This is a genomic window from Chloroflexota bacterium, from assembly GCA_016235055.1.
Lineage (GTDB): Bacteria > Chloroflexota > Anaerolineae > JACRMK01 > JACRMK01 > JACRMK01.
In genome coordinates, this window is sequence record JACRMK010000017.1 from 1 (window position 1) to 56,173 (window position 56,173).

Annotated in this window: 59 protein-coding genes (1 of these 59 cut by a window edge); 24 read left to right on the plus strand and 35 right to left on the minus strand. The window is 64.1% G+C overall.

Features of this window, described 5'->3' with window-relative positions:
• Positions 1–718: 718 nt before the first annotated feature.
• The 26 genes from HZB53_04290 to HZB53_04415 all read right to left on the minus strand — a co-directional run bounded on the left by HZB53_04290 (position 719) and on the right by HZB53_04415 (position 22,823).
• Positions 719–2,884, minus strand: coding sequence for a protein kinase (locus HZB53_04290; GenBank protein MBI5876848.1), 2,166 nt, complete (start codon positions 2,882–2,884; stop codon positions 719–721).
• A gap of 104 nt (positions 2,885–2,988) precedes the next feature.
• Complete coding sequence (gene csrA / locus HZB53_04295) at positions 2,989–3,228, minus strand: carbon storage regulator CsrA (protein MBI5876849.1); 240 nt, start codon at positions 3,226–3,228, stop codon at positions 2,989–2,991.
• Positions 3,222–3,674, minus strand: a complete 453-nt coding sequence (locus tag HZB53_04300) for a flagellar assembly protein FliW (protein MBI5876850.1) — start codon at positions 3,672–3,674, stop codon at positions 3,222–3,224. The genes csrA and HZB53_04300 overlap by 7 nt, the downstream gene beginning before the upstream one ends.
• Positions 3,675–3,697: 23 nt before the next feature.
• A complete protein-coding gene (gene flgL / locus HZB53_04305; GenBank protein MBI5876851.1) occupies positions 3,698–4,579 on the minus strand; it encodes a flagellar hook-associated protein FlgL in 882 nt (293 codons plus the stop codon).
• Positions 4,580–4,581: 2 nt separating this feature from the next.
• Positions 4,582–5,982, minus strand: coding sequence for a flagellar hook-associated protein FlgK (gene flgK / locus HZB53_04310; GenBank protein MBI5876852.1), 1,401 nt, complete (start codon positions 5,980–5,982; stop codon positions 4,582–4,584).
• Positions 5,982–6,497 (minus strand): flagellar protein FlgN, encoded by a 516-nt coding sequence (locus tag HZB53_04315; GenBank protein MBI5876853.1) that lies wholly within the window; start codon positions 6,495–6,497, stop codon positions 5,982–5,984. Before HZB53_04315 ends, flgK begins: the two co-directional genes overlap by 1 nt.
• Entirely contained in the window at positions 6,494–6,820 is a 327-nt protein-coding gene (locus HZB53_04320; protein MBI5876854.1) for a flagellar biosynthesis anti-sigma factor FlgM, read from the minus strand. Before HZB53_04320 ends, HZB53_04315 begins: the two co-directional genes overlap by 4 nt.
• A gap of 130 nt (positions 6,821–6,950) precedes the next feature.
• A complete protein-coding gene (locus tag HZB53_04325) occupies positions 6,951–7,709 on the minus strand; it encodes a flagellar hook basal-body protein (GenBank protein ID MBI5876855.1) in 759 nt (252 codons plus the stop codon).
• A 10-nt stretch (positions 7,710–7,719) separates the two neighbouring features.
• Positions 7,720–8,472, minus strand: a complete 753-nt coding sequence (gene flgF, locus HZB53_04330; protein MBI5876856.1) for a flagellar basal-body rod protein FlgF — start codon at positions 8,470–8,472, stop codon at positions 7,720–7,722.
• Complete coding sequence (locus tag HZB53_04335) at positions 8,469–9,164, minus strand: hypothetical protein (protein ID MBI5876857.1); 696 nt, start codon at positions 9,162–9,164, stop codon at positions 8,469–8,471. Before HZB53_04335 ends, flgF begins: the two co-directional genes overlap by 4 nt.
• The gene (locus tag HZB53_04340; protein ID MBI5876858.1) at positions 9,161–9,955 is read right to left on the minus strand and encodes a FliA/WhiG family RNA polymerase sigma factor; all 795 of its coding nucleotides are present in this window, start codon (positions 9,953–9,955) and stop codon (positions 9,161–9,163) included. Before HZB53_04340 ends, HZB53_04335 begins: the two co-directional genes overlap by 4 nt.
• Positions 9,952–10,224, minus strand: coding sequence for a hypothetical protein (locus HZB53_04345; GenBank protein MBI5876859.1), 273 nt, complete (start codon positions 10,222–10,224; stop codon positions 9,952–9,954). The genes HZB53_04340 and HZB53_04345 overlap by 4 nt, the downstream gene beginning before the upstream one ends.
• A gap of 35 nt (positions 10,225–10,259) precedes the next feature.
• Positions 10,260–12,332, minus strand: a complete 2,073-nt coding sequence (gene flhA, locus HZB53_04350) for a flagellar biosynthesis protein FlhA (protein MBI5876860.1) — start codon at positions 12,330–12,332, stop codon at positions 10,260–10,262.
• Positions 12,329–13,393 (minus strand): flagellar biosynthesis protein FlhB, encoded by a 1,065-nt coding sequence (flhB, locus tag HZB53_04355; GenBank protein ID MBI5876861.1) that lies wholly within the window; start codon positions 13,391–13,393, stop codon positions 12,329–12,331. The genes flhA and flhB overlap by 4 nt, the downstream gene beginning before the upstream one ends.
• Positions 13,393–14,163, minus strand: coding sequence for a flagellar biosynthetic protein FliR (fliR, locus tag HZB53_04360; GenBank protein MBI5876862.1), 771 nt, complete (start codon positions 14,161–14,163; stop codon positions 13,393–13,395). Before fliR ends, flhB begins: the two co-directional genes overlap by 1 nt.
• Positions 14,151–14,420, minus strand: a complete 270-nt coding sequence (fliQ, locus tag HZB53_04365) for a flagellar biosynthesis protein FliQ (protein ID MBI5876863.1) — start codon at positions 14,418–14,420, stop codon at positions 14,151–14,153. The genes fliR and fliQ overlap by 13 nt, the downstream gene beginning before the upstream one ends.
• Before the next feature lie 21 nt (positions 14,421–14,441).
• The gene (gene fliP, locus HZB53_04370) at positions 14,442–15,230 is read right to left on the minus strand and encodes a flagellar type III secretion system pore protein FliP (protein ID MBI5876864.1); all 789 of its coding nucleotides are present in this window, start codon (positions 15,228–15,230) and stop codon (positions 14,442–14,444) included.
• Complete coding sequence (fliO, locus tag HZB53_04375) at positions 15,227–15,874, minus strand: flagellar biosynthetic protein FliO (GenBank protein ID MBI5876865.1); 648 nt, start codon at positions 15,872–15,874, stop codon at positions 15,227–15,229. Before fliO ends, fliP begins: the two co-directional genes overlap by 4 nt.
• Positions 15,852–16,208, minus strand: a complete 357-nt coding sequence (gene fliN, locus HZB53_04380) for a flagellar motor switch protein FliN (GenBank protein MBI5876866.1) — start codon at positions 16,206–16,208, stop codon at positions 15,852–15,854. The genes fliO and fliN overlap by 23 nt, the downstream gene beginning before the upstream one ends.
• An 18-nt stretch (positions 16,209–16,226) precedes the next feature.
• Positions 16,227–17,153, minus strand: coding sequence for a flagellar motor switch protein FliM (fliM, locus tag HZB53_04385; protein ID MBI5876867.1), 927 nt, complete (start codon positions 17,151–17,153; stop codon positions 16,227–16,229).
• A gap of 36 nt (positions 17,154–17,189) precedes the next feature.
• Positions 17,190–17,783, minus strand: a complete 594-nt coding sequence (locus HZB53_04390; GenBank protein MBI5876868.1) for a flagellar basal body-associated FliL family protein — start codon at positions 17,781–17,783, stop codon at positions 17,190–17,192.
• A complete protein-coding gene (locus HZB53_04395) occupies positions 17,780–18,604 on the minus strand; it encodes a flagellar motor protein MotB (protein MBI5876869.1) in 825 nt (274 codons plus the stop codon). The genes HZB53_04390 and HZB53_04395 overlap by 4 nt, the downstream gene beginning before the upstream one ends.
• A gap of 3 nt (positions 18,605–18,607) precedes the next feature.
• Complete coding sequence (locus tag HZB53_04400; GenBank protein MBI5876870.1) at positions 18,608–19,420, minus strand: flagellar motor protein; 813 nt, start codon at positions 19,418–19,420, stop codon at positions 18,608–18,610.
• Between the two features lie 3 nt (positions 19,421–19,423).
• Positions 19,424–19,645: a flagellar FlbD family protein gene (locus tag HZB53_04405; GenBank protein MBI5876871.1), complete on the minus strand. Its 222-nt coding sequence runs from the start codon at positions 19,643–19,645 to the stop codon at positions 19,424–19,426.
• Positions 19,646–19,873: 228 nt separating this feature from the next.
• Entirely contained in the window at positions 19,874–21,913 is a 2,040-nt protein-coding gene (locus HZB53_04410) for a GAF domain-containing protein (protein ID MBI5876872.1), read from the minus strand.
• A gap of 163 nt (positions 21,914–22,076) precedes the next feature.
• Positions 22,077–22,823 (minus strand): response regulator transcription factor, encoded by a 747-nt coding sequence (locus HZB53_04415; GenBank protein ID MBI5876873.1) that lies wholly within the window; start codon positions 22,821–22,823, stop codon positions 22,077–22,079.
• A gap of 1,252 nt (positions 22,824–24,075) precedes the next feature.
• Between HZB53_04415 and HZB53_04420 the strand changes: the two genes are divergently transcribed.
• The 6 genes from HZB53_04420 to HZB53_04445 all read left to right on the plus strand — a co-directional run bounded on the left by HZB53_04420 (position 24,076) and on the right by HZB53_04445 (position 29,873).
• Positions 24,076–24,537: a hypothetical protein gene (locus HZB53_04420; GenBank protein ID MBI5876874.1), complete on the plus strand. Its 462-nt coding sequence runs from the start codon at positions 24,076–24,078 to the stop codon at positions 24,535–24,537.
• 254 nt (positions 24,538–24,791) lie between these two features.
• Entirely contained in the window at positions 24,792–25,415 is a 624-nt protein-coding gene (locus HZB53_04425) for a sortase (GenBank protein MBI5876875.1), read from the plus strand.
• Between the two features lie 489 nt (positions 25,416–25,904).
• Entirely contained in the window at positions 25,905–27,179 is a 1,275-nt protein-coding gene (locus tag HZB53_04430; GenBank protein ID MBI5876876.1) for a flagellin, read from the plus strand.
• Positions 27,180–27,396: 217 nt separating this feature from the next.
• Complete coding sequence (locus tag HZB53_04435; GenBank protein MBI5876877.1) at positions 27,397–27,777, plus strand: flagellar protein FliS; 381 nt, start codon at positions 27,397–27,399, stop codon at positions 27,775–27,777.
• 62 nt (positions 27,778–27,839) lie between these two features.
• Positions 27,840–29,582, plus strand: coding sequence for a flagellar filament capping protein FliD (gene fliD, locus HZB53_04440; GenBank protein ID MBI5876878.1), 1,743 nt, complete (start codon positions 27,840–27,842; stop codon positions 29,580–29,582).
• Positions 29,583–29,618: 36 nt separating this feature from the next.
• Positions 29,619–29,873 (plus strand): hypothetical protein, encoded by a 255-nt coding sequence (locus HZB53_04445; protein ID MBI5876879.1) that lies wholly within the window; start codon positions 29,619–29,621, stop codon positions 29,871–29,873.
• 314 nt (positions 29,874–30,187) lie between these two features.
• Here the strand turns inward: HZB53_04445 and HZB53_04450 are convergent, their stop codons facing one another.
• Entirely contained in the window at positions 30,188–30,823 is a 636-nt protein-coding gene (locus HZB53_04450) for a winged helix-turn-helix transcriptional regulator (protein MBI5876880.1), read from the minus strand.
• A gap of 177 nt (positions 30,824–31,000) precedes the next feature.
• Here HZB53_04450 and erpA point away from each other — a divergent pair, with 177 nt between their 5' ends.
• The 11 genes from erpA (at position 31,001) to HZB53_04505 (ending at position 41,347) form a co-directional block, all read left to right on the plus strand.
• Positions 31,001–31,396, plus strand: coding sequence for an iron-sulfur cluster insertion protein ErpA (erpA, locus tag HZB53_04455; GenBank protein ID MBI5876881.1), 396 nt, complete (start codon positions 31,001–31,003; stop codon positions 31,394–31,396).
• A gap of 194 nt (positions 31,397–31,590) precedes the next feature.
• On the plus strand, positions 31,591–33,033 hold the full coding sequence (locus HZB53_04460) for a B12-binding domain-containing radical SAM protein (protein ID MBI5876882.1): 1,443 nt from the start codon (positions 31,591–31,593) through the stop codon (positions 33,031–33,033).
• Between the two features lie 6 nt (positions 33,034–33,039).
• Positions 33,040–33,417, plus strand: coding sequence for a DUF2203 domain-containing protein (locus HZB53_04465; protein MBI5876883.1), 378 nt, complete (start codon positions 33,040–33,042; stop codon positions 33,415–33,417).
• A 29-nt stretch (positions 33,418–33,446) separates the two neighbouring features.
• Positions 33,447–34,235: a protein-tyrosine-phosphatase gene (locus HZB53_04470; GenBank protein MBI5876884.1), complete on the plus strand. Its 789-nt coding sequence runs from the start codon at positions 33,447–33,449 to the stop codon at positions 34,233–34,235.
• Between the two features lie 96 nt (positions 34,236–34,331).
• Positions 34,332–35,828, plus strand: a complete 1,497-nt coding sequence (locus HZB53_04475) for a cobalamin B12-binding domain-containing protein (GenBank protein ID MBI5876885.1) — start codon at positions 34,332–34,334, stop codon at positions 35,826–35,828.
• 107 nt (positions 35,829–35,935) lie between these two features.
• A complete protein-coding gene (locus HZB53_04480; GenBank protein MBI5876886.1) occupies positions 35,936–36,502 on the plus strand; it encodes a Uma2 family endonuclease in 567 nt (188 codons plus the stop codon).
• Positions 36,503–36,540: 38 nt separating this feature from the next.
• Positions 36,541–37,884: a B12-binding domain-containing radical SAM protein gene (locus tag HZB53_04485; protein ID MBI5876887.1), complete on the plus strand. Its 1,344-nt coding sequence runs from the start codon at positions 36,541–36,543 to the stop codon at positions 37,882–37,884.
• A gap of 7 nt (positions 37,885–37,891) precedes the next feature.
• Complete coding sequence (locus HZB53_04490; protein MBI5876888.1) at positions 37,892–38,098, plus strand: hypothetical protein; 207 nt, start codon at positions 37,892–37,894, stop codon at positions 38,096–38,098.
• A 730-nt stretch (positions 38,099–38,828) separates the two neighbouring features.
• Positions 38,829–39,605 (plus strand): alpha/beta hydrolase, encoded by a 777-nt coding sequence (locus tag HZB53_04495; GenBank protein MBI5876889.1) that lies wholly within the window; start codon positions 38,829–38,831, stop codon positions 39,603–39,605.
• Between the two features lie 20 nt (positions 39,606–39,625).
• The gene (locus tag HZB53_04500; protein ID MBI5876890.1) at positions 39,626–40,207 is read left to right on the plus strand and encodes a hypothetical protein; all 582 of its coding nucleotides are present in this window, start codon (positions 39,626–39,628) and stop codon (positions 40,205–40,207) included.
• Between the two features lie 3 nt (positions 40,208–40,210).
• Positions 40,211–41,347, plus strand: a complete 1,137-nt coding sequence (locus HZB53_04505) for a radical SAM protein (protein MBI5876891.1) — start codon at positions 40,211–40,213, stop codon at positions 41,345–41,347.
• 110 nt (positions 41,348–41,457) lie between these two features.
• Here HZB53_04505 and HZB53_04510 read toward each other — a convergent pair whose 3' ends face one another.
• From HZB53_04510 to HZB53_04545, 8 genes are all read right to left on the minus strand, one after another.
• On the minus strand, positions 41,458–41,994 hold the full coding sequence (locus tag HZB53_04510; protein MBI5876892.1) for a hypothetical protein: 537 nt from the start codon (positions 41,992–41,994) through the stop codon (positions 41,458–41,460).
• Positions 41,995–42,395: 401 nt separating this feature from the next.
• A complete protein-coding gene (locus tag HZB53_04515) occupies positions 42,396–43,106 on the minus strand; it encodes a hypothetical protein (protein ID MBI5876893.1) in 711 nt (236 codons plus the stop codon).
• Positions 43,107–43,246: 140 nt separating this feature from the next.
• Complete coding sequence (locus HZB53_04520) at positions 43,247–44,335, minus strand: PD40 domain-containing protein (GenBank protein MBI5876894.1); 1,089 nt, start codon at positions 44,333–44,335, stop codon at positions 43,247–43,249.
• A 52-nt stretch (positions 44,336–44,387) separates the two neighbouring features.
• On the minus strand, positions 44,388–44,597 hold the full coding sequence (locus HZB53_04525; GenBank protein ID MBI5876895.1) for a hypothetical protein: 210 nt from the start codon (positions 44,595–44,597) through the stop codon (positions 44,388–44,390).
• A gap of 36 nt (positions 44,598–44,633) precedes the next feature.
• Positions 44,634–45,872: an ABC transporter permease gene (locus tag HZB53_04530; GenBank protein MBI5876896.1), complete on the minus strand. Its 1,239-nt coding sequence runs from the start codon at positions 45,870–45,872 to the stop codon at positions 44,634–44,636.
• Positions 45,873–45,894: 22 nt separating this feature from the next.
• Positions 45,895–46,686 (minus strand): ABC transporter ATP-binding protein, encoded by a 792-nt coding sequence (locus HZB53_04535; GenBank protein ID MBI5876897.1) that lies wholly within the window; start codon positions 46,684–46,686, stop codon positions 45,895–45,897.
• A gap of 37 nt (positions 46,687–46,723) precedes the next feature.
• The gene (locus HZB53_04540; GenBank protein ID MBI5876898.1) at positions 46,724–47,863 is read right to left on the minus strand and encodes a hypothetical protein; all 1,140 of its coding nucleotides are present in this window, start codon (positions 47,861–47,863) and stop codon (positions 46,724–46,726) included.
• A 60-nt stretch (positions 47,864–47,923) separates the two neighbouring features.
• Positions 47,924–49,348 (minus strand): efflux RND transporter periplasmic adaptor subunit, encoded by a 1,425-nt coding sequence (locus HZB53_04545; GenBank protein MBI5876899.1) that lies wholly within the window; start codon positions 49,346–49,348, stop codon positions 47,924–47,926.
• Between the two features lie 453 nt (positions 49,349–49,801).
• On the opposite strand from HZB53_04545, the gene lysW reads away from it, so the two are divergent.
• The 7 genes from lysW to carB all read left to right on the plus strand — a co-directional run.
• Complete coding sequence (lysW, locus tag HZB53_04550; protein ID MBI5876900.1) at positions 49,802–49,969, plus strand: lysine biosynthesis protein LysW; 168 nt, start codon at positions 49,802–49,804, stop codon at positions 49,967–49,969.
• Between the two features lie 60 nt (positions 49,970–50,029).
• Positions 50,030–50,893: a lysine biosynthesis protein LysX gene (lysX, locus tag HZB53_04555; GenBank protein MBI5876901.1), complete on the plus strand. Its 864-nt coding sequence runs from the start codon at positions 50,030–50,032 to the stop codon at positions 50,891–50,893.
• Positions 50,893–51,933 carry an N-acetyl-gamma-glutamyl-phosphate reductase gene (locus HZB53_04560; GenBank protein MBI5876902.1) on the plus strand — a complete coding sequence of 347 codons (1,041 nt, stop codon included), beginning with the start codon at positions 50,893–50,895 and terminating at the stop codon, positions 51,931–51,933. The genes lysX and HZB53_04560 overlap by 1 nt, the downstream gene beginning before the upstream one ends.
• 77 nt (positions 51,934–52,010) lie before the next feature.
• A complete protein-coding gene (locus tag HZB53_04565) occupies positions 52,011–52,814 on the plus strand; it encodes a [LysW]-aminoadipate kinase (protein MBI5876903.1) in 804 nt (267 codons plus the stop codon).
• Positions 52,815–52,831: 17 nt separating this feature from the next.
• The gene (locus tag HZB53_04570) at positions 52,832–53,614 is read left to right on the plus strand and encodes a sulfite exporter TauE/SafE family protein (GenBank protein ID MBI5876904.1); all 783 of its coding nucleotides are present in this window, start codon (positions 52,832–52,834) and stop codon (positions 53,612–53,614) included.
• A gap of 15 nt (positions 53,615–53,629) precedes the next feature.
• Positions 53,630–54,808, plus strand: coding sequence for a glutamine-hydrolyzing carbamoyl-phosphate synthase small subunit (gene carA / locus HZB53_04575; protein MBI5876905.1), 1,179 nt, complete (start codon positions 53,630–53,632; stop codon positions 54,806–54,808).
• Between the two features lie 315 nt (positions 54,809–55,123).
• Positions 55,124–56,173: the start of a carbamoyl-phosphate synthase large subunit gene (gene carB / locus HZB53_04580; GenBank protein MBI5876906.1), read on the plus strand. It continues 2,163 nt past the right edge of the window; the window shows 1,050 of its 3,213 coding nt (coding positions 1–1,050); its start codon is at positions 55,124–55,126; its stop codon lies off the right edge, out of view.

Genomic DNA, 56,173 nt, shown 5'->3' on the forward strand with positions numbered 1-56,173 from the left:
AATCTGCGATGTGATAGTGGTCTTCGCCCTCCCCCCGACCCCCTCCCTGCTTTGCTGGGAGGGGGTCGGGGGGAGGGGTCAGGGGATGAGGGGGCTTTAACTCTGGCGCAACCGACATCAGCAAATAATCACGTCGATACAGCATAAGGCTTATGCCGTTACAACGTGACCATGTCCCAGGAGCGCATCAGCAAGCCCCCCCCGCCAATCAGCGTCATCCTGAGCGCGGAGGCAGGAGCCACCACTTCCATGGTTCCGCGTGCGCGAAGGACCCTAAATCCGTGACGCCACAGCCATCGCTATTTTAGATGCGTTGCGCGCACGGCAGACATAAACCCACAGCTGTTGCCTTCGCACTGCTCAGGAACTTGTCTGCATTAGACCCCAAACTGTCTCAGATTGTCGCCCCGGCGAAAGCCGGCGCCCAAGGTTGGCGCTTCTGGATGCCGGCTCCCATGGAAATAGGCAACTCCAGGCGTAGGGCCAGGTCTTTGACCTGGCCAACCGGACGGGTCAAAGACCCGTCCCTACACCGACACGGCCATTTCCATGCGCGAGTGTGCGTCCCTGGCGCATCACCAACTTTCGCCGGCATGACGGGTTGGCCGTCGGGGTCGTAGTTTCTGTCGCAGCGCATACCGCATCCGGTATGGTCATTCCCAGTATGACAAGGTCATGCTGACCTTCTCAAGTCGAATCCGTTCTACAACAGCCTGGCTTATGCCGTGCGTTGCTGTGCGTCTAGCGCGGTCCAGAGCGCCCATGCGCTCTGCAACGTAACGATGATGCCAAACAACAGCCCCGCCAGCCGCAACGAATCCAGGCTGTCACTGCCGCGCGAGGCGAACAGCGGGGAGAGACAGAAGTAGGTGACGCTGATGCCGAAGATCAGCCCCAGCGAGCCGATCACGATGGAGAACAACATGTGCAGCCCCATGCGTGGCGTCGCCGGCTGCTCGGGCGCGTCGGCCGGCTTGTGCGCGACCTTTTTGCCGGGCGCCCTCGGCCCGACCTCACGCTGCCCGTTCGGGTCGCCCAGGTCGGCGGCGCGCCGGAAGCTGCGCAGCGCGGCAGCGTCGTTGCCGTGCGACCGCAGCAGCGCGCCCAGCGTGTAGTGGTATGCGCCCACCTCCGGGTCGAGCTCGATCGCGCGAGCAATATCGGCCTGCGCGCGCTCCGTCTGCCCCTTCAACTGGTAGGCGGCGCACCGCTGGGCGAAATAGCTTGAATTGCGCGTGTCGAGCTGGATCGCGCGCGTCAGGTCTGCCTCGGCGCGATCGAGGCCCTGCTGCGCGAACGCGATCCGCCGCACCCCGAACTGGCGCAGCGCCGCCACGCCGCGCTGCGCGTACAGACGCGCATCCCACGGCTGGAGATCGATGGCGCGCGTGATGTCGTCCAGCGCGTGCGCGAAGTCGTCGGCAGACAGGTAGAATGCAGCGCGCCCGGCGTAGTAGATCGCCTGTGCCGGCGACAGCTCAATCGCCCGCGCGAAGTCCTCCAGCGCGTCATCCGGGCGCTGGCGACCCTGGTGACTCAGGGCGCGCTTGTAGTAGAGTTCCGAATCCTGTGGCTGCAATTCGAGGCCGCGCGTGAAGTCGGCAATCGCGAGGAGGAAGTCTCGCTGGTAGTGGTACATCGTCCCGCGAAACTTGTAGGCGCGCGACGTCGAAGCACGGGCTGTCGGCAACTGGCCGTCCAGCCGCAGCAACTCCTCACCGATCTGCAGGACATCCAGCCAGCGCGCGCGCGCCTCGGCGCTGGTTAGTTGCAGCACGAGGCTCGTCAGTTTGCGCTGTCGTTCGAGTTCGAACTGATCCTGAGCTTCATCCGATGTGTCCGGCTGCGGCGTTCCGCTGTCGGCTTGGCCCTGATCACCTGTGGAGAACGAGGGGCTGCCGTCGGTGTCGGCGGACGTTTCGGGTTGGGCCGATGACTCCGGCGCGGTCGTCGGGTTCGCGGCGACGGCGGATGGCGGTGGCACGACCGCCGAATGGTTGCTGGCCACGACGGCAGCCGACGCGGTCTCAAGCGCCAGTCGCGCGATGTCAGAGCGCAACTGTGCCAGTTGCTCCGCCGGCGTGGCCGGACTCTCCGACTGCGCCGATTCGCTGTCAGCCTGGTACGCTTCCACGGCGAGCGCGGCATCCAGATCGCCCGCGCAGGCAAAACGCCGCTGCGGGTCGCCGTCGGTTGCGCGCTCGATGATGCGCCGGTAACCGGGGAGCAGGCGGCCGTTGGCCTCGCCGGCTTCTGCACTCAACCCGCCCGGCGGAAACGCTGAGCCGGTCAGCATCTCAAATAGTATGACGCCGAGCGCATACACATCGGTGCGCGCATCAATCGGCTCGCCGGCCCGTTGTTCGGGGCTGAGCGTGGCCGGCCAATCTGCGGCATGGCCCGTGTAGGGCGGGCCATCCGGTGCGGCCAGGCCAAAGTCGGACACATAGGCGTCGCCGCGCTGGTCGAGGAGGATGTTGCCGGGCTTGGGGTCTCCGTGGACGACACCGCGCGCCAGGGCGTCGTCCAGTGCGGGCGCGATGCGTGCGAAGATCTGCGCCGCGTCGTCGGAAGACAGCGGCCCGCGCGCCAAACGGCGCGCCAGCGAACCGCCGCTCATCAGGCGCATGACGACATACGGCCGGCCGTCGTCTTCGCCGGTATCGTACACTGGCACAATCGCCGGGTGTTCGAGCGCCGCCCCGATCTCAGCCGCAGCCGCAAAACGCGCGCGCAGATCAGGTTGGTCGCCGGCGATGCGCGACAATACCTTGATGGCCACGTCGCGTTTGAAGCGCGGGTCGTAGCCATGCCAGACGCTTGCGAAACCGCTATGACTGAGCTCGCCTTTGATCTCGTAGCGGCCGATCCGGCCTGCGGTCATCGTTCCCCTTCAGTGCTGGCAGCGCGGTGCGAAAGCGAAACGGGCCGGAGTCATCCGGCCCGGTCATCCGATACCCTGGGTTGCGCCCGCACCGGGCCATTCGCTCACGTGGCTTGCGCCAGCCACTCTCTGAGTTGATCGGGCTGCGGCGCCGCCGCGGTCGAGCGTGCGGCCGCCAGATTCTCGGCTTTGACCGCCTCGCACAGTTCTTGCCGCAGAATCAGCACGTGCGCCGGGGCGTTCACCCCAAGCTTGACGCGCTCTCCGGAGATCTCGAGTACCGTAATGGTGATGTCGCCCTGGATCACGATGCTTTCCGACTGGCGGCGGGTCAGGACTAGCATGCGGCGCCTGCCGCACTGGCGCCGCGGATGGCATGCTGCGCCGAGTAGCCTGAATTGGCCAGCACCAGTTGCCGTGCCCGGCCGGTCGTGGCGTTCCAGGCAATCGGGCCAAGCAGGTTCGCGCTGATGCTGAACGGATCCGCATGCACCACCAGCACACAGAGCAGTTCCGGCCTGTCGCCGGGCGCCAACCCCAGCAACTGGCGGTCGCCCTCGCCGAGCACGATCTGATAATCCGGCACGACATAGCGCGGATGAACGACGTAAAACGAGATCGCCGGCTCGTCGAGACAGCGCAGCACACCGATCGGGGCCATGTCTGGTGCTGCGTCGAGTGTGAAGTGCTGCCAGGTCGGGCAGCCGATCATTCCCTCGGCGATCGTGAACATGATCAGTCCGGCTGGTGGGGACACCACCAGCGTGTCTAACACCGTCTCTGTTGACATATGCATCCTGTTGGCGTGCCTGGTTAGCGGAGAAAGTCAAGTAACGACATCGGCAGAATTCGGGCGTTGACCGAGAGTATGGTCTTGTACGTCGTGTCTTCGCGCGTCAGGTGGCTGATCGTCTCCGCCATGTCGGCGTCTTCCACGTGGTTGCGCGTCGTTTCAAAATCAATCTGCGTGGCGTTCACGCGATCGAGCACCGTCTGCAGGCGCGTCAGCCGCGCGCCGATCTGCGCGCGATCGGTGGAGAGCAAGTCCTGCCGATTCTTCAGTTCGGCGACGCGCGCCGCAATGTTGCCCGGGTTGTTGCGCAGGTCGTCGGCCAGCCCGGCGAGAGAGTTCAGCGACGAAAGGATACTGCCTTCGCCCGTCAAGTTGATGCTGATGGTCGAGCCGCGGTCAACCTCGCGCAGCTTGGCGGTTGTATTGCCGTTGTACGAAACGGCCTTGGGCGTGCCGCCGGTGGTGAATGGTACGGTGGTGTCGGCCGTCCCGGCAAACAGGTAGCGGCCCAGATAGTCCCCGTTGGCGGTGGCCACCGCCTGCTCGAGCAGTTGGTCAATTTCCACGGCGATCGAGCGGCGTTCCTCGGGGCCCAGCGAGTCGTTGGCGCCGCGTGTGGCCAACTCGCCGGCGCGCGCCAGAATTTCCTGCGACAGGGTCGTGAGTGCCGTGTCGCTGGCGTTCAGCCAGTCTTCGCTGGATGCGATGGTGCGCAGGAACATCTGGCCGTTGGCGAGTTGCGCGCGCAGGCCCATCACCTGCCCGGCGCCGCTCGGATCGTCTTCCGGCTGCAGGATGCGCTTGCCGGTCGTCGCCTCGCGCTGGTAGCGGGCAATGCGCGCCTGGCTTGCGCTCATGTCGCGCAGCGCATTGCGGGTCATCATTTCCTGGGTGACGCGCATAGCTATCTCCCGACGACGCCCGTCCCGTTGATGAGCTTGTCCAGCATTTCGTCCGTGGCGGTGATGACGCGCGCCGCCGCCTGGTAGGCGCGCTGCGAGCGGATCAACTCCACCGACTCCTCGTCGGCCGAGACGCTGGACACTTCGTCTTTGCGGTCGGTCAGGTGCGTGACCAGCGTGCTCTGGTTGTCCTTCGTCCGGTTGGCCTGCTGCGCCTGCAGACCCAGTTGGGTGATGACGCCGCGATAGTAGCCGTCGAAAGTGGCGGTGCCGGTCTGCATGGTCAGCGTCGAGCGCAATTGTGCGATGAGCATGGCGTTCTGCCCGTCGCCCGGCGCGCCGGCGACCGCGGCCGCCGCGATGTTGTTGACGTCCGACTGGACCGCCGCGGACAGGTCGATGGTTGCGGCGTCGGCGCCGCCGAAGAAGTCCACATTGTTTACGCCGCCGGCGGTGTAGCCCGCCCGGTGCGCCGTGTTGACATTGGTGATGATGGACGCAGCCAACTGGTCGAGGCTGGTGCGCACGCCCGGTACGATCCGGTCGCGCGCGTCGAGCAGCCCGGCCAGTTCGCCTTCGCCGAGCGCGACTTTGGCGTTGGTGTCGGCCCAGCGCACGGCCATCAGGTTGCCGTTGGACCCGTCCTGCTGGGCCACCATATTGATGCTGGTGCCGTCCTGAATCAGCATGCGCCCGCCGAGCGAAACCGTGATGCCGCCGTTCGTGTTTTCCTGGTAGTGAATGTCGGCCAGATTGGCGAGCTTGTCGAGCAGCAGGTCGCGCTGGTCGCGCAGGTCGTTGGGCTGGTTGCCGAGCGCGATCACCTGCTCGATGGTGACATTCATCGCCGCGATCTGCTTCGTCAAGTCGTTGATCTCGGCCACGTCGGTTGTCACGCGCAGGTCGAGGTTCGAGCGCAGGCCGTCGAGTTGCTGCGCCGTATCGCGGAACATGGCGGACAGTTGCGCGCCGCTCTGCTGCACGGCGACGCGCGCCGCCATGTTGCCGGGGTCGGCATTCAGGTCGTTCCACGCCGACCAGAACGCGCTCATACCGTTGTTCAAGCCGACTTCTGACGGCTCGTGCAGGATGACTTCGATCTGGCTGTAGGCGTCGCCGGCCACCGTCTGGTGCGACAGCAAGCTCGACTCGTGCCGCACGGCGGCGTTCAGGTATTCACTGTTGAACCGTTCGATGCGCGCGATCGTCACGCCGGTGCCGATCTGGCCCTTCTGCTCGGCGCGGTTCATAACCGGCTGGTTGAACGGTATGCTTTCGGTCAGCAGGACGCGCTGGCGCGAGTAACCCGGCGTGTTGATGTTCGCCAGGTTGTGGTCGATGACTTCGATGACTCGCTGATGCGCCTGCAAAGCCCGCACCGCGATGCCCATACTGTTAAGCATTATGCATTCCGATCCATCAAGCGCAGGCTGTGATCGGCGGCGGCCGCGCGCCCATCGCGCCGGTAGGCGGCCCCCGCGCCCGGCATGCCGGCCCGCGCCGTCAGCAGTGCCGTGACGTGATTCAATGACGCGCGCGCCAGCAGCGAATTGCCCCGGTTGACATGCGCCAATTCCCGGGCCATGGTCAGCACGCTCGATTTCAGTGCGCTCAGAGTGGCGGCCAGCGGCTCGCCACACCGGTCGATGACATCCGCCAACCGCAACGCTTCCGATGAAAGCCCGTTTTCCCGCGCCCAGTCGGCCGCGACGGCCAGCCGCGCGTCTTCAAGGCGGCCCAGCGATTCGTTCAACTGCTGTTGCTCGCCGACGAGCGCGGCCAGCCGCGCATCGTCGCGCTCCAGCATCGCCTCGCGCTCGCGCTGGCCGATCTCCAGCAATTGGTTGCATGCGTCACGCTGCGCGCCCAGCAACTCGGCGAGCGTGTCGGCCAGGGCATCCACGGAAGCTGTCGTCATGCTTTGGGCCGTGAATAGATCAAGAGTTTGTCGGCCAGCGCCTCGTCCGAGACCTGGTAGGCGCCGTTCTGTACCTGCCGGCGCAGCGCTTCGACTTTCATCGCCTGCGCATCACTGTCCCCGGACGACGAGCTCGTGCGGGTGCTGTCGCTCTGCGTACGCAAACGAGCGAGCGCTTCGTCCGAAATCTGCAATTCGTCCGCCTCGACGCCGCCAGGCTGCGACTCTTTGGGCGGCTTGACCGGCGGCTTGGTCGATGCTTGCGAGTTGATCGCCTGCGCCTGCGGATCCCGCGCTGAGGTTGGCTCGATGCGATTGACCATCTGGTTGCTCCTGTTGGCGTAATGACCGATATCGCCTGATTATACGCCGGAACGCCCGTGCCCTGACTGGGTCCGCCCGGCCTGGCGGCATAAATGCTTAATTAGTTTATCGGCCGTACGGGTCAATTCTTTAGCGCCGCAGATTGTTGCTCATGTTCCACAGCTCGTCTGCCTGCGCCATCGCGCGAGTGGACAAGCTATAGGCTCGTTGCGCTAACATCAGGTTTACCATTTCTTCGGCCATATCCACGTTCGACCGCTCCAGCGCGCCTTGCCGGATCTCGCCCATGCCGGCCGCGCCTGGAACGCCCGTAATCGGAGTTCCACTGGCGTCGCTTGCCTGGTACATATTATCGCCAATCACGGTCAGCCCGTTGGCGTTGGTAAAGCGCACAAGCGGTATCGTGCCAATGGTGACTGTATCGCCGGCGGGCGTCAGGCCGACCACCGCGCCATTCGGCTCGAAGCTGATGCCGGCCAGACCTGGCGGTATCCTCACGTTGGCCTGCAGTCGGTATCCGGCGGCGGTCACCAGCGTGCCCTGCGCATCGATCCGGAAGTTCCCGTCGCGCGTGTATGCGGTTTGCCCGCCGGGTAGGCTGATGGCAAAGAAGCCGTCACCCGTGATCGCCAGATGCCACGGGTACTCGCTCTCTTCCAGTGCGCCCTGTGTGAACAGCCGCGACGTGTCGTTGGTCACGATGCCCGCCAGCACCTCGCCCTCCGGGGCGCCCTGCGATTCCAGCGTCTCGGCGAAGCCGGCGCGCACGCGCTTGAAGCCGTGCGTGTTGGCATTGGCCACATTGTGGCTGATGGTATCCACGGCGTTGCGATGCGTCACGATGCCGCTGCGCGCAATCGCTTCGATCTGGGTCAGTGAACCGGGCATGGGGCGGGTCCTATATCTTTCCGAGTTCGTTGGCCGCTTTGCCAACCTGTTCGTCCGTCATCTGCATCATGCGCTGCGCCGCTTCGTAGGCGCGCGTCACTTGCATCATGTCCACCATGACACTTGCGGCATCGGAGTTCGAGCCTTCGAGGTAGCCCTGATGCACCTGCGCGGCGGCCGCGGCGATCGGCGCGCCGGCGTCGCTGCCGGCCGTGAACAGGTTGTTGCCCGCGCGTACCAGCGCGCCCGGCTTGGGGAAGGTGACCACGCCGATCTGCCCGGCCTGCCGGCCATTCACGTAGAGCGCGCCGTTGACGCCGACGGCGATCTCTCCGACCGGCAGTTGAATCGGCGTGCCGCCCTGACTTAGCACAAAGTGGCCGTCGGTGTTCACAATCTGCCCGGTGGCGTTCAGTCCGAAGCGCCCGTCGCGCGTAAAGCGATCCCCGTCCGGCGTGCGGACCTGGAAGAAGCCGTCGCCGGTGAGCGCCAGGTCGAGCGGTTGGTCGCTGATCTTCAACGGCCCCTGCGAAAAGTCAATCACCGGCGCTTCCGGTGAGACGGCCGTGCCGAGCCGACCGATGCCGCCTTGATCGCTCTCGCCGCCCAGCCGGGAGATCAGCAGGCTGGAGAAGGCGGTCGGGTCGAGGCGCTCGGCCTTGTAGCCGGTCGTGTTGAGATTGACGATATTGTGCGAAATAGCCTGCTGGCGACGCAGCAGCGTGAGCATGGCCGATGCAATGGTGTAGACCCCGCGAATCATGCGTGCCTCCCGCGTGCAAACAGGAACAAGGTTGCCAGGCTGATGCCGGCAAGCGCCAACCAGCCGGGCAGTGGATCGTCGATCGGTGTTTCTGCGCCGGTGGTCGGCAGGCGCGCTGGTGGCGGCGGGGTTGCCGGCCCGACGGGCGCATGGCTCGCCGGCGACGAATCGGTCGGGACGGCGGTTGCACCCGGCGCGCTCTGGCCGGTCGAAGCGCGTTGTGGGGTGGGTGTCGGGACCAGCGCGGCCACATCCGGGATGACGCCGGCGATGGTGCGGCGCGCGCTCGGCGCCGGGCTTGGGTCCGGGTCGGTCTCGACCGTGATGATGATGAACCGATACTCGGCGCGCAGCAGGTCGTCAACTACCTGATAGTAGTGCACGGTGCCATTGGGACCGGGGTTGAACTTGCCGAAGCTCGTCATCGCCACCGGCTCGGAACTGACCGACAGCCAGACTTCGTACGCCAGCCCGGCAACCAGTGGCAGCCCGTCGGCGTCGATTGTCAGGTCGCCGTTGCCCGCGTTAAAGATGGCGACGCCCGTCGCGCCGGTTGGCCCGTAATTGGAGACGTTCGGCATGTAGTACAGGAATACTTTGACCGACGCGCTTTCGCCATGCACGGCCCGGGCGCTGCCGGTCAACACGGCGATCCCGATCAGCATCGCCACCAACCATCGTCGCCACTTCATACGCTGTACTCCTGGGCGGCGAGCGATGCGCGCAGCATCAGCACCGCTTTGCCGTGCATCTGGCACGTGCGCGACTCGGTCACGCCGAGCACCGTGCCGATCTCTTTCAGCGTCAGTTCTTCGTAGTAGTACAGCGCAATCAACTGCTTCTCGCGCTGCGGCAGCGACGCCACCGCGCGCACCAGGTGCGCGCGCATTTCCGACTCGATCAGCCGGTCGTCAAACCCGTCGGCGTCGGCGGCCACCATGTCGCCCAGCACGCCGCCGTCGTCGCTCAGTTCCGCCAGCGGATCGTCCAGCGAAACGATCGCCAGGCTGGCATCGGCCAGCGCTTCGCGGTAACTGGTCATGTCGAGGCCGGCGCGGGCGGCTGTTTCCTCGTCGGACGGGGCGCGGCCCAGCGCCGCCCACAACTCGGCAATCGCCCGCTGGATCTCCCGCGCGCGCCGGCGCGCCTCGCGCGGCAGCGCGTCCAGACTGCGCAACTGGTCGAGCACGCGGCCGCGAATGCGCATGGTCGCATAGGTCTGGAACTGCACGCCGCGCGCCCGGTCGAAGCGCTCGACCGCCTCGATCAGACCCAGCATGCCGCAGCTTTCCAGATCATCGGCATCGACGTGGGCCGGCAGGCGGTACATGACCGCGCGCACGACCTGCTTGACCAGCGGCAGGTAGGCGATGATCAGGCGGTCGCGCAGGTCGCGGTTGCCGCGCTCGGCGCTGAACTGCGCCCACAACGTATCGGTCTCCGACGCGATCGCCGGCGGCTGGGCGTACGGCTTGACGCTCACGCCTTCCTCGTTTTATCCTTCGGCGCTGCGGCGGGCTCATCGTCAATCATGGCGTCCAGCTTGACGCCTTTGTCCGGGTCCGACGACCGGGCCGGCTCGGGCAGCAGCAGGACGACATTGGCGACCCAGCCGAGCGTGCCAAGCAGCATCATGGCGATCACACCGCGCGCGATGGCGGTCGTCAGCGATGCGCCGCTGCCGAGCGCCACCGCGCCCGTGCTCAACGCGAACGCGGTCACGATGTACCAGGTGATCTGCGAGTAACTCATGGCGGGCTCCTTGCGGGCGCCGGGGCCGGGCGTGCTTACGCGGCCTCGATCATGCCCTCGGCGAACACTTCAACCTGCGGTACGATTTCACTGTATGACAGCACGGCCAGATTCGGCAGGCTGCGCTCGGTCAGCCGCCGGAAGGGCAGGCGCACCGCGGCCGAGCACAGCACGAGCGGCTGCCGCCCCTGCGCGGCCAGTCGTTCCATCGCCTGGCCGGTGCGCTCGATAAGCGACTGCGCCACCGACGGCTCCATGCGCACCCGCTTGGCCTGTGGGTCGGTGCTCATGCTGGCGGCCAGCAGGTTCTCCACGTTCGGATTGAGCGTCAACGCGTGCACCATGCCGTCGCTGTCGCGGTACTGGTTCGACAGGCTGCGCGCCAGCCCCTGGCGCACGCGCTCCGTCAGGTAGTCCGTGTCCTTGCTCTCCGGCGCATGCGCGGCCAGCGTTTCCAGCACAGTGACCAGATCGCGCACCGAGACGCGCTCGCGCAGCAGATTACGCAGCACTTTGTGCATGTCGCTCAGGCTGATCGGCTCCGGCACCAGATGATCGAGTATCGATGGATACTTGGTCTTCAGGTTGTCCAGCAGTGTCTGCACATCCTGGCGGCCGAGGATGTCCGCGGCGTGCCGCTTGATGACCTCGCTCAGGTGCGTTGTCAGCACCGAAAGCGGATCGACGACCGTGTAGCCGCCCAGTTCGGCCGCCGCTTTCTGCCCGGCGCTGATCCACTTGGCGGGCAGGCCAAAGGCGGGCTCGGTCGTGTCGATCCCTTCCAGCCGCTCGGACGAGCCGGTCGAGGCGATCGCCAGGAAGTAGTTGGTCATCAACTCGCCGCGCGCGATTTCCTCGCCGCGCAGTTTGAAGACATACTGCTGCGCTTCCAGCCGCAGGTTGTCGCGCACGCGGATCTTCGGCAGTATGATGCCGAGATCGATCGCCGTCTGGCGGCGGATGGCCGAGACACGGTTCAGCAGGCTGCTCTCGGCGCCCGGATTGGCCAATGGCACCAGGCCGAACCCGATCTCGACTTCCAGCGGGTCAACCTGCAACAGCGACTGCATGTCGTCGGCCTGCGCCGCATCGGCGGGCCGGGCCGTTTCGGGTTGCGAATCCGCGAGTGCCTGTGCGGCCTGGCTGCGGCGCACCACAAAGGCCAGCACGCCGACCAGGCCGCCTATGCTCAGGAATGGCAGCATCGGCAGCCCCGGCACCAGCGAGAAGGCACACAAGAGCGCGCTGACCATGCCGAGCACGCGCGGGTTGGAACTCAACTGCTTGCCGACGTCGGCGCCCAGATGCGATTCCGAGCCGACGCGGGTGACGATGATGCCGCTGGCCGTTGAGATCAGCAGGGCCGGGATCTGCGCAACCAGACCCTCGCCGACCGTCAGCAGCGTGTAGGTTTGCAGCGCCTGCGCCAACGGCATGTTCAGTTGAATGACGCCGATGGCGAAGCCACCGAGGATGTTGACCAGCACGATGGCGATCGAGGCGATGGCGTCGCCTTTGACGAACTTGCTTGCACCGTCCATCGCGCCGTAGAAGTCGGCTTCCTGCTCGATCGCCTGTCGGCGCTTGCGCGCCTGGTCCTCGTTCAGCAGCCCGGCGTTCAGGTCGGCGTCGATGCTCATCTGCTTGCCGGGCATGGCGTCCAGCGTGAAGCGCGCCGCCACTTCGGCCACGCGCCCGGCGCCGTTCGTGATCACGATGAACTGGATGATCATCAGGATCAGGAAGACGACGATACCGACCACGTAGTTGCCGCCCATGACGAAGTTGCCGAACGCCTCGATGACCTTGCCGGCGTGCCCCTGCAGCAGGATCAGGCGGGTGGCCGAGACGTTCAGGCCGAGGCGGTACAGCGTCAGCAGCAGCAGCAGGGAGGGGAACGACGAGAACTGCAGCGGCTCGCGCGTGTACATCGAGATCAGCAGCACCGTGATCGCCAGCCCGAGGTTCATCGCCAGCAGCAGATCCAGCAGCGACTGCGGCAGCGGGATGATCATCATGGCGACGACGAACAGCACCGCGGCGGCCAGGAAGATGTCGCTGAAGCGCCCGATGCCGGTGCGCGGCAGGGCGGCGGCCGGGGCGCTCATGCGCGCACCGCCCGGCGCTGCTCGGACAGCCGGTACACGAACGCCAGCACCGCAGCCACGGCCTGATATAGCCCTGCTGGAATCTCCATGCCAACCTCAACGCCCTTGTTGATGGCGCGCGCCAGCGGCGGGTTCTCCACAATCGGGATATGGTGCTGGCGGGCAAGCTCTTTGATGTGCTGGGCCAGCAGCCGCTCGCCCTTGGCGAGCAGGCGCGGCGCGGCCATCTTCTTCGGATCGTACTTCAGCGCCACGGCAACGTGCGTCGGGTTGGTGATGACGACGTCGGCCTTCGGCACGTCCTGCATCATGCGCCGCCGCGCCAGTTGGCGCATGCGCTGGCGCATGCGCTGCTTGACCTGCGGCGAGCCTTCCGACTCGCGCATCTCTTCGCGCAGTTCCTGGTACGTCATCTTCAACTCCGAGTCCATGCGCCGGCGCTGCACCAGGTAATCCACCGCCGCCAGCACGAGCACCAGCGCGCCGGTCTTCTGCCCGATTTCCACGCTGAGGCCGGCCAGTTGGTTCATCGAGGCATGCACGTCCATTTGGCCGAATGCGCTGATGACCGGTATGCGCTCCTGGATCGCCTGATACACGACCCAGCCGATGATGCCGACCTTGACCGTGGATTTGATCAGCTCGATCAGGGCGTGAGTCGAAAACATGCGTGAGACGCCGGTGAACGGGTTCAGGCGCGAGAAATTGGGCTGCAACGGGTGCAGCGACAGGAAGAAGCCGACCTGCGCCAGGCTGGCGATGATGCCGGTCAGCATCAGCGCGCCGATCAGCGGCGCCAGCAGCGAGACCGTGCGCCAGGTGAAGCCCGACAGGTACATGCCGGCCGTGTCCACCGTGAAATCCGGCAAGCGCAAGTGCGTGAACGAGTCGCGCATGATGCCCTGCAGCAGGCCAACCAGCGACGGCCCGCTGTTGCTGAACAGCATGAATGCCACCAGCAGCAGTGCCGCCGTGTTCAGTTCCGGAGTGCGCGCGATCTGGCCTTTTTCCCGCGCTTCGTGCTTCCGTCGCGGGGTGGCTTCTTCGGTTCGCTCGGCCATTACGGCACGGCTTTCAACAGCGTGGCGCTCTGCTGGGCCAGCGTGCCGACCATCGACCGGAAGACCGGCGCAATGGTTGGCAGCGTGATCGCCAGCATGATCAGACCTAGCCCGACCTTCAGCGGCGCGCCGACGTAGAACACGTTCATCTGCGGCACGGCGCGCGAGACCAGCGCCAGCGCCAGATCGGCGGCCAGCAGCGCGCCCATGACCGGCAGGCTGATGCGCAGGGCCGCCACCCACGTCGTGGACAACAGCATCAGCAGGCGCTCGGTCGTGGCTTCGCCCAACTGAAATGTGCCGACCGGCATGGCCTGCAGCGACGCATCGAGCCCGATCAGCAACTGATGATGCCCGTCCACGACCAGGAACAGCAGGGCGGCGAACAGGAAGTAGAACTGGCTGAGCGGGTTGCCGGTGAAGTCGGCCACGTGCAGGACGGCGTTGGCCGCGCCGAAGCCGGTATGCGTGCCGGTCAGCGCGGCGGCGTTTTCCATGACGACGAACACGAGTTGCGCGCCGAAGCCGAGCACCAGCCCGGCCAGGATCTCCTGCGCAATGGCGGTCGCGTACGGCAGCAACTCGCCGCTCACGACTGGCAGCGCGCGGCCGTCCGGCAATAGCGCAAACGCCGTCAGCAGGCCAAGCCCGATCTTGGCGGGAACCGGCACGACGCGCGAGCTGACGACCGGCATGCTCGTGTACAGTGTGAGCGTGCGCACGAACACCAGAAAGTACACCATGAGGTACGGCGTCGTCAACGAACCCATTGGTGCAGGTTGGACAGCAACTCGGTCGTGTAGGCAATGATCATCTGAAGCATCCACGGGCCGGCGAAGACGAGCACCGCGCCGACGGCGATGATCTTGGGCACGAATGTCAGTGTCATCTCGTTGATCTGCGTTGCCGCCTGGAACATGCTGATCACCAGGCCGATTACCAGGCTGACCAGCAGGATGGGGCCGATTAGCGCCACGGTCATGATTAGCGCATCCCGCGCCAGCGCGACAACCATCGATTGCGTCATGTTGCGAATGCTCCGGCCGGCTCAGTTGAAGCTCGTCAACAGCGAGCGCGCCAGCAGGTGCCAGCCGTCCACCATGATGAACAGCAGGACCTTGAACGGCAGCGAAACGAGCGACGGCGGCAGCATCATCATGCCCATCGACATCAGCGTGCTCGACACGACCATGTCGATGATCAGGAACGGGATGAAGATGACAAAGCCCATCTGGAACGCCGTCTTCAGCTCGCTGATGATGAATGCCGGCGCCAGGCTGGTGGTCGGCACGTCGTCGGGCGTGCGCGGCGCTTCCTGGCGCGTCAGGAAAATGAACAGCGCAATATCCTTCTCGCGCGTCTGCTTGAGCATGAATGCGCGCACCGGCGCCTGCGCCCGCGCCAGCGCCGTGTCCTGGTCGATTTCGCCGCGCGCAAACGGCTGCAGCGCCGTGTCGTTGACCTGCGTCAGCATCGGCGCGCTGATGAACAGCGTCAGGAACAACGCCAGTCCGACCAGCACCTGGTTGGGCGGCGTTTGCGGCACGCCGATGGCGTTGCGCGTGAAGGAGAGCACGATGACGAGCCGTGTGAACGGCGTGGCCATCACCAGCAGCGACGGCGCCAGCGCCAGCACGGTCAGCAGGATCAGAATCTGCACGCCGCCGGCCAGGTCCTGCGGCGTCGATGCGCCGCCGACCGACAGGTCGATCTTGGGCAGTCCCGCCGATGTTCCACAGGCCGATGTGGATAGCATGACTACCGCCAGCGCGGCCAGGCGCAGCGCGGTATGTGTCAGTTGGCGCGCCAGACGGACGAGCGATGCGCGGCGTCTCATTCGGCACGCGCCTTTCCGGCGTTATTCAGCTTGGCCACCAGCCGTTCGAGCGCCTCGCCCGGTGTTGCGGCGGGCTGCGCGGCGGTCTTGAGCGCCGACTCGAAGCCTGATCCGCCGACCGGCGCGCCGGCGGGCGGTTCCGGCGGATCCAGCTCGGTCAGCAGGCTGATCTGGTGGTCGGTCGCGCCCAGCACCAGCCGCCGGTCGCCGATGGCGACCACGTGCAGCGTGCGCTGCGGCGTCAGGGCCACCGTCTCGATCAACTGCATGGAGTTGCCGGCGCCGGTTAGCGTGGCCGTGCGGCGGCGCAGGGTCTTCAGTCCCCAGGCCGTCAGGTAGATCAGGCCGAGCACGATGGCGAGCTGCACCACCAGGCTCAGGCCGATCTGCCATTCCGGCGTGTCGTCGGCGTTGGCTGGCAGCGCAGCGTTCAATTCGCGGTAGTCGCGGAACAGCGGCGTGGGGCCGGGCGTGACTTCCGCCACGGCAGGCCGGGCGGGCGCTCGGCCGCTCGCCGGCGGCGCGCCAAGCGTGCTCAGCACCGCCAGGCCGAGCAGGGCGGCTACGGCGATGGCCGGCCAGCGCCAGTGTGCAGGCAGCGCGGACAGCCGCTGCAATACGCTACTTGCGATTCTGGTCGCCATTGGTCCCCGGCGCGGCAAGGATTTCGGTCACGCGGATGCCGAACTTGTCGTCGATGACGACCACTTCGCCGCGCGCCACCAATTGATCGTTGACGCGCAGGTCCACCGGCTCGCCAGCCAGCTTGTCGAGCTCGACCACGGAGCCAGGGCCGAGCGCCAGCACGTCCTTGACGGTCAGACGCGCGCGGCCAAGCTCGACAGCCACCTGCAGGTGGATGTCCAGCAGGATCGACAGGTTTGACGTCGGGATGGCCAGATTGCCAGCCATCAGCGGGGCAAATTGGGCCGGGCGGGCCGTCAGCGACTCACCATCGCGTGCAGTGGGTTCATTCATAGTGCAACCAGACCTCGCTTATTGCTCAACAGGCTCGTCAACCACACGCGTGATCTGCACGGCCAGATGCGTTCCCACCGTGCCGGGCCGCGCGCGGAACTTCATCCGGCCCTCGACCATCACGATCAATTCGTGGCTCAGGGCGGCGTCGAGCCGGATCACATCGCCGAGCGCCAGGTTCGACAGGTCGCCCAGCGACACGCTGCTCGGCTCGAACCGGGCGGTGAGGTTCAGCCGCGCTTTGTCCAAATGCTTGCGCAGTTGCTCCTGTTTGCCGTCCGCTCCGTCGCGTTCCTGACCGGCGACCCACGCGTGCGGGCTCAGCAGGGAGACAATCGGTTTGATCGTCGGGAACGGGATCAGGATGCGCATCAAGCCGCGGTGCTCGATAAAGCGCGTGTCGAAGGTGATCTGCACGGCCGCATCGGACGCCATCGCGATCTGCACGAACTGCGAGCCGAGCGGGTTCTCTTCCAGCCGCGGCGTCAGGGTCACCACGTTGTTCCACGCTTCGACCAGGCCCGACAGCAGATGCTGGGCGACACTGCGCACGACGTTCGCTTCGATTTCCGTCGTCTCGCGCGGCGTGGCCGAGGCAACGCCATGGCCGCCCAGCAGGCGGTCGACGATGATCTCGCACGCCGTGGCGTCGATCTCAAGCAGCATGCGGCCGGGCAGCGGGTCGGGGCTGATTACCTGGATCAACGGCCAGTTGCGAATCTGCTCGACGAACTGCCCGTAGGTGCCCTGATCGACCGACGCCACCGCGACCTGCACGGTGGCCCGCAGATGCGCCGAGAGCGACGAACTGACGCGGCGCGCGAAGCTCTCGTGAATCATCTGGAGCGTGCGGGTCTGCTCCTTCGAGAACTTGTTCGGCGCGCGAAAGTCGTACTGCTTTACGTTATCGGAAGCGCCCTCGTCGCTTTCGATGAATTCGGTCACGGGTTCGCTCATATCGTCACGGTTCGCCGCACAGGCTTACTGAATCAGGAAATCGGTGAAATACAACTGCGTAATCTTGACCGCTTTGAGCGTCCCGTTCAGCTTCTGCATCATCTCGCTCTTCAGCTTGTTCTTGCCGTCCAGTGTAAAGAGCTCATCGGCGTTCTTGCTCGACAGCAGCGAGGTGAACAGGTCGTCCATCGCCGGTTTGTACGGCGCCATCTTGCTATCAACCAGCTTCTGCGCGGCGGCCGCATCCGCCGTGGCGGCGGCCGCCTTGCCTTCTTTGGCCGCGGCCGTCGATGCTACGGCCTCGGCGGCGAAGAACGCCGGATCGACCGGTGATACTTCGAGCACAACGGCCAGCTTCAGATAGCGCCGGCCGTTGGTGTCGGCCAGGTTGACGATGCGGGTGCCCATGTCGTACAGCGCGTGCGACGATTCCGCCGACGGGGTCGGTCGCCTGGTCGCCACGGTTGCCGCGGCCACCGGGGTGGCCGTGGCTTCGCCGCCCATATCCAACTGGATATAGAACGGCTTGGGGATCGGCAGTGGAACCAAAATATACACGGCAAACAACACCACAAACACGACGATCGTGAGCGGCAAAATCTTCAACAAACGCTTCATGGCGTGCCTTTCGCGGGAGTGGAGGTGGGCACAGGCGTGGCTGGCGGCGGGTCGGACAGTCGCCCCTCTTCGGCATACAGCACCACGATTTCGGCCCGCCGGTTCATCGCGCGATGCGACGCCGTGTCGTTGGCGACGCGCGGGCGGAATTGGCCGAAAGCGTCGGCCGACAGTCGCTGCGGCGCGATATTGGCTTGCTCGGCCAGATAGCGGGCGATCGCTACGGCGCGCGCACTGGACAGCTCCCAGTTGGTGGCGAAGGCCGGGCTGTTGCTGGAAAAATCGTCGGTGTGCGCCTGCACGCGCAGCGGGTTGCCCAGCGGGCGCAGGACGTCGGCCACTTTCATCAGCGTCTGCCTGGCGCCGGGTTGCAGTTCCGCGCTGGCGGAGTCGAACAGCAGCGCTTCGCTCAGCGTCACCACCATGCCTTCGTAGGTCAACTCGACATCGAGCTGCCCTTCGACGCCCGCCGTCCTGGCCACCTCGCTGAGCTGGGTGCTCACGGCGAAGAACTGGCGATTGCGCAGGGGCACCACGTCGAAGTTCTGGACGCTCAGATCGCGCTCCGGGGTGGCGCCCTCGCCGAGCGGGTTGCCGGAGCCGGGCAGCACGGCGGTCGACTTGCCCTGGTTGAACGCCTTCTGGAGCGAAACCGCCACTTGCGCGAAGCGCTTCAGGTCCGTGTTGGCCATCGAGTAGAGCACGATGAAGAACACCATCAGCAGGGTGATCATGTCGGCGTAGGTCAGCAGCCAGCGCAGCGAACCGCCGCCGTCGTGCCCGCCGCCACCGCCATGATCGCCGCCGTGCTTCTTGGCCATGGCCTACGCCGTTTCTTCCTGCGGCGCCGGGGCCGACTCGCCGCTGGGCAGGGAGGCCGCCATGCCGCGCTTGGCGGGCGCCAGGAACGCTTCGAGCTTCTCTTGCACCAGCCGCGCATTCTGGCCGGCCTGAATGGCGAGGACGCCTTCCAGGATCACCTGGTGCACGAGTTGCTCTTCCGCGCTCTTGGACTTCAACTTGGTGCCCAGCGGCAGGAACAGCAGATTGGCTATGCCGACGCCGTACAGCGTGGCGAGGAACGCCACGGCGATCGCCTCGCCGAGGTGCTCGGGGTCCGATAGGTTGCTCAGCACGTTGACCAGGCCCATCACGGTGCCGATGATACCCATCGTCGGCGCAAAGCCGCCCATCGAATCCAGCATCGAGTAGCCGGCTTTGTGGCGCTCGGCCATCAGCGCGGAGTCCGTTTCCATGATCTCGCGCACGACGTGCGAATCAACGCCGTCGACCACGAGCCGCAGACCCTTGCGCATATAGTCCGAGTCGATGCGGTCTTCCTCGCTTTCCAGCGCCAGCAGACCCTCGCGGCGCGCCTTGTCGGCCAACTGAACCAGCAGTTCGATCAGTTCGGCGGTGTTGTGCTTCTGCTGCTTGAATCCCAGCGCCAGCACTTTGGGCAGCGTCAAGACCGATTCGAGCGAGAACGAGATGAAAAGCGTGCCGAAGGTTCCGCCGAACACGATGACGGCGGCCGAGGTGCTGGCCAACGCTGCGGGCGAGCCGCCTTCCAGGATGACGGCCAGCAGCATCGCGCCGAAACCGAGTACGATACCGATGATCGTAGCGATATCCACGGCTTACTCCTCGTGCTTCTCGACCTGCGGGAGCAGGTACGGCGCTTCGTGGACCCGCCGCTGAAACGCAATGACCCGATCCACAACGTCGTCAGCGCTTTCGCGCACCACCAGTTTGTCCTGGTTGATCAGCGAAATGACTGTGTCATGCGATTGCTCGACGAAAACGATCATATTCGCGTTCACGACGATGGGACTATGGTCAAGACGGGTCACTTTTATCATGGCAAGCGGGTCTCCCTTGGCTGTAACACTTCACACACTATATATGGAAGCCGCTCCGAGGTCAGTAAACGCCGCGTAAGTCTCAGATATAGGTTCCGTTAAGGCGGAGAGACCAAGCCGCTTACTGTGCATCCGATAATGAGTAAGCACCAAGTGAAAACAAGAAAGACCACTTCGGCCTCGAAGTGGTCTCGCGTAACAAATAGAAGCTGCTGAATGTATGTCGCGTTACGGATAGGTTGGCAGGGATATGGTAAAGGTCGTCCCCGCATTGATCTGGCTGGCCACGCGCATGTCGCCGCCGTGCTGTCGAATGATGTTGTAGCAGTTATATAGACCGAGTCCGGTGCCTTCGCCGGGCGCCTTGGTCGTGAAAAACGGCTCAAATAGGTGAGGTATGGCGTCACCCGGCACGCCTTTGCCGTTATCGTTGATCGTGATCTGCATGGCGTGATCGCCGGCGTTGCTCGTATGGATCTGAATCTGCCGGTCAGCGGCGCGCTCGCTAAGCGCGTCCAGCGCGTTAACCAGCAGATTGATCCAGACGACCTGCAACTGGTCGCGGTTGCCAAGCACAATTGCCGGCGTCGCCTCGTACTCACAATGGATGATCGCCCGCGAGCGCTTGAACTGGTGCGCCAGCAGGGTCACCGTGTCGTCAATGGTCTGGTGCAGGTCGGTCGGCGAAAACTCAACCTGCGTGCGTCCGGAAAACTCCAGCAGGTTGCGCACGATCTTGCTGGCGCGTGAACCGGCCCGCAGGATCAACTCGACGTGCTCGCGCAATGGGTCGTCGGGCGGCAACCCGTCCTGCATCATCTCGGCATTGCTGAGGACGACGGTCATCGGGTTGTTGATCTCGTGCGCGATGCCCGCCGCCAGGCGCCCGACCGCGCTGAGCTTTTCGACCTGCACCAGGGCCGACTCCATCTGTCGCCGTTCGGTGATGTCGTGGGCAAAAACCATCGCGCGCGCCGATTCGCTGCGCGGCGCCCGCAGCGGGTACAGTTGCATTTCGAACTCGCGTGTCTGCGCGCCGCGGCGGATACGCCCAGTCCACGTGGACTGCGTACCGCCGTTGATCGTGGTCTGGAGCGTGCAGCCGTTGCACGGCGCGGTGCGGTTGTACAGCGCCTCGAAGCACCGGTTGCCAACCAGTTGGATGGTCGGCAACTGCCGGCGGGCGGCCAGCGCCCGGTTAACCGTAATGAGTTTGTAATCCTGCCCGACGACATACAGGTCGTCCGCCACGCCGTCGAACACAGCGGTCAGCGTGTTGCCGCTTTCGAGAATCTGCTGCTGGTTTTGCTCGGCCTCGCGGTACGCCTGCGCCAGGTCGCTGTACATGCGCGCGTTTTGGATGGCCAGCGCGGCGCTGTGCGCGAAGGCGGTCAGCATGCGCTCGTCGTCGGTGCTGAACGCGTCGGTCTCTTCGCTATCGACGCTGATCGAGCCGATGACGTTGTCGCCGATGAACAACGGCGCGCACATCAGCGAGCGCAGCGTGGTGCCCATGTCGATGTAGCGCTGATCGGCGCCCGTGTCGGGCACGTAGATCGTGCGGCGCTCCTGCACCGCCAGGCCGGCGATGCCGCGCCCGACCGGGACGCGATGCCGGTTGGGCGGGCGCAGGTAGCGGTCGGCCAGCGCCTTGGGGATCAACTCGTCGCCGTGCTGGCTCAAGAGGTGAATGACGGCTTTGTTGGCGCTGGTGATCGTGTTGAGCGCGGCCTGCACGATCAGCGAGAGCACCTCGTCGAGATCCAGCGTGCGCGTCAGGCTCTGACTGATACTGGCGAGCGCCTCCGTCTCGCGCAGGCGCCGCTGCAGGTTGTCGTGCAACTCCGAGGCATTAATCGACACGGCGGCCATCGCGCTCAGGATGCCGAGCACGTCAAGGTGGTCCGACTGAAATGCCCCCACCGCATGGCTGGCGACGGCCAGCGCGCCTACGACGCGATCGCCCAGCAGCAGCGGGACGCCCATCACGGAGCGCAGCCAACCGGGCGCGACGGCGGGATCCGGCGCATAGGAAGGCCGGCCGCCGGCCATCACGTCGTCAATCCGCAGCGGCTCGACATGCTCGGCAATCCACGGCAGATAGCGCATGCTGAGCGCAAAGCGGTCGTTGTCGGTCAGATGCACAGGCTCGGCCGACGAGACGATATACGGCTTGCGGGTTTCCGGGTTGATCAGCGCGATTTCGGCAAACGGCGCGCCCAGCAGCGACAGCGCGCTTTGCAGCACGCTGACCAGTGTGCTTCGCAAATCGGGCCTCTCGCCCGTGTTCAGGCTGCGCGCAATGGACTGCGTGATCGGAAAGATTGGGGCCGCGGACTCTTCGCGGGCAGTCACAGGCGCGCAGAGCGGTTCGTGGATAGTAATGGAGGCCATGAGTTTCGGACCGGAGTATCGAACGGACGCCAGGCGACTATGCGCCAGCTGGCGGTTCAGCCGAGATCGTGTAGCCGTAGTTGCGCACCGTCCGGATCAGCAATGGCTGCGAGGGGTCCAGTTCGATCTTGCCGCGCAGGTTCTTCACGTGCAGGCGCACCAGATCCGGGCTGCCGGTGTCATACGGAAAGTTCCAGACTTCGCGCAGCAGGCGCTCGGGCGACAGAATCTCGCCGGCGTGAGCCATTAAATGGTAGAGCAGATTGTACTCGACCGGCGTGAGCAGCACGCGCTTCTGCAGCGTTACGGCTTCGCGCGCCTGCGTGTCCAATGTCAACTCGCCGACTTTGAGCACAGTCGATTTAGTCTCCGGCGTCAATCGGCCGGTACGGCGCAGGATCGACTGCACGCGCAGTTTCAATTCCTGCAGGTTGTACGGCTTTGTCAGGTAGTCGTCGCCGCCGGCCTGCAGTCCCTCGATTTTGTCGGCGGTGCTGCCACGTGCTGTCAGGAACAGCACCGGCGTGTCCACCAGCAGCGGATCGAGTCTGAATTGCCGGCATAACTCGATGCCGGTCATGTCCGGCATCAGCACGTCGAGGATGATCAACGCCGGGCGGTCGCGGCGGGCGACTTGCAGCGCCAAGGTCGGATTGTTTGCCACCAGCACGAGGTAGTTCTGCCGGAGACCCAACTCGATGCTGCGCAAAACCTCTTCGTCGTCATCGACGACCAGGATGGTCGCCCTTGTCTGCTGCTGGCTGGAGGCTAGTGCGTCGTTCATAGTGTATGTTGGATATTTTGTAGATGTCATATTGCCCCGCTCGCTGAAACGCAGTGAACCCATGCTGTGCTTCTAAGGCCGTATTGTAGGAGTTTTCCGGGGAAAAGTCCACTGGCGCAGCAACAGGTCAGCAATTCTCATTTTGGAGTCGGCTGCCAATATGCCCCTCATCCCCTGCCCCTTCTCCCCCGCGCGCGGGGGAGAAGGGGAAAAGCTAACGGGGAGGTGCGCGGCGGCGCAGCCGCCGCGCACCTCCCCTAAGAATCTCGCTCCCTCCCAACGAAGTTGGGAGGGAGTCGGGGGGAGGGCAGCGCCACTTTTTCGGCGGGCCAGCTTGCGTGACAAGCGCCTGAGAGCCAGCGCATCGCAAGCGGCATTGGAAAGTACCCGTCCAAAGCCAAATTGAGAATTGCTGGCAACAGGTACAGGGCTTTTCCAAAGTCCAAGCGTGGGCTGCTCCCATCCCTACCTTCTCCCGTTCGCAATTGCGGCGAACAGGGGAAGGAGTCAATTCCCTCGCCTGCGACGCCGGCGATGCGGCGGGGCTTCAGGCCCCGCCACGCTTATCGGTCAGCGGTGCTGTGCAGCGGCTTCTCGCCGCTGCACGTTAAGCATGGCCTGGCGTGAGGCCAGGCCACAACGAAGCCGCTGACCAGCGCGTCGCGGGAGAGGGTTAGGGAGAGGGCAAATCCGACTTTGAAAAGACCCTGGCAACAGGTATTTGCGTCAGGTTTTTGAGCACCGGCTGCAAACCAGTATTCAGGACGTAGAGGCATGTCTCGGTCGTGCCTGCCGAGCAGGTCAGTGACCCGCATATACACCGGCGCGATCGAAATCCGTCGGCTGAGCCTATCGAAGCCGCCCGCTGCCCGCATCCAAGCGGGCGCAGCGTCATCACGCGGGTTAGATATCCGCATTTACACGCGAGGCGCAATCCGCTTGCCCATGCCTGGTGGTGCGGATAATGCGTCGCCTAGGACACCCGGGCGGCTATATGCAATATTAACGGAGGGCTTACGGGACATTCATTGACGCGGGCAATTTCTGGTGTTAAGGTGGACGCAAGCTAGCAATCTATTGGTGTGCGGAGCAACCGGGGAAACTATGGCCCGATCATTTAAGGACTGCCAGTCGCCGGCGCGGGATTGGCCGGAGGGTCTCTTCTGTTTCGGCATGAGGCGCGACCCGGAAGCCGTTCGCAGCTTCGCCCGCGCGCTCAGCGATGCGTGCCGCCGTGTCAGCGTGAACATCGATGACTAAAGCCAGGCCCCCCACTCACAAAGCAGGTGACCGACTTAAGCTGCTGCGCGAAGCGCTGCTGGCGGGCATACTGCTCTTCACCCTTGTCATTGTCGTGTTCACGCTGCCGACACTCAGCTTCAACACGCGATCGATGTCCGTGCAGGAGCGCGTGCACAAATACCTGTATGACCAGCAGCCGCAGCAGCTGGGCGAGTTCGTCAAGTTCGCCGCCGAGCAAATGTCCGATGCCACGCCGGCGGAGATCACGGCGGCGCTCGAAGCGGAAGGCGATCTACAGGCCGGCAAAGGGCACGCGACGGCCGTCGGTGTGCTGAGCATGATGGCGATCAGCTACTACGACGCGCACGGCTTGCCATATTCGGCAGAGACCTGGCAGAAGCGACAGAACAAAGCGTTCGATTTGGCGCGTGTTTCCAATGTGCGCCTGAGCGATCTATGGCCGGCCAAATAGATGACGACCTATAGCGACTTGTTCGGCCACGCCGAATCGTCTTGTCGCATGGCACTGCCCCATCATCCGCGAGGCGACCGGCGCGTGCCATCCGAACTGGCGCGGGGCACGCAGCGCAAGCCGGGGGTCGCCGGGCGATGAGTTGGCGGCGGCGCGCGTGGGCCATGCCCCTTTTGAGCTTGTGTGTGTTGCTGGTGGCGGCCTGTCAGGTCCATATCCAAACGGCGCCGCCCCAGCCGCCGGCGTCCATACCCATGACCATGACGCTCGACGCTGCGCCAACGGTCGAGCCGACGGCGACGGAACCGCCGCCGAACGTCGCGCCCACGGCGATGCCGGCGGGCGCGACGGCCACGCCGGCCAGTCGCCCGGTGCTGACCGCCTCAACGCCGCCGACCGCCACCGCCAGACCGCGTATGGCGGCGCAAACGCCCCCCGACCGCATTACCGCGCCCTCGATCAATCTCGATGCCGCCGTGCAGGTCATGACGTGGGAGATGATCCGGCAAGGCGGCGAGCTCGTAAGCCAGTGGGTTGTGCCTGACGGCGCGGCCGGGTGGCACGTTAATTCGGCGCGACCGGGCCAACCCGGCAACACCGTTCTGTCCGGGCATCACAATATCCGCGGCGAGGTATTTCGCTACCTGGTTGACCTGGAGCCGGGCGCCGGTGTGACGCTTGTTGCCGATGGCCGCGCGTACGCCTACCGGGTTGAGTCCAAGTTCATTGTTCCGGAGCGCGACGCGAGCGCCGAGCAGCAGGCGCAAAACGCGTCCTGGATTGCGCCGACCATTGATGACCGTTTGACGCTGGTGACCTGCTGGCCGTATACCGGCAACACGCATCGGGTCATCGTCGTGGCAAAGCCGTTGGATTAACCAGTCTACTCAGCCTATGCCACCGATCTGCAAAGCCGGTGCGTGGTTCCCCCCATAAGCGGCTCGTAGGCCGCTCGTTTTGTTTCTCCCTGCCCTGATTTCGCTGTTTGCCGGAAAAGCTACCGGTCCGCGCGAGCGGTTGGCGTGCCAGTCGGACGATGTGCCGGCAATCCCTACACGAATCGGTGATTCGAACCCAGTCTGCATGGAAATTGTCAAGTATCCTCGCGTAGATTCGTGGCTGGCGCCGCGTACAGGTTTCATGCTGTAGCCAATTGCACTAAAGAATGCCGCCAACGCGCCGATATAAGACTCAGGTAAGCAGACTCCAGCGCGCGGGGACGCAAGCCTGTCCATAAGCAGCAGCACCAGCCGGTGAATCGCCGAAGGGCGGTCGGCAAGCGACCGGCGAAGAGCAAGCAAACGCAGAACCGCTCATACTATCGACGGGGGTAAGGATACCCCTCTCATCCTTCAAGGAGGATTGTCATGGCAGGTGGAGATTTCACCCGAATCGCAGGAAACGTCGCGGCACTGCAGGCGTTGAACTCGCTGTCGATGATCAACAACAAGCTGGGCATCTCGCAGTTGCGCCTGGCGACCGGCAAGCGCATTAACAGCGCGGCGGACGACGCGGCCGGCCTGGGCATCGCGACGAAATTGGACTTCAAGCAGCGCGGTCTGGGGCAGGCGTTGAGCAATATCGGCGACGCCATGAACCTGATCGCGACCTCTGAAGGCCATCTGAGCAACATGAAGGACATCCTGGCGGTCATGAAGACGAAGGCCGAGCAGGCCGCCAACGACACGCTGGGAGCCGACGAGCGCACGGCGATCCTGACCGAAGTGCAGAAGCTGAACGCGCAGATCGACGCCGAGCAGTCGCAGGCGAAGTGGTCGACCAACTCGCTGCTGGGCACCTCGGCCAACAGCCTGTCGTTCATGATCGGCGTGCAGAACACCGACGTGTTGAGTTTCAACGTGGCCGGCGAAGTGTTTGGCACGGCGGACACGACGTCGAAGTTTGACTCGGCGGGCCTGGGCGTGGATGCGCGCGTCGCGGCCGCGGCGGCCGTGGCGGGTCAGGCCGGCGTTGGCTCGGCGGTCAACGGCATTTCTGGAACGGTCGGCACATCAGTCAACTCGCAGCCTCTCGCCGACGCCATCGCCACGGGTCACTTTTCGGTCAACATCGCCTTCACCGGCGCTGGGGCCGGCAACGGCGGCTCCTTGGTGGCCACGCTGGTTGATGCCAACGGCACGGCATTGACGGTGGATCTCGACGGCTCCGGCTCCGCCGGTGGCGTGGGTACCGCTGCCACGATGGCCGTGGCGACGGCGACCGCCACCACGACGGTCGATTTTGGCAACGGCATCAAGGTCGACGTCGCTGGCCTGGACGAGACCAAGAACCAGTCGGCGACCTACTCGTTCAACTACACGTCGGCCACGTCGGGCGGCGCGAACGCGGTGGACACCATCGCGCACGCGCAGAGCTTCATGACCTCCATCGATAGCGCCTCGACCAAGGTTTCCAAGGCGCTGTCGTACATCGGTTCGCTGATGAACCGGCTGTCGTACCAGGAGCAGAGCGTCACAGTAGCGCAGACGAACACCTCGGCGGCGTACAACCGCATCATGAACGCCGACATGGCGTTCGAGCAGGTTGAAGCGACGAAGTACTCGATTCTGCAGCAGACAGCGACGGCGATGCTCGGCCAGGCCAACACCCGGCCGCAGAACATCCTCTCACTGTTTCGCTAGTAGCGCAGGTGGGGTGGAGCTTGACAACGGCCCCGGTTTGATAGCCGCGGTTGAGCCCCGCAACAACGGTCCCGGGCTGATGCTGATGGCCAGCTTCGAGCCCCGCAACAACAGTCCCGGACTGCTCATCTCGATACAACTGTAGAGTAGGCGCGCCGGACCGCAAGGCCCGGCGCGCCTGACCCCATCACATTGACCGGGGAAGAGGAACTGTCCCATGTACGCAAGACAGAATATCGGCAAGACCTACCGCGAGCATCAGGTTGAAACCGCCAGTCCGGTTGAGCGGCTGCTGATTGTGTACGATTTCGCGATCCTGGCCTGCACCCGCCGCGATCTGGAGCGGTTGAGCCGCGCGCTGGGTGTGCTGATCGAGGGTCTTGACTTCAATTATCCCGAGGTGGCCAACCGCATGCTGGCTATCTATCAGTGGTGCGGCGAAGTGGGCCGCAAGAAGGAATTCGACGAGGCCGCGCAGGTTCTGAATGAACTGCGCTCGGCGTGGGCCGCGGTGGCCCAGCGCGAGCGGAGCATCCCGGTGGGTATGCCGGTGGCCGCGGGCGCGTATGCCGAGGCGCGGCTGAGTGTGTCGGGTTAACGGTCTGCGGCAACTGGTGATGATAGACGCTGGCGGATAACCGCCGCCGCCGCGGAGGACGTATGGCAAGCATACCGGGCATCGGTTCAAATATTCCATCCCTGTTCGATAGTCTGATCAGCAACGCGACCGCTCAGGCCAGCAGGCCGATCACCCTCTTGAACAATCAGAAAAGCAGCTTGCAGGCGACGCTGACGCTCTATAACGACGTCAACGGCAGGCTCACCGATCTGAAGACGGCCATCGACGCGTTTACCGCCGACGGCAGCTCGGTTTTCGGGACTAAGAAGACGGCGGTCACAAACGGCGACAGCCTGTCGGGCGACGTGTTGCGCATTACGGCCGGCGCGGACGCCTCGGTTGGCGACTACGCGGTGACGGTCAGCAACCTGGCGCGGGCGCAGTCGGTGCGCTCCGATACGCAACTGTACGCCGATCAGGCGCTTGGCCTGTCGGGCACGTTCGTGATTGGCGGCGCAGCCGCGCGGGCTGTTTCAAACGCGCAGCCGCTGGCCGGAACCGTATCGGCGTTTGGCACAAGCGCCACGCTCGTCGCCAACCAGTCGGAACTCTCATCGGGCACCTACTACGTCGAGACACGCCAGAATCCGACGTCCAGCACCTGGCAGTTTCGCGTTGTCAACAGCGACGGCCAGGCCGTCAATATTGCCAACCAAGCCGGCGGCAGTACCACGATGACGAGCGACTGGCAGTCGATGCCGAGCGCCGGCGGCGTGATCGACACCGGCCGCGGCCTGACGTTCACCCTGGACGCGACGGGCGGCTGGCAAGCCGGCAGCCGCGGCACAACGGCGGCGTCGGTCGCCTACACCGCCAAAGGCGCGACGATCACGGTCACCGCGAGCGATACGCTCAAGACGATCGTCGCCAGCATCAACAAAGCTTCGATCGTGGCGGGCAACGAGGCGGCGGCCAGCGTCGTCAACAATCACCTGGTATTGACCTCGGAGAGCACCGGCACCGGTCACACCATTGCCGTGGCCGATACGAGCGGCAGCGTGCTGCAGTCGCTGGGCATCCTCACCGGCGCCGGCGCATTCAAAAATGTGTTGCAGGCGGCCGAGGATGCGACGTTCTCGGTCAACGGCATCTCGGTGACCCGGCAGAGCAACAGCGGTCTGACCGACGTGATCAGCGGCGCGACGATCGAGCTGGTGGCCGAAGGACGCAGCGCGTCCGTCAACATCCAGACCGACCGCGACGCGGTCAAGGCGAAGATCCAGCTACTGCTCTCGAAATTCAACACGATGCAATCGTACCTGAAGACGCAGGCAGGCACGACGGCGTCGGGTACCACGTTCAAGCGCGGCGGCCTGGCGGGTGATGTGGTCTTCGCCCGGTTGCGCTCGGCGCTGTTTTCAGCGTTCTCCTCGGTGGCGAGCGCGATGCCGGCCGGCGCGCCGGCGTCGATGCGCGAAATTGGCGTTACGCTTGATCCCAATCTAACGGCGACCATCAGCGAGGCGTCGGCGCTCGAGGCGGCTTTGGCCGGCAACTACAAGGACGTGGAGGCGTTGTTCGACGCGATCTCCACGCGCCTGGCAGGCGTCATCGCCCCGTATCTGGCGACCGACACGGGCGTGATTGCCTCGCGGATCAGCACCACGCAGAAGCGCATGAAGTCGATCGACCAGCGCGTGGCCTCGCTGGGCGACCTCGTGAAGCGGCGCGAGGCTACGTTGCGCAAGCAGTACAGCGATCTGCTGTCGCAAGTCAGTACGATGTCGGCCCAGGCGCAGAACGTCAACGCGATGCTGGGCGGCAGCATCAATATCAGCGCATAGTCGCCGGGACACGGTGCATTGCGAAGCGAGTTAATCATGGCACGCAACAAAGCAAATGGTACAGCCGAATCAACCGTAGCCCAGTTGGTAGTCGACGTGCGCTCCGGGGCGATTGCCTTGCAGATTCTGTCCGAGCACAGCGGCGAAGTGATCGAAGAGGCCAGCGGGAAAGATGCCGAGCGCTTGTCGAACCGCCTGGGACTCAGCCCGTCGCTATTCTTCGGCCATCGCGCCGACGATGGGACGCGCGGCGGTGCTTCCGAGGTGCGTGCAATTTACGCACCGCTGTAGGCTGACCGCAGGCAGGCACAACCGGATCATCACACCCCCGGCATCACACCGGGGGTTCGTGTTATACTCATTCACCTTGACAATGTCCCAATAGCGGGTGTGTGGGCGTAGCCGCCGCGCCAATCCCCTTGACTTGCGCCCCCTCCCAGCTTCGCTGGGAGGGGGTCGGGGGGAGGGCAGATTGTTGTCACACCGTATGCGCATGTGGCAGGCTGATGGGGACATACTCAAGCGGAAATAGTATTAGTCGCAGGCACAAAAAGACCGGCGCTGGCACGTGCGCGGCGCCGGTCATCGTTACACAGCAGTTGTGGTTACTTCTCGATCGGATTCACCAGCGCCATGCTCTTGACGTGGTAGGTGCAACACTCGTCGCCGTCGGCGATGCACGTGTTCAACTCCACGGGCCTCCGCATAATGCTCGTAATGATCTGCTTGTCCAGTTGGCATATCTCCGGATGGATCTGGCGGACCCGCTGGTAGGGGCAGTTGTACTCTTTCAAAAGGTACTCGCCATTGACATCCTCATAGCGCACCAGGAAGCCCTCTGCGCCCAGCAGCAATACGAGCTTATCAATCTTCTGCTGCACACTGGCGCCCGCCAACTGCCTCTGACTGTCCGCCGTGATCGTCTCAGCCATGCCCTGGAAGATCTTTTCGACCTGATCCGGGGTCGCGAACTGCTTCACCTCGCTCAACAAGCGCTCGGCCAGCACGTCATACGAGTGCGGCAGTTGCTCGCGGCCGATGGTTGTGATCGAATAGGTGTTGAACGGCCGTCCCACCGTGCCGCGCACCTTCTTTATCGCGATCAAGCCGTCGCGCTCCAGCAGGTTCAAGTGGTAGCGCACGGAGATCGGCGCCAGCCCGAGCGACTCGGCAATGTCGTTGACCGTCGTATTGGGGTGCTCGTTGATGATGCGCAGTATTTCCAGGCGGGAACCATCCATGATACAATTGCCTCGCAAGCGACCCATAAGCTGACGTGGTTACACACACAGCATTATACAGATACGGTGGCAGGTTGTCAATTTTTATGATATCTATGATAGGTATTGACGGTTCTGCCGCCTGATGATATAATGGCGGCACGTTATTCAATCCGAGATTGGAGTGGAGGCAAGCGCATGAGCACCTTGGAACTGGAACAAGTCGTTAACCTGACGCCGGCCGCATCGCTGCGGGTGAAGAGCCTGCTGAACGAAAAGGGTCTGCAGGGCTACGGGCTGCGCGTTTTCGTCGGTGGAGGCGGGTGCGGCGGCCTGCAGTACGGCATGGCGTTTGAGAATGAGGAGCAGGAAGGCGATTTCGTCATGAATTTCGACGGCGTCAAGGTCATGGTGGATTCGATGTCGTCACAGTACCTGATGGGCGCCAATGTCGATTACATCGACAACATCATGGGCGGCGGCTTCAAGATCGACAACCCGAACGCGGTGTCGACCTGCGGTTGCGGTCATTCGTTCAAGTCCAGCGAGCAGTCTGCCGGCGCCTCGAGCGAAGCGGGTTGCGGCTGCCATTAGCCGGGCCCCATTCAGGCGGAGTCGTTTTCCGTATCCTGACTGGACACTACCGGCGAGGCCGGCCACGGGTCGGCCGCGCTGCCTACCGGCAGGGAGCGATCCCCGTAACCTATTTGAATAGGCTAACAGGGCGTGTCGCCTGCCGGCTTTTTTGCGCGTGTGACGTATAATACTGTGCATTCCGGGTGTTGCTCATGACGAAAGTGTTGTTTGTAGAGAAGCAGGTCGACTACGAGCCGCAGGGCATTATGACGATGTCGGCCGTGCTGAAGCAGGCCGGGCACGACGTGCGGCTGGCAATTGCCGCGCAGGAAGACCCGCTCAAAATCGCGCTGGACTACCAGCCGGACATCATCGGCTATTCCTCGATGACCGGCTCGCAGCGCTACTATCTCGAGTTGAATCGCCGCCTCAAGGAATCGCTGGGCGGCAAGTTTCACGCCATCATGGGCGGCCCGCACCCGACCTTTTTCCCTGATATCATCAACGAAGACGGCCTGGACAGCGTCTGCATCGGCGAAGGCGAGTATGCGCTGCTGGACCTGGCCGACTCCATGGCCAACGGCGGCGTGCGGGCGGACATTTACAACCTGTGGATCAAGCACGACGGCGAGATCGTCAAGAACCCGGTGCGCCCGCTGATTCACGACCTGTCCAGCCTGCCGATGCCCGACCGCGCGCTGGTCTACGACAAGCACCTGTACACGCGCAACAGTCCGATCAAGCACTTCATGGGTTCGCGCGGCTGCCCGTACCAGTGCACGTATTGCTTCAATCACGCATACTATCAAATCTATAAGCGCGAAAAGCGCGGCCACCAGCGCGATGTGGATCACCTGTGCGACGAGATCAACTGGGTCGCCCAGCGTTACCGGATGGATCAGGTGATCTTCCTCGACGACCTCTTCATCATATTTAACGACTGGCTTGAGGAGTTCGCCGAGGTCTACCCGAAGCGCGTCGGCATCCCATTCTTCTGCAATGTGCGCGCCAACCTGATGACGCCGGAGAAGGTGGCGCTGCTCAAGAAAGCCGGCTGCACGACCGTCAGTATGGGCGTCGAGGCGGGCAACGACCGCATGCGCAACGACCTGCTCAAGCGCAAGATGACGCGCGAGACGATGATCGAAGCCGGCCGCATGATCCGCGATGGCGGCATCCACCTGTCGGCCACGAATATCCTCGGCATCCCGACCGGAACGCTGGAGGATGACCTGTTGACCATGCAGGTCAACTCCGAGGCGCACATATCCTACGCGCACGCCTTCCTGTTCCAGCCGTACCCCGGCACCGAACTGGGCCAGTTTGCCGAGCAGAACGGCTTCATGGCCGGCACCTACGACGATATCGGCGAGATCGCCTGGGACTCCTCGATCATGGTCTTCCAGAGCGAGGATGAGAAGCGCCAGATCGAAAACCTGCAGCGCTGGTTCGCCATCGGCGTCGAGTTTCCGTGGCTGACGCCGACCATCCGGCAGTTGATCAAGGCGCCGCGCAACGGAGCGGTGGACGGCGCGTACTGGATGATCGAGAAACTGTGGCGCGGTTATGCGATCAAGAACCGCATTCACCCGCACAAGCTGTCGGCTCGCGAATTCTTCGAGGCCGTGCGGCACTTCATGGCCATGGATGCCTAGACGGCCATGCCCCGGCGCTACTTCACCGTCGACGACGCCAACGCCCTGCTGCCGGAACTGACCACATTGCTGCAAAGCATGCTGGAAGCGCGCCAGCACATGATCGACTCGCGGCCGAACTGGGAGCCGATTGTGGACAAGGCGCGCGGCAACGGCGGCGGGGCGCATGGCCGCGCGCTGTACCACGACACATTGACGATCTACGCGACGCTGGAGCGCATGACCGAATGGGGCATCCTGATCAAGGATGTCGATAGCGGGCTTGTGGACTTCCCGCACATGCGCGACGGCCGCGAGGTGTACCTGTGCTGGCGGCTGGGCGAGCCGCGCGTTGCGTACTGGCACGACACCGATTCCGACTTCGCCGGGCGGCAGCCGCTGTAGGCGCCCTCCGCACAATAGGCACGGCACACTTGTACGATCTGCACAATCATCTGCTGCCCGGCGTGGACGACGGCGCGAAAGACTGGGACATGGCGCTGGCCATGGCGCGCATGGCTTACGCCGACGGCATCCGCGGCATGGTCTGCACCCCGCACAACTCGGCGTGGTGGAACCATTACTTTGAGGACAAGATCGCGCCGCTGACGCGCGAGTTCGCGCAGCGCGTGCGCGACGCCGGGCTGGAAATGGAGATCGGCGCGGGCAGCGAGATCTACATCGATCTGGACATCCTGAAGCGGCTGCAGGACGGCCGCGCCGCGCCGCTGAACGGCACCCGCTACCTGCTCGTCGAGTTGCCGTTCACCAGTTGGCCGTTGTATGCAGAGCAGGTGGTGTTCGAACTGCAGACGGCGGGCTACATCGTCATCCTGGCCCATCCCGAGCGCTATACCGCCGTGATGGAGAAACCGTATCTGATGCAGGGCATGGCCGATCGCGGCGTCATCGGACAAGTGACGTCCGGCAGCCTGGAAGGCAAGTTTGGCAGTCGCGCCCAGAAGACCGCCATGCAGTTGATCGAGAATCACTGGGCGCACTACATCGCCACCGACGCGCACGAGTTGAGCAACCGCACGCCGACGCTGCGCGCGGCGCACGACGTCCTGAAGGCGCACTTCGGCGAGGCACAGGCCACCGCCATGTGTGTGACCATTCCGCGCCAGATCTTTCATGACGAAGAGGTCTCGCTGGAGACGCCTCACACGTGGGATTCGCAGCCGCACCGCAGCCTGTTCAGTTCGCTGTTCCGGCGGCAATAAGCACGTGACGTTTATCACAGGCAAACCGGCGCATTTGGCTGATAGCGGCTGCGCGGCAGCGCCGCGCGCATGCCCGGTTCGCTGTGGGAGGTATTTATGAAAGTCGTACTGATTAACCCGAAATTCCATCTGCCGATCGACACGCGCAAGACCCCGCACCTTGGCCTGGCCTACCTGGCGGCGGTGTCGGAGCGACGCGGCGATGAGGTGTACCTCTACGATGCCGATGTCGAGGACGAGCCGCTGGCGGAGTTCATCCAGCGCGTCAAACCCGACCTGGTTGGCATCACCTCGAACACGCCACAGGTCAAGCAGGCCTGGCGCACGGCCGACGCCATCAAGTCGGTCTGGGACGTGCCGGTCGTGATTGGCGGGCCGCACCCGTCGGTGCTGCCGGAAGAATCGGCCGCCAAGCCGGGCATCGACATTGTGGTCGAGGGCGAAGGCGAGGAAACCTGGATTGATATCAGCGACCGGCTGGAGCGCTACAAACGCGACGTGCCGGAGTTCAAGTCGGCGGACTTGTTGAGCGTGCACAGCGAGGTGTTGGAGCCGATCTACGGCATCACCTACCAGACATCCGATGGCCGCATGCACCGCAACCCGGAGCGGCCGCCGATCATGGACCTCGACTCGCTGCCGTTCCCGGCCTACCGCTTCTTCAAGATGGATCGCTACAGCAGCCTGCAGCCGGCCATGGACGCGGTCAATGGCGCGCGCTCGTTCAGCATGATGACGTCGCGCGGCTGCCCTTACCGCTGCACCTTCTGCTCGCAGTCGATCATGCCGATCAAGTGGCGCGCGCGCTCGCCGGAGAACGTCGTGGCCGAGTACCGCCACCTGATCCGCGAACTGGGCGCCGAGGAGATCGGCTGGCTGGACGACAGCGCCAACATTCGCGTCAAGCGCATGCATGAGATCTGCGACCTGCTGATGGCGGAGGGGTTGAACACGGTGCCGTGGATCATGATCAATGGCATCCGCGCCAACCTGGCCGACGAGGTGACGCTGCGCAAGATGAAGGATGCCGGCTGCAAGCGGCTGGCATTCGGCGTCGAAACCGGCGACGAGGACATGCTGGTCTCGATCGACAAGCGCATCGACCACGACACGATCCGGCAGGCGTTCAAGAATGCAAAGAAAGTCGGCCTGGAGACGATGGGCTTCTTCATCATCGGCCTGCCGGGAGACACCGAGCAGACGATCGAGAAGACGATCAAGTTCGCCATCGAGGTCGACCCGCTCGTCGCCAACTTCTCAATGATGACGCCCTATCCGGGCACGACCGTCTACGAGATTGCGACCAAGAAGGGCCGCATGCTGATGAAGGACTGGGAGGACTACGTCTTCTTCGAGGGCAAGGCGCGCTATGAATTGGGCGACATGACGGCCGAACTGGTGGAGCGCAAGTGGAAGGAAGCGTATCGCCGCTTCTACCTGCGCCCCAGCCGCGTGGCCAAGACGCTGACGCGCGCCGCCACGTGGAAGAACCTGCCGCGCACCGTGGGCATGGCCTTCAAGGTCGTCTTCCCGCGCGCGACCAAGGACGAACTGAAGCCGGTGCTTGAGAGCGCCTCGGTGGCCGGCGGTTAGCGCGTATTCAGGTGAATGTCATGAGCACGACCACTGCAATTCAGACGCCCCCTGCACAGCGGAAACGACCGAAGCCAACGGCCGTCCCGACTATCGGTGACGCCTCGGTGTCGGTCAATCTGCGGCCGTTCAGCGCGGACGAATATGAGGCGATGACGCGCAGCGGCTTGCTGGGTGAGGACGACCGTTGCGAACTGCTTGAAGGGGAGATCATCGAAATGAGTCCGATTGGCAGCCGGCATGCCAGCGTCGTCGCGCGCCTGACCGAGCTTCTGATCGAAGTGGTTGCCCGCGCAGCGATTATCTGGACACAGAACCCGGTTCGGTTGAACGATTTCTCGGAACCGCAGCCGGACGTTGCAGTGCTTCGGCGGGACGAGTCGCGCTACGCAGGCGCGTTGCCGGTCCCGACCGACATCCAGGTGCTCATCGAGGTGAGCGATACCTCGCTGGAAGTTGACCGCACGATCAAACTGCCGCTATATGCTCGCAACGGCATACCGACTGTCTGGCTAATCAATCTTGCGGATGACGTTGTCGAGGCGTACACGGATCCGATTGAATCGGCGTATGCAACGCAGCGTGTTGCTCGTCGCGGTGAGCGTTTGAGTCTCCCGCGATTTCCAGACTCCTCGATGTCGGTGGACGATGTACTGGGCGCGGCAGCCGGTTAGCGTAGCGTGGGAGTCATAGAACTTTGAAACGTTTGTGGCTGGACCTGGGCGATCTGGGCGTGTATGTGCGCCCGGCCGGCGCCCACGACCGCTGGCAGGATCACGGTCTCGGCCTCCTGCGCACGATCATGCAGCAGAACGGCGTCGAGAACGACCTGTTGTCGACGCGCTCGCTCAAGGCGTGGAAAGACCTGCCGAAGCTGCTTGAAGGCTACGACATGCTGATGATGAACGTGCGGTCGTATACCTTCCCGTTTGCCTTCAAGGCGGCGCAGGAGTTCAAGAAGGTCAACCCGCGCGGGCTGGTGCTGGCCGGCGGCATGCACGCCACCGTCGCGCCCGACGAGATGGAGGCGATCGACGCCTTTGACAAGATCGTGCAAGGGCCGGGCGAGCACACGATCGTCGAACTGGCGCAGGACCCGGCGGCGTTCCCGCGCATGGTGATGGGCGTCGGCACCAAGTCGATGGCCGAATGGCCGATGATGGACCGCGCGATGTGGCCGAACCCGCACCTGTCGGACTTCCCGTGGCCGTTGGAGCCGGAGTGCGGCTGGGGTCCCGGGCCGGTCGCGACGATGCTGACCAGCCGTGTCTGCCCGTGGCACTGCGTTTTCTGCAACGAAGCCTCGTTCATCCCGAACATGGGCCGCAAGCCGGTCGACCAGGTGATCGACGAGTTGAACTACCTCGACCGCAAGCACGGCCCGCTCGGCTCGGTGGTCATCCACGACTCGATGTTCTTCCAGCAGCCCGCCTGGCTGCGCGAGTGGCTGGAGAAGTATCCGTCGAAGGCGCGCAAAGTATGGCCGTACTGGGCCGCCGGGCGCAGCGACACGGTGCGCCAGTGGCCCGACCTGTTCGAGGCACTGGTCAAAGAGACGAACTGGAACACCATTTCAATCGGTTTTGAGTCGGGTAGCGACCGCGTGCTGCGATTGCTGAACAAGGAATGCACCGCCGAGGACAATAACGTCGCGATCGACCTGCTGAACCGGGTTGGCGACGACATGGAGCGCGAGGGCAAGGCGCCGCCGAAGTTTTGGGCCAACATCATGCTCGGCATCCCAGGTGAAGAGCCTGCCGACGCATACGATACGATCCGCATGTTGTGGCGCATGAAGCGCGTCCTGCCGTCGATCTCGTATTATGCGCCGTACCCGGGCTCGGCGCTCGGCTACCAGTTGATCGCCGAGGGCAAGAGCCTGATGTCGAAAGACAACTACCACCGCTTCCCCAAGGACGAGAAACTGAAGGGGATCGACTATAAGTTCTACAACCGCCTGCTGGCGGGCAAGTTCGATCGCGAGATCAAGGCCGGGCAGACGCCTTCGGTGCAGAAGAAGTCCGGCAATTTCATGAACTGGTTGATCAAGGCTTAAGGCGCGCATGAGCAGCTTTGCGAACCCGCACCATATCTACCTGTTCAACATGACGAACGGCCGGCAGAAGCTGGCCTACGGCGCGTCGCCGGAAGACGCGCTGGCCATCCTGCAAATGCGCCTGACGGAACGCGAGATGGCGCTGATCATCAAAGACCAGTGCGAGCGCGTCAACCAGCGCGAGTTGCGGAAGTTCATCCTCAATCTCGGCTAGGCGTTGCGGCGCGGCGCTGAATGAACCACGTCCGCGTCCGGACAGCCGGGCGCGGACGGTTCTTTTGCGGCGAAACGCGCGCCGGCACCGCTGTGTGTATTTAAGAGCATTTCCGGCATTGATCTGATACAAACCCAAGAGCGTCATTGCGAGAATATCATGTTGTGGCCCCAGAAACTTGGGCGCGGCCGGCGGCCAAGCCGTCATGCCGGCGAAAGTTGGTGATGCGCCGGGGGCGCACACCCCGCGCATGAGAATAGTCCTGCCAATGGTGGGACGGGTCTTTGACCCGTCCAGTCGGCCAGGTCAAAGACCTGGCCCTACCACAGGACGATCCATTTTCATGGGAGCCGGCATCCAGGGGTGTTGACTCTGGGCCCCGGCTTTCGCTGGGGCGACAACCTGGGCGCCTTGCCGTTGGCCGCAGCGAAGTTTCTGAGCAGGAGCGCCGTTTGCGACGAAGCAATCTCGGTTGGCCGAAAGCCGAGACAGTTTCACCGCCTGCGGGGGGTTGCTCATGAACAGTGCATGGTCGGCGCGGCGCGGGAAGGATTTCTCAGCCGCAACGCGGCTTCGAAATGACAGAGCGCGCGGCGCCGTCATTTCGAAGGCACGCAGTGCCTGAGGAATCTGCCGGTGCCGCCTGTTGCTCCCGGCATAGAGTTATCGCCATGACGACTGTGGGAGGCCGTATCGGACAAATCCGGAAAACGCTCCAGGGAACGTGACTATGCCATTTCTTGCTCTGCCCGACGCCGAACTTTTTTACGAAGTGACGGGCGCCGGCCCCGCGCTCGTCTTCGCGCACGGGCTCGGCGGCAACCACCTGTCGTGGTGGCAGCAGGTGCCGTTTTTCCGCGAGCGCTACACCTGCGTGACATTTGCGCATCGCGGCTTCGCGCCGTCGCGTGATGCGTCGGGCCGGGGACCGCGCGCCTTTGCCGATGATCTGGCCGCGCTGATAGACCACCTCGGCTTCACGGATGTTCGCCTGGTGGCGCAGTCGATGGGCGGTTGGACGTGCACCGCCTACACGCTGGCGCACCGCGAGCGGGTGCGCGCGCTCGTGCTGGCCGACACGGTTGGCACGCTGACGCACTCCGATATCGACAGCCATTTTGGGCGCGGCGGCGGCGAGGCCAGCCTGTTCGCGCGGGGCATCCACCCGGCGGCGGGAGAGCGCATGGCGCAGGAGCAGCCAGCGCTGCACTTTCTGTATCGAGAGATCGACGGCCTCAGTCATGCGCTGGACAAGCAGTCTGTGCGGGCGATGCTGGCTCAGATGCGCGACACGCCGGTGGAGTCGTTCGCCGCGCTCGGCATTCCGCTGTTGTGCATCGCCGGCGATGAGGACATCGTGATCCCGCCGGGCGCCGTAGCGGCACTGGCTGGACTGGTGCCCGGCGCGCGGCTGGCGCGTGTGCCGGAGGCGGGGCACTCGGTCTACTTCGAGCGTCCGCAGACGTTTAATCGCCTCGTGGACACATTTTTGGACGGCACCGGCTAACCGCCGGCGCGGAGGAGCCTATGTTCGGTCGTCGTGGTCGGATGGGACGCCCGCGCCCGTTGCGGCGCCTGGCGCGTGCCGTGGGCTTGCTGGAGCCGCGCCCGCGTCAGATGGTGAACGAAGCGCATGCACTTGAGGCGGCGGGGCGTCACGCCGAGGCGGCCGCGCTCTTCGCGCAAGTGGCTGATCTGGCGGCACAGCACGGCGTGCTCGACCGCGCCGGCAACCTGTCGCTGCAGGCGTCGCGCTGCCTGCTGAACGGCGGCGACGCGGCCGGCGCGCTGGCGCGCGCGCGGACCGGCCTCAACTTGCTGGTGCAGGCCGGGCGCGAGCACCGCGCCGCGATGTCGTTCCAGATGGCAGTCGATGCGTTGCGCGCGCAGGGACATGCCGCGGAAGCGGCTGCGCTCCAGAAGGAGTTTACGTCGCTGGCGCAAACGGCCGCGGCGGACGAGCCGGACGACGAGCCGGCCGCGCGCGGTCACCTGCCGCCAAAGTGCGTCAATTGCGGGGGCCCGCTGCGCCCCGGCGACGTGGATTGGATCGACGACGCCACCGCCGAGTGCCCGTACTGCGGGTCGGCAGTGCGCGCCGGCTCGTAGCCCATGCTCAGCCTGATTGCCCGCCTGCCGCTCTACCAGTCGTTCTACCGCTGGGGTTTCCCGCGCATGTTGCCGTTCAGCGTCGTCGTATCGCTGTCGTATCGCTGCAACTCGACCTGCGCGACGTGCGATGTCTGGCGCAAGCCGAACGACGACATGACGCCGCAGGAATGGCGGCGCGTGTTCCGTCATCTCGGGCACACGCCGTTTTACATGACCTTCACCGGCGGCGAGCCGTTCCTGCGCACCGACATGCACGAAGTGGTCATCGCGGGCTACGAGGAGTGCCGCCCGGCAGTCATCACCATCCCGACGAACGGCATCCTGACCAAGCGCATTCTCGACCGCGTCGCGACGATCTGCGATGCCGCGCCGACGGCGCAGATCGGGCTGAACCTGTCGCTTGACGGCATCGGCGCGGACCACGACGAGATTCGCGGCGTGCCCGGCAACTGGGAAAAGGCGATGCAGACGTGGGCCGGGTTGAAGGCGTTGCAGAAGACGAAACGCAACCTCGTGCTCACCGTGCACACGGTGCTCTCGAAGTTCAATATCGGAAAAGCAAAGGCAATCTACGATGGCTTGCAGTCGCTGTCGCCCGATTCGTACATCACCGAGGTCGCCGAGGAGCGCGTCGAACTGGACACCGTGGGCTGGGGCATCACGCCGCCCGCGAACGAGTACGACGCCGTGGCCGACTTCCTGTCGGACAAGGCGCGGGCGTGGCCGGCTCGGGGCATCGCGCGCTTCACGCAGTCGTTCCGCGCGCAGTACTATCAGCTCGCCAAGCGCACGCTGGCCGAGAAGCGCCAGGTGATCCCGTGCCTGGCCGGTTGGGCGTCGGCGCATATCGCGCCGAACGGCGATGTCTGGTCGTGTTGCATCCGCGCCGAGGCGGTGGCCAACCTGCGCGATCACGACTACAACCTGCGGCCGGTCTGGTTCGAACACCAGGGGCGGTTGCGCGCCATGCGTCGCTCGATCAAGAACCGCGAGTGCTACTGCCCGATGGCTAACGCCAGCTACGCCAACATGCTGCTGCACCCGCCGACGCTGGTCAAAGTCAGCAGCGATGTGCTGCTGCACAGTGTCGCAAATCCCAAATCCCAAATCTCAAAGCCCAAACCCCAAAGCGCGTGACATGGCAGGGCATAGAGGCAGATCGCGTACAACAATGCGAGGCGTGACGAACACGCGAATGGCGGGCAGCGCGCTGTGTTGGGACTTGGGATTTGGGGCTTGGGATTTTCTTACTGTCCGAAATTAGCCGGGATGATCGTCAGCGTCCGCGCGGTCAATTCCGTCGGCAGCGCCTGCTGGCCCTGACCCTGTCCGCCAAACCCGCCCTGCGGAGTGTCCGTTCCGATCAGCACGCGCGAGCCGGGCTTGATGTCGCTCAACGCGCCGCCGGTGAGCTGTTCGACTGTTGCGCCATCGGCCAGCGTGACCTTGACCGACTGTGTCTGCTGGCCGCGCACGACCGAAACAGTCAGCGTGTTGCCATCAACTTTGTCCACGGTGCCGTTGTATCCCGTGAGCAACCGCGCCAGGCCGCGTTGCACGCTGTTGGCGTTGCCGCCGCTGGCAGCCGGGGTGCCGTTGTTTGTCTGCCCGTTCGCGCCACCAAAGCCGCCGGCGCCCTGGCGCGCCGGATCCGTTGTGATGGCCGTTCGTGCGGCGACGCCTTCAGACAGGCCGACGGAGTGCCCGCTCTGGTAGGCGTAACCGTAAACGGTCACGCCGAAGGATAGGAAGATCACCGTAACGAGGACAAAATTGAGTTTCATAGGCAGCTTCTCCGAATCAGAGTATTATACTGTTTCAGTTTGATCATGTCCCCGTAGCTGGGGGGCAAGTGCGGTTGTCACCCTCATCCCCTGGCCTCTTCTCCCCCGCGCGCGGGGGAGAAGAGGAAAAGCTGATTGGGGAGGGCGGCGATTGCTAATTAGTGCTGACACATGCAACAATCGCTTGGGGACATACTCATCACAAAATAGTATTACGCCTGTGCAAACGCGCAGCGCACCTGGTAGGTTTCGAAATGTGATGGCGGCCGGACGGTCCCGGCATCCCCGTCTGATATTCGACGCCATATGGCGAGACTCCCGGTTCGCTTCTGGTTCCGGAAGTCTCGCCACCGCGGCCCGTACTATTCGGTTGTGTTATTCAGTTGTTGGCGCAGTCGATACTAGCGGCCGCGATGCGGACCCGGTTTTCCGGCGGGGCCGCTGTACTTGAACTGCAGGTAGTTGTCGATCCGCTGGTTCAGGCCGTCCTTCAGTTTGGTCGCCTGGTCGGCCGTGAGCTTGCCATCCTTGACGGCCTGGTCGATCTGCGCGGTTTCGGCATCCACGATCGCCTTCTTCACGGTATCCAGCGCAACACCCTTTTCCTTCGCCAGGTCCGCGACCGACTTGCCCGAGCGCAGCGCGTTGGCCAGGTCCGGCGTCGTCATGTTGAGCGCCTTGGCTGCGGCGTCGCCGCCGATCTTCAGCGCGCGGCCCATCATGCCGCCAACCGGACCGGGGTTGCCACGGCCAATCGGGCCGCCCTGACCGGGAAGGCGCGGGCAGTCCGCCCAGTTGGCCGCATCAATCCGTTCCTTCAGCTTGGTTGCCTGGTCGGCGGTGAGCTTGCCGTCCTTGACGCCTTGATCGACGAGTGCCTTGGCGGTGGCCTTCTGCGCGCCCACCAACTTCGACACGTCGATACCGAGTTGCTTGGCCAGTTCGGTATCCCAGGCCTGGCAGCGGTTGGTGGCCGTCGCCTGATCGGCCGCCGCAGTCAGCGCCCCGCTGACTACGCCTTGCACATTGGTCTTGGCGAGCGTGGTGCCGACGGTGATCACACCCAGCGCCAACAACACGCCGAAGACGGCTGCGACGATCTTGATCTTCATGCTATTCTCCTTGGTACTCTGCGGTTTGAACTCACGCTATTAAGATAGCCCCGCGCCATAAGAGCCAAATGAGAAAGGCCTGAAATGACGCTACAAGCAAATTAGCTGCGCGAAGTATCGCCCCGCCCTGCATTCGCGGACTACTTGACCCAGATCGGGCTGTAGTCGTTGTAGCCGTTCTGGCTGATATTGTGTTTGCCGCTGCCATCAAGGTTCATGACCCAGATCTGCTTGCGCTCGGCAGCTTCCACGTTGGTCCAGTAGACAATCTGGCTGCCGTCGGGCGAGAACGACGGGTGCTTGTACCACTCCTTGCTGCTCTGCGTGAGGCGTTCATTGGTATTCTCGACCGCGTCGTACAGGTAGATCTCATCATATCCGTTGATCTGGGTCACGAAGGCAATGTGGCGCGAGTCCGGCGACCACACCGCGTCGTAATCGATGCCCGGAAAGCCCGGCGCCGCGCCGGTAACCATAGTTTCGTAGCCCGTCTCGATTCTGTGTGCCCAGATCTGCTGGTCGCCGCCCCGGCCGCCGAGCACACGATAGAACAGGTACTGCTTGGCGTCCGGCGATGTCATCTCGCGGTCGACCAAGGTCTCAAGCGCGTCGCTACAGTTGCACGGCTGCTGCCCGCTGCCGTCGGCGTTCATCATGTACAACGTCGGATAGGCTTCCCGATCGGTCATGAACAAGATCTTGCCGCGCAGCGAGGGCAGGCTCATTGGCGTGCCGATCGGCGCGATCGTCGGTACCGGTCCCATTGGTACGGGCGTATAGGGAATCACCAGCGGCGTGACCGGCGTCGGTGTTGCGGTTGAGAATGGCGCGACCGTGGGCATCAAAACGGTTGGTCTGGGCACCTGGGTCGGCGCGACGTTGTTACTGGCCGGCTGTCCGCCAACACGGACGGCCGTCGGCGCGAATATCGCGGTGCCGGACGGTGTGGCGGCTGTCTGCGGCACGGTGGTGCCATTGCCGCCAGGCCGACCCGCACCGGGTGTGGCGTTCGGGTTGCCGCCGGGGCGCCCGGCGCCTGGTGTGCCTCCGCCCGGTCCACCGGGGCCGCGCGTGCCGCCGGCCCGCGGGCCGCCCGGCGTCTCATTGCCCGCCGTTGCAGCGGTGGTCGCGCCGCCTGGCGCTGTGGTTGCATTGCTGCCCGCATCGCAGGCGGCCAGCATAAGGGCGGCCACGATCAGAACCGCCACCCAGGTTAGACGAATACGCATCAAAACCCTGCCTTCCGAACCAGTCCCGCAGGAGCCCGGCATGCCGCCAGGCCTACGGCCAGTAATGGTCATAAAAAAGTGTGTCGTACAACAACTTCCCGCTGTATACCACGACGCCGAATATGGCCGCCGGCATCTGTGCCCGGCTTATCCAGTGTGGCGTCCAGTCGGCCAGCGGCACCGTGGCGCAGATCGTTCCAACCACGATCGCCGCAGCCACCCGGATCGCCAAACGCCGCCATAGATGTGCGCGGGTGCTCACTGGGGGCATGGCGCGTGGCGTCGGACGTCGTCGCGCCTATTCGTACCGCAGCGCGTCGATCGGATTCAGGCCGGCGGCGCGCGTCGCCGGGTAGACGCCGAAGAACAGCCCGATCGCCGCCGAGAACAGCGTCGCCAGCAGGACTGCGTCGAGGTCGACCACGGCATTCAATTGTCCGCCACTGAGATTCGAAAAGAGCCGCGACAAACCCCAGCCGATGGCGATGCCAATCAAACCGCCGGTGATCGACATGACGACCGCCTCGGTCAGAAACTGCACCAGGATGTCGCGCCGCTTGGCGCCAATCGCCTTGCGGATGCCGATCTCGCGCGTGCGCTCGGTGACCGAGACGAGCATGATGTTCATGATGCCAATGCCGCCGACCACCAGCGAGATCGCCGCGATGCCGCCCAGGAAGGCCGTCAAAATATCCGTCGTCTGCGTGGCCGTCTTCAAAAGGTCATCGAGGCTCGTGACGCGGAAATCGTCGTCGCCCGTCAGGATGCGGTGTCGCTCGCGCAGGATTGTGCTGATGTCCTGAATCGCCGGCTGAATCGACGCCGGGTCGACGACCTGGATGCTGATTTGGCTAACGCGTGTGGCGCCGCGGAAGCGGCCGCCCGCCTCGACGCGCGAGTTCAGTGTGGTGATGGGCATGAACGCGACGTCATCCTGGCTGCCGAAGCCGCTGCCGCCCTTGGCAACGGTCACGCCGATCACGCGGAACGGGATGCCGTTTACCTTGATCGTCTGGTCGACGGGGTCGCCATCGCCAAACAGGTTGGCGGCGGTTGTGGGGCCGAGCACGACCACGGTCGAGCGGCCGGAAATCTGGCCATCGTTGAACCACTCGCCGCTGGCGATCGACACGTTGCGCACGGTCGCATAGGGGGGCGTCACGCCGGTGACGCGCGTACGCGCGTTCTGTCCCTGGAATGTCAGTTGCCCCTGCGCGCCGAACTCCGGCGCGACGTCGGCGACCGCCGGCAGGCCGGCGTCCTTGAGGGCGATGGCGTCGTCGAGCGTCAGGGTGGCCGCGCTGCCTGCGCCCTGGCTGACGCCGCCCTGGTTGCTTGCGCCGGGCTGTATGAAGAGCAGGTTGGTGCCATTGGCCGATAGTGAGCTAAGGATCTGGGCCTGAACGCCGCGCCCGATCGACATGAGTGCGATGACGGCGCCGACGCCGATGATGATGCCGAGCATCGTCAGGATCGAGCGCATCTTGTTGGCAGCCAGGCTGCGCAGCGCGATGCGAACGCTTTCCGTAAGATTCATATCAATCGCCTTTTCATGCGTGTCAATAGACGCGGTGCTCGTCCATATGCTTCGCGATTAGCGGCTTGAGGTTGATTTCCTCACGCTCGATCTCGCCGTCAATCATGTGGATCATCCGCCGACAGTGCGCTGCAATCTGGGGATCATGCGTAACCATCACGATTGTCACACCCCGATCGGCGTTCAGCGTCTGCAAAATGTGCATGATCTCGGCACCGACCTTGCTGTCCAGGTTGCCGGTCGGCTCGTCGGCCATGATGATTGCCGGGTTGTTGACGAGCGCGCGCGCAATCGCGACGCGTTGCTGCTGCCCGCCCGACAGTTCGGTAGGGCGGTGGTGCGCCCGCCCCGTCAGTCCAACCGACTCCAGCGCCTCCATCGCCAGCTTGCGGCGCTCTTTGGCGCCCGCGTACACCAGCGGTAGCTCGACCTGCGCGATAGCCGCCGTGCGCGAAAGGAGGTTGAACTGCTGGAAGATGAAGCCGATCTTGCGGTTGCGGATCTCGGCCAGTTGGTCGTCGTTCATCGTGCTGACTTCGACGCCGTCGAGCTTGTAGCTGCCGCTGGTTGGCTTGTCCAGACATCCGAGCATATTCATCAGCGTCGACTTGCCGGACCCAGACGGGCCCATGATGGCCACCATCTCGCCGTAATTGACTTGAAATGACACACCCCGCAAGGCGTTTACTTCGACATCGCCCATGTGATAGGTCTTGACGATGTTTGCAACCTCGATAACGGCCCCTTCACGCTTGCTACTAGCGACAGCCACTGGAATCGCTGGCTGTGCATTTCCCCTTTTCAAAAACGCCATGAGGCATACGTCCTTTCAATCTCTGCTGGACAAGCCATCACTTGAACCGCGCCAGCATGAAATCCTGAACCGCCTTGCCGTTGGCGCGCAGCGTGCCGTCCGCGTTCAGCAGGGCGCCGGCTTTGCCGGCTTCCGGGCCGTTCCAGATCGCCGCTGCGAGGCCCAGATCGATTACTTTCTGCAGCCAGGCCGTCACCGCGCTGGCGTTATCGGCGGCCAGCGACAGTTCTTTGATGACAACCGGCAGACCGGCAGTCGCGCGGGCGTATGTGACGGCTTCTTCAAGCAGGGTCGCGTCGGCCAGGTTCCAATTCAGGCTGACGTAGTCCGCGCCCGCGCTTTTGTATGCCGCCATGAATGCGCGTCCGCGACTGATATCGCTCTGCATTTGTGGCGGCAGCCGGTCCAGGCTGCGCGCGGCGCACAGAGTGGCGGTTGATGCGGCGTCCATGGCGCGCTGGGCGAAGACGCACGCCGTGCTCGCGCCGGCCTGCTCAAATTTGCCGGCCCAGACCAGCATCAGCGCCTGCTGGCTGCCGAGGCCGCCGTTGGCGCATTTGCTGCGGCGGCTGTGGGCGGCGTCGCACGCGGCCTTTAGTTCGGATGCGTAGTCGACCGGCAGGAACGCCGTCGTGTCGGTGCGCGCCTCGTCGTGTTCCACGAAGATCAGTTCGGCCCGGTACTGGTCGATGATGCCCGCGACCGTGCGCTGAAAGGCGGCGGCATCATCGAGCCGCCGATTGGCCGACTGCGTGGCTCGGACACCGAGCGCAATCTTGAGGCCGGATGTTGCCAGCGGCGCGCAGTCGGCGCATGCGCTGCGCCACTGGTCCACCACCACATCAGCCGGGCGGAAGTACGCCGTGCCCAGCGTTTTCGCCGCCGCGATCCGGCGATCAATCGTCCATGTGTCGGAGGGCGCCTGCACCCCGAATATGTTGCGCGCGGCGGATGCGGATGTGGCGGTGCCGCGCGCCGGCTCTGGTGTTGCGACGGCGCCCTGAACCACGACCCGCGTTGCCGTCGGCGTCGGCGGCGCGGGCGTTTCGGTCGGCAGCACCGGGATCGCCCGCGCGGTGGCCTGCGCTACGGGAAGGGACGTGGCCGGGGCCGCCGGCGTGCACGCCACAAGCCCGGCGAAGATCAGAACCGAAAGCCATGCGAATGGTCGTATCATAAGCGGGAAGCGGGCGACCGGCACGCTTCTGCGCTTGTGGCCCGCGCTCTCCTTGTCGTTTTAGCGGCCGACGAACACGGGGCCGCCGCCCGGAGCGCCGCCAAAGCCGCCGGTCGTCGGGCGTGTGGTGGTTGAGGCGATCACAACGACGTCGCCTTCCCTCAAGCCGCTGAGAACCTCGGCATTGGTGTCATTTTGCAGGCCAATCGTAACCGTGGTTGGTACCGGCAGCCCGACGGCGCTCTGGACCTGAACCTGGCGCGTGCGGCCGACCGTGCGGATGGCGCGGTTTGGCACCAGCAGCACGTTCTCGCGCTGGTCGACGATGATACCCACATTGGCGGTCATGCCGGTCTTGATGACGGCCGGATCGACGCCTTTCAGCGTGATCACGACCGGGTAGTTGACCACACCCTGCGTGGTCACGCCCACGAGCGCGACTTGATCGACCGTGCCGGTCAATGCCGTGCGGTCCGGCAGGGCATCCATAGTAATGTTGACCGTCTGGCCCTGCTTCACCTTGCTGATGTCCACCTCGGCCATGTTCACGGTGACCTGGAGCGTGTTCAGATCGGAAATCTGGACGGCCGCCGTGCTGGCGCCGACCTGGAAGAAATTGTCGATGTTCAACTGGGTAACCGTACCGTCGAACGGCGCCACCAACTGCGCGTCGCGCAGGTGATACTGCGCCTGCTGGAAGGCGACCCGCGACTGGTCAAACGAGCTTTGCGCAATCGCCAGATCCTGCGGCGTCGGGCTGGAGAGCAGTTTGTCCAGGCTAGCCCTGGCTGATACAACGGTGGACAGCGCGCTGCGCACGGCCGAGTCGTTGATGCCGATCACCGTGAGATTGAAGTTCGTGACCGCGTTGCTGTAGTCGATCTTGGCCTGCTGCAACGCCACGCTGACCGACGTGAGATCGGTCACACGGTTCAGAACGGCCTGGTCGTAGTCGTTCTGCGCCTTCTGCAGGCTGAACCGGGACTTGTCCACTGAGCTGCGTGCCACGGCGACCTGCGCGTCGTTCAGGCCGGCCTTGCGCACCGCAATGTCGTAGTTCGCCTGCGCGTTTTCGACATTGGCACGGGCCGCGGCCACGTCCGAATCGGTCGGGCCGGCTTTGGCCTGCTCGTAACGCGCCTGCGCCGCATTGAACGACGAGGTGGCGTTGGCCAGCGTCACTTGCAGGTCGGTGGTATCCAATTCGGCCAGCACCTGGCCCTGTTTCACTTTGTCGCCCAACTGCACGAATACGCGGCTGACCGTTCCGGCCGTGCCAAAAGTCACGTTCAGTTGTCGCCGCGCGGCGATCGGGCCTGCACTATTGACGGTTGCGATCAGGTTCCCGCGCGTCACAGTGGCGACTTGCGCCCCGCCGGTCGTCGCCGCTGCCGCCGTCTGGCTGCGCGTGCTGTTGTACACGACAAATGCCGCGCCACCGAGCGAGAGAATGGCGAGGACGATGAGTATGCGCCTCAAAGTCATAGAAACCTCCGGAGAGCTGGGAACATCGCGAAGCGGCGAAGACGGAACACCACAATTATACCGCGATCACACGATTTGTATTGAGTTGATCGGCTACGGCTGTGCCGATCGCCGCCAATGGGTGACTCTTCTCCGATAATGCCTAAACATGCGTGCCAGAGCCGTGCCGTTGATCGGGACACCGTTCCATAATATGACAGTGTAAGATGAGAAGTCGTTGAGAAAGTCCTAAGAATCGCATGCAACCTGCTGCTGACGCTCATAATTGCACACGAACCTAAAAATATGCGCGTCCATATTGACACGCTATTGAACGTATGTTATATTGTCGCGAGTTTGACATATTAAGGACATGAATGATGGAAAGCGATCTACCTGACCCTGCAACGTCCCCAGGAAATCTTCAGCCCTCCCCGGAATGGAGGGCTATCTTTATTTATGGAGGGTGCTTTCATGACTGCCAATTGCCCCGAATGTGACGCCGAAATCACGCTGGGTGACAAGACGATGAAGGGCGAGATTGTCGTCTGCCCGGACTGTGGCGCCGAGTTGGAGGTCGCCAATGTCGATCCGCTCACGCTCGAGCTGGCGCCGGAGGAAGAAGAGGATTGGGGCGAATAGTCGTCGCGCAGCCAAACCGCCATTACCGGCAAAGCAACTGCAAGCCTGCAAGGAGGCCCGATGAAGGTCGGAGTACTGTACTCGCGCGTGCGCGTTGAAGAAAAACTGCTGTTCGATGAGTTGGAGCGCCGGGGCGTTGACTACGACAAGATCGACGACCGCGATGCCGTGTTCGAGTTGAACGATCCCGGACCGTGGAAGAAGTACGACGTGCTGCTCGAGCGCTGCATCAATCACAGCCGCGCATTATACGCGATGAAGATCCTGAATGACTGGAGTATTCCGACCGTCAACACGGCGCATGTGGCGGATGTCTGCGGCAATAAACTGGTCACCTCGTCTCAATTGGTAAAGGCGGGAGTGCCGACCACGCGTATAAAGGTGGCGTTCACGCCGGAATCGGCGCTGAAGGCGATCGAGGAGCTGGGCTACCCGGTGGTCCTCAAGCCGGCCATCGGCTCGTGGGGCCGCCTGCTGTCCAAGATCAACGACCGCGATGCCGCCGAGGCGGTCTTGGAGCACAAGGACGTGCTGGGTTCGTACCATCACTCGATCTTCTATATCCAGGAGTACATCCGCAAGCCGAAGCGCGATATTCGTGCCTTCGTCGTCGGCGACCGCTGCGTTGCCGCGATCTACCGCCATGCCGAGCATTGGATTACCAACACCGCACGCGGCGGGCAGGCCAGCGGCTGCCCTGTGACCGATGAGCTGAACGAAATTTGTGTGCGCGCCTCGCACGCGGTCGGCGGCGGCATCACCGGTGTGGACCTGCTGGAAGACCCGCAGCGCGGCTATCTGGTCAATGAAGTCAACTACACGATCGAGTTCCGCAATTCGATCGCCACGACCGGCGTCAACATCCCGGAGAAGGTGATCGATTACACACTCGCGGTGGGTGAAGGTCAGATCAAGGTGCTGTGATGGGGGCATTGAAGGCAACCATCATTGGCGGCTCGGGTTACGCCGGCGGCGAATTGATCCGCCTGCTGCTGCGCCACCCGCAGGTGGAGATCGTGCAGGTCACCTCGGAGTCTCACGTCGGCGAGTACGTGTACCAGGTGCACCCCAACCTGCGCAAGCAGACGGCCCTGCAGTTCACGTCGCTCGACCAAGTGCAGCCGTGCGACCTGCTGTTCGCCGGGCTGCCGCACGGCGAAACGCAGAAGCGTATCGAGCAGCTTGCGGCGCTGGCGCCGCGCATCGTCGACCTGTCGGCGGACTTTCGATTACATGATGCCGCTGTCTACCAGACGTGGTATCATGAACCGCACAGCGCGCCCGGCTGGCTGCCGAAGTTCGTGTACGGCCTGCCGGAGTTGCACCGCGCCGAGATGGCGAGCGCGAACTATGTGAGCGGCGTCGGGTGCAACGCGACGGCCAGCATGTTCGCGCTGCTGCCGCTGCAGCGCGCCAGCCTGATCGACGAGTCGAAGCCAGTGATCGTCGATATCAAGGTCGGGTCGAGCGAAGGCGGCAATTCGCCGAGCCTGTCGTCGCACCATCCGGAACGCAGCGGGAGCGTGCGCTCGTTCGCGCCGACCGGCCACCGGCACACGTCCGAGATCCAGCAGGAGCTCGGCCTGCGCAACGTGCATCTGTCGATCACGTCGATCGAGCTGGTGCGCGGCGTGCTGGCGACGGCGCACGTCTGGCTGAAAAGCGGCACGGCGGAGAAGGACCTGTGGAAGGCGTACCGCGCGTTTGCCAAAGATGAGCCGTTTGTGCGGATCGTCAAGGATCGCACGGGCATTCACCGCTACCCGGATCCCAAGATCCTGGCGGGCACCAACTGGGTGGATATCGGCTTCGAGCTTGAAGAAGGCACGGGGCGCGTCGTCTCGATCAGCGCGCTCGACAACCTGATGAAGGGCGCGGCCGGCACGGCGGTGCAGGCGATGAACCTGATGTGCGGCTTCCCGGAGACGACGGCACTGGAGTTCGGCGGGCTGCATCCGTTGTAATCCGTAGGGGCGTATTGCATACGCCCTGGGACACATGCAATGTGCCCCTACATATGACTCGGTTGAACGGAATGCCTATGATCGTCGTAAAAATCGGCGGGTCGCGCGGCATCAATATGGACTATGTCTGCGCCGACGCCGCAGCGCTGCTCAAGGACGGGCGGCCGCTGGTGCTCGTTCATGGCGCAGGCAAGGAGACGGACGAACTGGGCGAGAAGCTGGGCTTTCCGGCCCGGCATGTCACCTCGCCGCAGGGGTACACCTCGCGCTACACCGACCGGCAGACGCTGGAAATCTTCGCCATGGCGGCGGCCGGCAAGACGAACACCTTCCTGGTCGAGCGGCTGCAGAAGCTGGGCGTCAACGCCGTTGGGCTGACCGGCGTCAGCGGCCGGCTGATGGAAGGCACGCGCAAAGACGCCATTCGCATCGTCGAAGGCGGCAAGCAGCGCATCCTGCGCGACGACTACACCGGGCGTGTGGAGAAAGTGAACGCGCCGCTGCTGCAGTTGCTGCTGGGCGCTGGCTACTTGCCGGTGCTCGCCCCGCTGGCGATCAGCTACCAGGGCGACGCGATCAACGTGGACGGCGACCGGGCGGCGGCGATGGTGGCCGGTGCGCTGGGCGCGCAGACGCTGGTCATCCTGACCAACGTCGTCGGGCTGATGCGCAGCTTCCCGGACGAGTCGTCGCTGATTACAAACATTGACCGGCATCGGATCGAGCAGTCGCTCGACTTTGCCGAAGGGCGCATGAAGAAGAAGGTGCTGGGCGCCAGTGAAGCGCTGGGACTGGGCGTGCCGCGTGTCGTTTTCGCCGACGGCCGCGTAGAATCGCCCATTCGCCGCGCCATGGAGGGGCACGGAACCGTCATCGCCTGACGGCCCGCCTGCTTATCATGGACGTTGTGAACTATCTGGTCGTTGCGCTGGGTATGCTGGTCGCCGGATCGATCAATGCGATCGCCGGGGGCGGCACGGTCTTCTCGTTTACCGCGCTGGCCTGGACCGGCATGAACCTGATCCACGCCAACGCGACGAATGCGGCGGCGCTGGTGCCGGGCTCGCTGGGCGGCGCGTTCGCTCTGCGCCGCGAACTGGCGGCCCAGCGGCGCAGTTTTGTGATCCTGTTGATCCCGACGCTGGCGGGCAGCCTGGTGGGGGCATTTGTCGTCTCCTCGTCATCCGAGGACACGTTCCGCCGAGTCGTACCGTGGCTGGTGCTATTCGCGACGGGCGTGTTTGCCGGGCGCAACCTGATTGTGCGGATGACCACCGGACAGCCGGCCGTCGGCATGACGGATCCGCGCATCGGCTGGCTCTCCTATGCGGCGGGCATCCTTATGCAGTTCGTGATCTCGTTCTACGGGGGCTACTTCGGCGCCGGCATCGGCATCCTGATGCTGACCTCTCTGAGCATCATGGGCATGCACGACGTGCTGAAGATGAACGCGCTGAAAAATATCCTGGCCGTGGGCATCAACGGCACGGCGGCGGTGTTCTTCATCGCGCGCGGCCTGGTCGACTGGCGGTTTGCCCTGCTCGGCATGGTCTGCTCCCTGACGGGCGGCTACGTCGTGGCGCGCTTCGCCAAGCGCATCAACCAGAACTACCTGCGGGTCGGCATCGTCGTCGCCGGCGTCGTCGTCTCGGCCTGGATGTTCTGGCGGCTCTCCAACTGACACCGCTGATCAACTATGAACTACACGGCAACTCTGGCGCTGGAGGACGGGCTGATTTTGCGCGGCGAATCGTTCGGTGCGCCCGGCGAAGTCTGCGCGGAGGTCGTCTTTAACACGAGCCTGACCGGATACCAGGAGATCATCACCGACGCGTCGTACTGCGGCCAGATGATCGTCTTCACCTGCTCGCACATTGGCAACGTCGGCGTGAACGACGAGGATTACGAGTCGCCGCGCGCGCAATGCGGGGCGATCATCGCGCGCGAGATCGAGCGCACGCCCTCAAACTGGCGCGCGCGACAGTCGCTGCCCGACTGGCTCGTGGCGCAGAACGTCGTCGCGCTCGGCGGCGTGGATACGCGCATGCTGACGCGCCACCTGCGCGATCGCGGTGTGATGAAGGGCATCGTATCGACGCTCGACAGTGACGCGGACAGCCTGGTCGCCAAAGCGCGCGCCTGGCAGGGACTGGAAGGGCGGGACCTGGTGCGCGAGGTGACGTGCGACGAGCCGTACGTCTGGGATGAGGCGACGATGGCCGAGTTTGCGCCACCCGAAACGGCCGCGACGCGCGCGGCGATGGCGAAGGGGCAGGCGTTGGAGCCGGCAAAGCGCCCGCACGTCGTGGTCTACGACTTCGGCGTCAAGCACAACATCCTGCGGCGGCTCGTCTCGTATGGTTGCCGTGTCAGCGTGGTGCCCGCCGCGACGCCGGCCGCCGATGTGCTGGCGCAGAAGCCGACTGGCGTCCTGCTCTCGAACGGTCCCGGCGATCCCGCGGCTCTGCCGTACGCGGTCGAAACGGTGCGCGGGTTGCTGGACGCCGACCTGCCATTGTTCGGCATCTGCCTCGGCCACCAGTTGCTGGGGCAGGCGCTCGGCGGCCGCACCTACAAGCTGAAGTTCGGCCATCATGGCGGCAATCATCCGGTGCAACTGCTGACCACCAACGCGACGGCGATCAGCGCGCAGAACCACAACTACGCGGTCGACGCGGACTCGCTCGACACGACGCGTGTGACGATCACGCGCCGGAGCCTGAACGACAACTCGGTCGAAGGCTTGCGCGTGAACGGCAAGCCGGTGTTCAGCGTGCAGTATCATCCCGAATCGTCGCCGGGCCCGCACGACTCCGACGATCTGTTCGCGGAGTTTGTGGCCGCGCTAGGGAAATCGCAGCGGGAAGTCGCATAATCGTCGATTGACCATCATCCGTATGACGTTGTGCGCCTGACGAAACAACGAGATTCCAGGCCACGGCGAACAGTCCTGTTGACCTGTCATGCTAAGCGCGAAGGCGAGTCCGCCCGAGTTGAGTCTGCCACGCGCGCGAAGCATCTGTGTCGCTGGTATTTAGATGCTTCGCGCGCGTCACGTATTACATGGCGCAAGTTCTGCCTTCGCGCTTCATCCTGTGCCCGCCGTGCACAGGACATGCATGACAAATAGGCGCGGCCAACTCAGCGCGAAGCGTCTTAGCTGCACCGAAACGAAACGCATCCATATCCCATGCCAAAACGCACTGATATCCATACCATTCTGATTATCGGCTCCGGCCCGATCGTGATCGGCCAGGCCGCCGAGTTCGACTACTCCGGCACCCAGGCGTGCAAGGTCCTGCGCGCCGAAGGGTACCGGGTCGTGCTCGTCAACTCCAACCCGGCGACGATCATGACCGACCCGGAGATGGCCGACGCGACCTACATCGAGCCGCTGACACCCGAAGTCCTTACGGAGATCATCAAGCAGGAAAAGCCGGACGCGCTGCTGCCGACGGTGGGCGGGCAGACCGGCCTGAACTTGTCAATGAAGCTGGCCGAGTCGGGCGTGCTGGAGCGTTACGGCGTGGAGTTGATCGGAGCGCGTCTGCCGGCCATCCAGGCCGCCGAGGATCGCAAGCTCTTCCAGGAGACGATGAACCGCGCCGGCCTGCCGACGCCGCGCAGCGACGTGGTGACGACGGTCGCGCAGGCGCAGAAACTGGCCGCCGAGATCGGCTACCCGCTGCTGATTCGCCCGTCGTTCATGCTGGGCGGCAGCGGCGGCGGCATCGCCTACGATGCCGCGCAACTGCCGGTCGCCGTCGAGCGCGGACTGCGCGAAAGCCCGATTCACTCGGTGCTGGTTGAGGAATCGGTGCTCGGCTGGAAAGAGTTTGAGCTTGAGGTGATGCGTGACCGCGCCGACAACTTCGTCGTGGTCTGCTCGATCGAGAACTTCGACCCGATGGGTGTGCATACCGGCGACTCGATCACGGTTGCGCCGGCGCAGACGCTGACCGACAAAGAGTACCAGCGGCTGCGCAATATGGCGCGCACGGTGATGACCGCCGTCGGCGTGGAGACGGGCGGCAGCAATGTGCAGTTCGCCGTCAACCCGGTTGACGGGCGCGTGGTCGTCATCGAGATGAACCCGCGCGTGTCGCGCTCGTCGGCGCTGGCCAGCAAGGCGACTGGTTTCCCGATCGCCAAGATTGCGGCGCTGCTCGCGGTCGGCTACACGCTGGACGAGATCACCAACGACATCACGCGGCAGACGAAGGCGGCGTTCGAGCCGTCG

What these genes read in the sequence shown, in the direction of transcription:
- flhA (MBI5876860.1), bottom strand. Translation starts at nt 12,332, where the DNA reads ATGAGCGCCCCGGCCGCCGCCCTGCCGCGCACCGGCATCGGGCGCTTC.
- HZB53_04500 (MBI5876890.1), top strand. Translation starts at nt 39,626, where the DNA reads ATGTTCGGTCGTCGTGGTCGGATGGGACGCCCGCGCCCGTTGCGGCGC.
- HZB53_04535 (MBI5876897.1), bottom strand. Translation starts at nt 46,686, where the DNA reads ATGGCGTTTTTGAAAAGGGGAAATGCACAGCCAGCGATTCCAGTGGCT.
- lysX (MBI5876901.1), top strand. Translation starts at nt 50,030, where the DNA reads ATGAAGGTCGGAGTACTGTACTCGCGCGTGCGCGTTGAAGAAAAACTG.
- HZB53_04300 (MBI5876850.1), bottom strand. Translation starts at nt 3,674, where the DNA reads ATGTCAACAGAGACGGTGTTAGACACGCTGGTGGTGTCCCCACCAGCC.
- HZB53_04560 (MBI5876902.1), top strand. Translation starts at nt 50,893, where the DNA reads ATGGGGGCATTGAAGGCAACCATCATTGGCGGCTCGGGTTACGCCGGC.
- HZB53_04425 (MBI5876875.1), top strand. Translation starts at nt 24,792, where the DNA reads ATGACCATGACGCTCGACGCTGCGCCAACGGTCGAGCCGACGGCGACG.
- HZB53_04530 (MBI5876896.1), bottom strand. Translation starts at nt 45,872, where the DNA reads ATGAATCTTACGGAAAGCGTTCGCATCGCGCTGCGCAGCCTGGCTGCC.
- HZB53_04420 (MBI5876874.1), top strand. Translation starts at nt 24,076, where the DNA reads ATGACTAAAGCCAGGCCCCCCACTCACAAAGCAGGTGACCGACTTAAG.
- HZB53_04545 (MBI5876899.1), bottom strand. Translation starts at nt 49,348, where the DNA reads ATGACTTTGAGGCGCATACTCATCGTCCTCGCCATTCTCTCGCTCGGT.
- HZB53_04570 (MBI5876904.1), top strand. Translation starts at nt 52,832, where the DNA reads ATGGACGTTGTGAACTATCTGGTCGTTGCGCTGGGTATGCTGGTCGCC.
- HZB53_04335 (MBI5876857.1), bottom strand. Translation starts at nt 9,164, where the DNA reads ATGAAGTGGCGACGATGGTTGGTGGCGATGCTGATCGGGATCGCCGTG.
- HZB53_04430 (MBI5876876.1), top strand. Translation starts at nt 25,905, where the DNA reads ATGGCAGGTGGAGATTTCACCCGAATCGCAGGAAACGTCGCGGCACTG.
- HZB53_04450 (MBI5876880.1), bottom strand. Translation starts at nt 30,823, where the DNA reads ATGGATGGTTCCCGCCTGGAAATACTGCGCATCATCAACGAGCACCCC.
- HZB53_04405 (MBI5876871.1), bottom strand. Translation starts at nt 19,645, where the DNA reads ATGATAAAAGTGACCCGTCTTGACCATAGTCCCATCGTCGTGAACGCG.
- HZB53_04320 (MBI5876854.1), bottom strand. Translation starts at nt 6,820, where the DNA reads ATGGTCAATCGCATCGAGCCAACCTCAGCGCGGGATCCGCAGGCGCAG.
- HZB53_04395 (MBI5876869.1), bottom strand. Translation starts at nt 18,604, where the DNA reads ATGGCCAAGAAGCACGGCGGCGATCATGGCGGTGGCGGCGGGCACGAC.
- flgK (MBI5876852.1), bottom strand. Translation starts at nt 5,982, where the DNA reads ATGCTTAACAGTATGGGCATCGCGGTGCGGGCTTTGCAGGCGCATCAG.
- flgL (MBI5876851.1), bottom strand. Translation starts at nt 4,579, where the DNA reads ATGCGCGTCACCCAGGAAATGATGACCCGCAATGCGCTGCGCGACATG.
- flhB (MBI5876861.1), bottom strand. Translation starts at nt 13,393, where the DNA reads ATGGCCGAGCGAACCGAAGAAGCCACCCCGCGACGGAAGCACGAAGCG.
- fliR (MBI5876862.1), bottom strand. Translation starts at nt 14,163, where the DNA reads ATGGGTTCGTTGACGACGCCGTACCTCATGGTGTACTTTCTGGTGTTC.
- fliD (MBI5876878.1), top strand. Translation starts at nt 27,840, where the DNA reads ATGGCAAGCATACCGGGCATCGGTTCAAATATTCCATCCCTGTTCGAT.
- erpA (MBI5876881.1), top strand. Translation starts at nt 31,001, where the DNA reads ATGAGCACCTTGGAACTGGAACAAGTCGTTAACCTGACGCCGGCCGCA.
- HZB53_04390 (MBI5876868.1), bottom strand. Translation starts at nt 17,783, where the DNA reads ATGAAGCGTTTGTTGAAGATTTTGCCGCTCACGATCGTCGTGTTTGTG.
- HZB53_04495 (MBI5876889.1), top strand. Translation starts at nt 38,829, where the DNA reads ATGCCATTTCTTGCTCTGCCCGACGCCGAACTTTTTTACGAAGTGACG.
- HZB53_04435 (MBI5876877.1), top strand. Translation starts at nt 27,397, where the DNA reads ATGTACGCAAGACAGAATATCGGCAAGACCTACCGCGAGCATCAGGTT.
- HZB53_04475 (MBI5876885.1), top strand. Translation starts at nt 34,332, where the DNA reads ATGAAAGTCGTACTGATTAACCCGAAATTCCATCTGCCGATCGACACG.
- HZB53_04460 (MBI5876882.1), top strand. Translation starts at nt 31,591, where the DNA reads ATGACGAAAGTGTTGTTTGTAGAGAAGCAGGTCGACTACGAGCCGCAG.
- HZB53_04510 (MBI5876892.1), bottom strand. Translation starts at nt 41,994, where the DNA reads ATGAAACTCAATTTTGTCCTCGTTACGGTGATCTTCCTATCCTTCGGC.
- HZB53_04565 (MBI5876903.1), top strand. Translation starts at nt 52,011, where the DNA reads ATGATCGTCGTAAAAATCGGCGGGTCGCGCGGCATCAATATGGACTAT.
- csrA (MBI5876849.1), bottom strand. Translation starts at nt 3,228, where the DNA reads ATGCTAGTCCTGACCCGCCGCCAGTCGGAAAGCATCGTGATCCAGGGC.
- HZB53_04315 (MBI5876853.1), bottom strand. Translation starts at nt 6,497, where the DNA reads ATGACGACAGCTTCCGTGGATGCCCTGGCCGACACGCTCGCCGAGTTG.
- fliP (MBI5876864.1), bottom strand. Translation starts at nt 15,230, where the DNA reads ATGAGACGCCGCGCATCGCTCGTCCGTCTGGCGCGCCAACTGACACAT.
- fliO (MBI5876865.1), bottom strand. Translation starts at nt 15,874, where the DNA reads ATGGCGACCAGAATCGCAAGTAGCGTATTGCAGCGGCTGTCCGCGCTG.
- HZB53_04520 (MBI5876894.1), bottom strand. Translation starts at nt 44,335, where the DNA reads ATGCGTATTCGTCTAACCTGGGTGGCGGTTCTGATCGTGGCCGCCCTT.
- HZB53_04490 (MBI5876888.1), top strand. Translation starts at nt 37,892, where the DNA reads ATGAGCAGCTTTGCGAACCCGCACCATATCTACCTGTTCAACATGACG.
- fliQ (MBI5876863.1), bottom strand. Translation starts at nt 14,420, where the DNA reads ATGACGCAATCGATGGTTGTCGCGCTGGCGCGGGATGCGCTAATCATG.
- HZB53_04325 (MBI5876855.1), bottom strand. Translation starts at nt 7,709, where the DNA reads ATGCCCGGTTCACTGACCCAGATCGAAGCGATTGCGCGCAGCGGCATC.
- HZB53_04345 (MBI5876859.1), bottom strand. Translation starts at nt 10,224, where the DNA reads ATGAGTTACTCGCAGATCACCTGGTACATCGTGACCGCGTTCGCGTTG.
- HZB53_04505 (MBI5876891.1), top strand. Translation starts at nt 40,211, where the DNA reads ATGCTCAGCCTGATTGCCCGCCTGCCGCTCTACCAGTCGTTCTACCGC.
- HZB53_04290 (MBI5876848.1), bottom strand. Translation starts at nt 2,884, where the DNA reads ATGACCGCAGGCCGGATCGGCCGCTACGAGATCAAAGGCGAGCTCAGT.
- flgF (MBI5876856.1), bottom strand. Translation starts at nt 8,472, where the DNA reads ATGATTCGCGGGGTCTACACCATTGCATCGGCCATGCTCACGCTGCTG.
- HZB53_04465 (MBI5876883.1), top strand. Translation starts at nt 33,040, where the DNA reads ATGCCCCGGCGCTACTTCACCGTCGACGACGCCAACGCCCTGCTGCCG.
- HZB53_04540 (MBI5876898.1), bottom strand. Translation starts at nt 47,863, where the DNA reads ATGATACGACCATTCGCATGGCTTTCGGTTCTGATCTTCGCCGGGCTT.
- fliN (MBI5876866.1), bottom strand. Translation starts at nt 16,208, where the DNA reads ATGAATGAACCCACTGCACGCGATGGTGAGTCGCTGACGGCCCGCCCG.
- carA (MBI5876905.1), top strand. Translation starts at nt 53,630, where the DNA reads ATGAACTACACGGCAACTCTGGCGCTGGAGGACGGGCTGATTTTGCGC.
- HZB53_04445 (MBI5876879.1), top strand. Translation starts at nt 29,619, where the DNA reads ATGGCACGCAACAAAGCAAATGGTACAGCCGAATCAACCGTAGCCCAG.
- HZB53_04515 (MBI5876893.1), bottom strand. Translation starts at nt 43,106, where the DNA reads ATGAAGATCAAGATCGTCGCAGCCGTCTTCGGCGTGTTGTTGGCGCTG.
- lysW (MBI5876900.1), top strand. Translation starts at nt 49,802, where the DNA reads ATGACTGCCAATTGCCCCGAATGTGACGCCGAAATCACGCTGGGTGAC.
- HZB53_04415 (MBI5876873.1), bottom strand. Translation starts at nt 22,823, where the DNA reads ATGAACGACGCACTAGCCTCCAGCCAGCAGCAGACAAGGGCGACCATC.